Annotated in this window: 51 protein-coding genes (2 of these 51 running past the window's edge); 11 read left to right on the forward strand and 40 right to left on the reverse strand. The window is 49.8% G+C overall.

What is annotated here, in order from left to right; translation table 11 throughout:
* The 3 genes from DS731_RS15360 to ampD all read right to left on the reverse strand — a co-directional run.
* A protein-coding gene (locus DS731_RS15360) for a GntR family transcriptional regulator (protein WP_119502156.1) crosses the window boundary here: on the reverse strand, positions 1 to 159 show its start. Its footprint begins 600 nt before the window's first position; the window shows 159 of its 759 coding nt (coding positions 1–159); the start codon lies at positions 157 to 159; its stop codon lies beyond the left edge, outside the window.
* A gap of 406 nt (positions 160 to 565) precedes the next feature.
* Complete coding sequence (gene ampE, locus DS731_RS15365; RefSeq protein WP_119502157.1) at positions 566 to 1,432, reverse strand: regulatory signaling modulator protein AmpE; 867 nt, start codon at positions 1,430 to 1,432, stop codon at positions 566 to 568.
* 62 nt (positions 1,433 to 1,494) lie between these two features.
* Positions 1,495 to 2,046, reverse strand: coding sequence for a 1,6-anhydro-N-acetylmuramyl-L-alanine amidase AmpD (gene ampD / locus DS731_RS15370; protein WP_119502158.1), 552 nt, complete (start codon positions 2,044 to 2,046; stop codon positions 1,495 to 1,497).
* A 145-nt stretch (positions 2,047 to 2,191) separates the two neighbouring features.
* Between ampD and DS731_RS15375 the strand changes: the two genes are divergently transcribed.
* The 9 genes from DS731_RS15375 to DS731_RS15415 all read left to right on the forward strand — a co-directional run bounded on the left by DS731_RS15375 (position 2,192) and on the right by DS731_RS15415 (position 9,152).
* On the forward strand, positions 2,192 to 2,668 hold the full coding sequence (locus DS731_RS15375; protein ID WP_119502159.1) for a retropepsin-like aspartic protease family protein: 477 nt from the start codon (positions 2,192 to 2,194) through the stop codon (positions 2,666 to 2,668).
* 18 nt (positions 2,669 to 2,686) lie between these two features.
* Positions 2,687 to 3,544, forward strand: coding sequence for a carboxylating nicotinate-nucleotide diphosphorylase (gene nadC, locus DS731_RS15380; protein WP_119502160.1), 858 nt, complete (start codon positions 2,687 to 2,689; stop codon positions 3,542 to 3,544).
* Between the two features lie 242 nt (positions 3,545 to 3,786).
* A complete protein-coding gene (locus DS731_RS15385) occupies positions 3,787 to 4,221 on the forward strand; it encodes a pilin (protein WP_119502161.1) in 435 nt (144 codons plus the stop codon).
* Between the two features lie 70 nt (positions 4,222 to 4,291).
* Complete coding sequence (locus tag DS731_RS15390) at positions 4,292 to 5,500, forward strand: type II secretion system F family protein (RefSeq protein ID WP_119502162.1); 1,209 nt, start codon at positions 4,292 to 4,294, stop codon at positions 5,498 to 5,500.
* A gap of 113 nt (positions 5,501 to 5,613) precedes the next feature.
* Entirely contained in the window at positions 5,614 to 6,492 is an 879-nt protein-coding gene (locus DS731_RS15395; protein ID WP_119502163.1) for a prepilin peptidase, read from the forward strand.
* Positions 6,489 to 7,106 (forward strand): dephospho-CoA kinase, encoded by a 618-nt coding sequence (gene coaE / locus DS731_RS15400; RefSeq protein ID WP_119502164.1) that lies wholly within the window; start codon positions 6,489 to 6,491, stop codon positions 7,104 to 7,106. The genes DS731_RS15395 and coaE overlap by 4 nt, the downstream gene beginning before the upstream one ends.
* A gap of 77 nt (positions 7,107 to 7,183) precedes the next feature.
* Positions 7,184 to 7,936, forward strand: coding sequence for a cell division protein ZapD (gene zapD, locus DS731_RS15405; protein WP_119502165.1), 753 nt, complete (start codon positions 7,184 to 7,186; stop codon positions 7,934 to 7,936).
* Positions 7,937 to 7,975: 39 nt separating this feature from the next.
* Positions 7,976 to 8,206: a DNA gyrase inhibitor YacG gene (gene yacG, locus DS731_RS15410; protein WP_119503448.1), complete on the forward strand. Its 231-nt coding sequence runs from the start codon at positions 7,976 to 7,978 to the stop codon at positions 8,204 to 8,206.
* A 73-nt stretch (positions 8,207 to 8,279) separates the two neighbouring features.
* Positions 8,280 to 9,152 carry an aspartoacylase gene (locus DS731_RS15415; RefSeq protein ID WP_119502166.1) on the forward strand — a complete coding sequence of 291 codons (873 nt, stop codon included), beginning with the start codon at positions 8,280 to 8,282 and terminating at the stop codon, positions 9,150 to 9,152.
* 103 nt (positions 9,153 to 9,255) lie between these two features.
* Here DS731_RS15415 and DS731_RS15420 read toward each other — a convergent pair whose 3' ends face one another.
* The 35 genes from DS731_RS15420 to modF form a co-directional block, all read right to left on the reverse strand.
* Positions 9,256 to 10,542, reverse strand: a complete 1,287-nt coding sequence (locus DS731_RS15420; RefSeq protein WP_119502167.1) for a methyl-accepting chemotaxis protein — start codon at positions 10,540 to 10,542, stop codon at positions 9,256 to 9,258.
* An 8-nt stretch (positions 10,543 to 10,550) separates the two neighbouring features.
* Positions 10,551 to 10,913 (reverse strand): response regulator, encoded by a 363-nt coding sequence (locus tag DS731_RS15425; protein WP_119502168.1) that lies wholly within the window; start codon positions 10,911 to 10,913, stop codon positions 10,551 to 10,553.
* A 14-nt stretch (positions 10,914 to 10,927) separates the two neighbouring features.
* Positions 10,928 to 11,671 (reverse strand): ParA family protein, encoded by a 744-nt coding sequence (locus DS731_RS15430; RefSeq protein ID WP_119502169.1) that lies wholly within the window; start codon positions 11,669 to 11,671, stop codon positions 10,928 to 10,930.
* Positions 11,668 to 11,928 (reverse strand): hypothetical protein, encoded by a 261-nt coding sequence (locus DS731_RS15435; RefSeq protein ID WP_119502170.1) that lies wholly within the window; start codon positions 11,926 to 11,928, stop codon positions 11,668 to 11,670. The genes DS731_RS15430 and DS731_RS15435 overlap by 4 nt, the downstream gene beginning before the upstream one ends.
* Entirely contained in the window at positions 11,919 to 14,621 is a 2,703-nt protein-coding gene (locus tag DS731_RS15440) for a chemotaxis protein CheA (RefSeq protein WP_119502171.1), read from the reverse strand. The genes DS731_RS15435 and DS731_RS15440 overlap by 10 nt, the downstream gene beginning before the upstream one ends.
* Positions 14,622 to 14,626: 5 nt before the next feature.
* Entirely contained in the window at positions 14,627 to 14,992 is a 366-nt protein-coding gene (locus DS731_RS15445; protein ID WP_119502172.1) for a response regulator, read from the reverse strand.
* Positions 14,989 to 15,861: a CheR family methyltransferase gene (locus DS731_RS15450; protein ID WP_119502173.1), complete on the reverse strand. Its 873-nt coding sequence runs from the start codon at positions 15,859 to 15,861 to the stop codon at positions 14,989 to 14,991. Before DS731_RS15450 ends, DS731_RS15445 begins: the two co-directional genes overlap by 4 nt.
* Positions 15,858 to 16,487 (reverse strand): HEAT repeat domain-containing protein, encoded by a 630-nt coding sequence (locus tag DS731_RS15455; protein ID WP_119502174.1) that lies wholly within the window; start codon positions 16,485 to 16,487, stop codon positions 15,858 to 15,860. Before DS731_RS15455 ends, DS731_RS15450 begins: the two co-directional genes overlap by 4 nt.
* A 9-nt stretch (positions 16,488 to 16,496) precedes the next feature.
* Positions 16,497 to 17,552 (reverse strand): chemotaxis-specific protein-glutamate methyltransferase CheB, encoded by a 1,056-nt coding sequence (cheB, locus tag DS731_RS15460; RefSeq protein WP_119502175.1) that lies wholly within the window; start codon positions 17,550 to 17,552, stop codon positions 16,497 to 16,499.
* A 7-nt stretch (positions 17,553 to 17,559) separates the two neighbouring features.
* Complete coding sequence (locus tag DS731_RS15465) at positions 17,560 to 19,089, reverse strand: chemotaxis protein CheW (protein ID WP_119502176.1); 1,530 nt, start codon at positions 19,087 to 19,089, stop codon at positions 17,560 to 17,562.
* 36 nt (positions 19,090 to 19,125) lie between these two features.
* Positions 19,126 to 21,036 (reverse strand): methyl-accepting chemotaxis protein, encoded by a 1,911-nt coding sequence (locus DS731_RS15470; RefSeq protein WP_119502177.1) that lies wholly within the window; start codon positions 21,034 to 21,036, stop codon positions 19,126 to 19,128.
* Positions 21,037 to 21,445: 409 nt separating this feature from the next.
* Positions 21,446 to 21,829: an 8-oxo-dGTP diphosphatase MutT gene (gene mutT / locus DS731_RS15475; protein WP_119502178.1), complete on the reverse strand. Its 384-nt coding sequence runs from the start codon at positions 21,827 to 21,829 to the stop codon at positions 21,446 to 21,448.
* Complete coding sequence (gene secA / locus DS731_RS15480; protein ID WP_119502179.1) at positions 21,829 to 24,543, reverse strand: preprotein translocase subunit SecA; 2,715 nt, start codon at positions 24,541 to 24,543, stop codon at positions 21,829 to 21,831. The genes mutT and secA overlap by 1 nt, the downstream gene beginning before the upstream one ends.
* Before the next feature lie 150 nt (positions 24,544 to 24,693).
* Entirely contained in the window at positions 24,694 to 25,575 is an 882-nt protein-coding gene (locus tag DS731_RS15485; RefSeq protein WP_119502180.1) for a M23 family metallopeptidase, read from the reverse strand.
* A 139-nt stretch (positions 25,576 to 25,714) separates the two neighbouring features.
* Positions 25,715 to 28,846, reverse strand: a complete 3,132-nt coding sequence (locus DS731_RS15490) for a ligand-binding sensor domain-containing protein (protein WP_119502181.1) — start codon at positions 28,844 to 28,846, stop codon at positions 25,715 to 25,717.
* Positions 28,847 to 29,044: 198 nt separating this feature from the next.
* Positions 29,045 to 29,956, reverse strand: a complete 912-nt coding sequence (gene lpxC / locus DS731_RS15495) for a UDP-3-O-acyl-N-acetylglucosamine deacetylase (RefSeq protein WP_119502182.1) — start codon at positions 29,954 to 29,956, stop codon at positions 29,045 to 29,047.
* A 150-nt stretch (positions 29,957 to 30,106) separates the two neighbouring features.
* Positions 30,107 to 31,270, reverse strand: coding sequence for a cell division protein FtsZ (gene ftsZ, locus DS731_RS15500; RefSeq protein ID WP_119502183.1), 1,164 nt, complete (start codon positions 31,268 to 31,270; stop codon positions 30,107 to 30,109).
* A 110-nt stretch (positions 31,271 to 31,380) separates the two neighbouring features.
* Positions 31,381 to 32,610 (reverse strand): cell division protein FtsA, encoded by a 1,230-nt coding sequence (gene ftsA, locus DS731_RS15505; RefSeq protein ID WP_119502184.1) that lies wholly within the window; start codon positions 32,608 to 32,610, stop codon positions 31,381 to 31,383.
* A gap of 20 nt (positions 32,611 to 32,630) precedes the next feature.
* On the reverse strand, positions 32,631 to 33,359 hold the full coding sequence (locus DS731_RS15510; protein WP_119502185.1) for a cell division protein FtsQ/DivIB: 729 nt from the start codon (positions 33,357 to 33,359) through the stop codon (positions 32,631 to 32,633).
* Positions 33,360 to 33,370: 11 nt separating this feature from the next.
* The gene (locus DS731_RS15515) at positions 33,371 to 34,315 is read right to left on the reverse strand and encodes a D-alanine--D-alanine ligase (protein ID WP_119502186.1); all 945 of its coding nucleotides are present in this window, start codon (positions 34,313 to 34,315) and stop codon (positions 33,371 to 33,373) included.
* Positions 34,315 to 35,760 carry a UDP-N-acetylmuramate--L-alanine ligase gene (murC, locus tag DS731_RS15520; protein WP_119502187.1) on the reverse strand — a complete coding sequence of 482 codons (1,446 nt, stop codon included), beginning with the start codon at positions 35,758 to 35,760 and terminating at the stop codon, positions 34,315 to 34,317. The genes DS731_RS15515 and murC overlap by 1 nt, the downstream gene beginning before the upstream one ends.
* Entirely contained in the window at positions 35,760 to 36,833 is a 1,074-nt protein-coding gene (murG, locus tag DS731_RS15525) for an undecaprenyldiphospho-muramoylpentapeptide beta-N-acetylglucosaminyltransferase (protein WP_119502188.1), read from the reverse strand. The genes murC and murG overlap by 1 nt, the downstream gene beginning before the upstream one ends.
* Positions 36,826 to 38,148 (reverse strand): cell division protein FtsW, encoded by a 1,323-nt coding sequence (gene ftsW / locus DS731_RS15530; protein ID WP_119502189.1) that lies wholly within the window; start codon positions 38,146 to 38,148, stop codon positions 36,826 to 36,828. Before ftsW ends, murG begins: the two co-directional genes overlap by 8 nt.
* Complete coding sequence (murD, locus tag DS731_RS15535; protein WP_119502190.1) at positions 38,145 to 39,455, reverse strand: UDP-N-acetylmuramoyl-L-alanine--D-glutamate ligase; 1,311 nt, start codon at positions 39,453 to 39,455, stop codon at positions 38,145 to 38,147. The genes ftsW and murD overlap by 4 nt, the downstream gene beginning before the upstream one ends.
* Before the next feature lie 3 nt (positions 39,456 to 39,458).
* Complete coding sequence (mraY, locus tag DS731_RS15540; protein ID WP_119502191.1) at positions 39,459 to 40,541, reverse strand: phospho-N-acetylmuramoyl-pentapeptide-transferase; 1,083 nt, start codon at positions 40,539 to 40,541, stop codon at positions 39,459 to 39,461.
* Complete coding sequence (locus tag DS731_RS15545; RefSeq protein WP_119502192.1) at positions 40,535 to 41,938, reverse strand: UDP-N-acetylmuramoyl-tripeptide--D-alanyl-D-alanine ligase; 1,404 nt, start codon at positions 41,936 to 41,938, stop codon at positions 40,535 to 40,537. Before DS731_RS15545 ends, mraY begins: the two co-directional genes overlap by 7 nt.
* Positions 41,938 to 43,464 carry a UDP-N-acetylmuramoyl-L-alanyl-D-glutamate--2,6-diaminopimelate ligase gene (locus tag DS731_RS15550; protein ID WP_119502193.1) on the reverse strand — a complete coding sequence of 509 codons (1,527 nt, stop codon included), beginning with the start codon at positions 43,462 to 43,464 and terminating at the stop codon, positions 41,938 to 41,940. The genes DS731_RS15545 and DS731_RS15550 overlap by 1 nt, the downstream gene beginning before the upstream one ends.
* Complete coding sequence (locus tag DS731_RS15555; RefSeq protein WP_119502194.1) at positions 43,454 to 45,229, reverse strand: peptidoglycan D,D-transpeptidase FtsI family protein; 1,776 nt, start codon at positions 45,227 to 45,229, stop codon at positions 43,454 to 43,456. Before DS731_RS15555 ends, DS731_RS15550 begins: the two co-directional genes overlap by 11 nt.
* The gene (gene ftsL / locus DS731_RS15560) at positions 45,226 to 45,567 is read right to left on the reverse strand and encodes a cell division protein FtsL (protein ID WP_119502195.1); all 342 of its coding nucleotides are present in this window, start codon (positions 45,565 to 45,567) and stop codon (positions 45,226 to 45,228) included. The genes DS731_RS15555 and ftsL overlap by 4 nt, the downstream gene beginning before the upstream one ends.
* Positions 45,564 to 46,502, reverse strand: a complete 939-nt coding sequence (rsmH, locus tag DS731_RS15565) for a 16S rRNA (cytosine(1402)-N(4))-methyltransferase RsmH (protein WP_119502196.1) — start codon at positions 46,500 to 46,502, stop codon at positions 45,564 to 45,566. The genes ftsL and rsmH overlap by 4 nt, the downstream gene beginning before the upstream one ends.
* Positions 46,499 to 46,957 carry a division/cell wall cluster transcriptional repressor MraZ gene (gene mraZ / locus DS731_RS15570; protein WP_119502197.1) on the reverse strand — a complete coding sequence of 153 codons (459 nt, stop codon included), beginning with the start codon at positions 46,955 to 46,957 and terminating at the stop codon, positions 46,499 to 46,501. Before mraZ ends, rsmH begins: the two co-directional genes overlap by 4 nt.
* 330 nt (positions 46,958 to 47,287) lie before the next feature.
* On the reverse strand, positions 47,288 to 48,241 hold the full coding sequence (locus DS731_RS15575; RefSeq protein WP_119502198.1) for a pectinesterase family protein: 954 nt from the start codon (positions 48,239 to 48,241) through the stop codon (positions 47,288 to 47,290).
* 69 nt (positions 48,242 to 48,310) lie between these two features.
* Positions 48,311 to 51,040, reverse strand: coding sequence for a TonB-dependent receptor (locus DS731_RS15580; RefSeq protein WP_119502199.1), 2,730 nt, complete (start codon positions 51,038 to 51,040; stop codon positions 48,311 to 48,313).
* A gap of 333 nt (positions 51,041 to 51,373) precedes the next feature.
* A complete protein-coding gene (locus DS731_RS15585; RefSeq protein ID WP_119502200.1) occupies positions 51,374 to 52,177 on the reverse strand; it encodes a putative porin in 804 nt (267 codons plus the stop codon).
* Between the two features lie 78 nt (positions 52,178 to 52,255).
* Positions 52,256 to 53,704, reverse strand: a complete 1,449-nt coding sequence (gene modF, locus DS731_RS15590) for a molybdate ABC transporter ATP-binding protein ModF (protein ID WP_119502201.1) — start codon at positions 53,702 to 53,704, stop codon at positions 52,256 to 52,258.
* Between the two features lie 237 nt (positions 53,705 to 53,941).
* Here modF and DS731_RS15595 point away from each other — a divergent pair, with 237 nt between their 5' ends.
* Positions 53,942 to 54,268 (forward strand): YkgJ family cysteine cluster protein, encoded by a 327-nt coding sequence (locus DS731_RS15595; RefSeq protein ID WP_119502202.1) that lies wholly within the window; start codon positions 53,942 to 53,944, stop codon positions 54,266 to 54,268.
* 69 nt (positions 54,269 to 54,337) lie between these two features.
* On the opposite strand, the gene DS731_RS15600 is transcribed toward DS731_RS15595, so the two are convergent.
* Entirely contained in the window at positions 54,338 to 55,108 is a 771-nt protein-coding gene (locus DS731_RS15600; RefSeq protein ID WP_119503449.1) for a SapC family protein, read from the reverse strand.
* Positions 55,109 to 55,596: 488 nt separating this feature from the next.
* Between DS731_RS15600 and DS731_RS15605 the strand changes: the two genes are divergently transcribed.
* On the forward strand, positions 55,597 to 56,811 hold the full coding sequence (locus DS731_RS15605) for a dipeptidase (RefSeq protein WP_119502204.1): 1,215 nt from the start codon (positions 55,597 to 55,599) through the stop codon (positions 56,809 to 56,811).
* A 108-nt stretch (positions 56,812 to 56,919) separates the two neighbouring features.
* Here the strand turns inward: DS731_RS15605 and DS731_RS15610 are convergent, their stop codons facing one another.
* On the reverse strand, positions 56,920 to 57,671 hold the 3' end of the coding sequence (locus tag DS731_RS15610; protein ID WP_119502205.1) for a potassium/proton antiporter. The gene runs 970 nt beyond the window's last position; 752 of the gene's 1,722 nt are visible here — the last part of the coding sequence; the start codon falls outside the window, past its right edge; its stop codon occupies positions 56,920 to 56,922.

The raw sequence follows: 57,671 nt of genomic DNA on the forward strand, positions 1-57,671 counted from the left end.
GCCAATTGCTTCACGGAGCGAAGGACGGGAAACATCAAACTGGGTTGCCAGTTCGCGTTCAGGAGGTAGTTGTTGTCCGGCCAGCAGTGTGCCATCAAGAATCATTGATTCGAGCTGTTCAGTGATGACATCTGATAATTTTTTCCGACCGTGGCGCATACCTGTGCGGTTCCTCGCTTATGAAAAGAGGCGGCCATAATGTAAACAAAGTTACTTGCCACCCACTCATTGGTCATACCATTTTACCTATCTAGTTTAGGGCAGATCGAAATGGAGGTAAATAGTCACCCATCGAAAGTAAGTTACATTTAACCTTTTAGACGAGCTAAATATTGAAATTGTTGAAATTTTTTTACAACATCATCTGGTCTGATGAGCGAAATGTGTTGTTTTTCTGTTCAAATCCGGTTGATTTAACGTGCTTTAGGGTTCATGGATGATGTGCAGAAATGAAGAGGTAAAGTATTGGCGGGGCACTCTTTGTATTAACAAATTGCCCCTGTATTGTTCTGTTATTGCAGGTCTCGTTATCATTTTACTGTGTAGTAAGACCCCGCGGGCTGTTTCAGGCAACCCAACCGGTAATGGTGAGAACAGATGTGATCACCAGGATAAAAATGATATTCCTTTTTGCCAGCTTTACACCTGCCTGAACGTGTGCACACGCAGTCATTCTGCTGCAGGTAGCGCTGTCTCCGGCTTCAATAATTTCAGCCTGACGGGCTACAGACCAGAGTACAGCCGGCGTGCCTTCAGACACATTTGTCAGTTTCTCAAGCCAGACGGATGTGGCGCGGGAGAAATGCCCCACCACCAAAAATCCCAATGTCACCGCACGGGCTGGTAACCATTCCAGTGCGAAGAGCAACTGCCCTGTGGTCAGCGCTGCCTCCATGTGTTTGCCACGGTAATAATGGTGAGCTTCACGGACAAACATATAGAACAACGCGCCCGGTGCGCCGAAGAAAATGAAGAACAACATTACCGCGCCGTAATAACGAAAGTTTGCCAGCAAAAGTAATTGCTGCATGCGTGTGCCGTCGTCCGGCTCCGGTTCATTGTCTTCTTTACCCAGCAACCCGAGATGTAGTTCTTTTTCATACAAATCACAGGCTTCTCTGTCTTCCCGCTGGGCAGCCTGAAGCCAGGACTTATAAATCCGGCGAAAATTCGTACACCCTAATGCAAGGAACAGCACCGCCGTCTGAACGACAAATGTCAGAAAGCCACCGAAAATGTAAGTTTCTGTCAGCCCTAACAGCACCGCCGGTATAAGAAGGTACAGCCAGATTTTGCGGGATGCCTGTGTATCGTCGCCGCTTATGCCCATTTTTCGCAAACAGAAGTTAACAAAAACCGGTGACTGCCAGTAGCGGTTCCGCAAGAACATTCTGTCAAACGCCAGCGCCAGTAAAAGACTAATCAGAATCACGTCATTATTCCTTTATTCCCGGGTCCGGTGACCCGTTATCACTTAAACAATATTAACTAACGTTACTGCTGCTTTGTCGCTTCAAACGACAAGCCTGTGCGCAACCGGCACCAGTCAAAATACTCTCCCGGATCGGTTTTACGGCCGGGTGCAATATCACTGTGTCCGGTAATTCTGCCGATGGTGATGGCCGGATGGGTGTCGATAATAAACTGTGTCACCCGTTGTAATGCCTGATATTGCTCAGCAGTGAACGGTTCGTTATCACAACCTTCCATTTCAATACCAATGGCGTAGTCGTTACATTTATTACGCCCCTGAAAAACAGAAAGCCCGGCATGCCAGGCTCTTGCCGATAGCGGCACAAACTGTTCAACCTGCCCGTCACGGTAAATCACACAATGAGCAGATACTTTTACGTTTTTAAGATCGCTATAGGAAGGATGTGCATTGATATCAATGGTACCGGTGAACAACCGGCGGATATCACCTGTACCGTACTGTCCGGCAGGTAATGAAATATTATGGATGACAAGCAATGAAATGCAGGCATCTTCCGGCCGCTCATCATAGAACGGTGACGGTGTGTACTGACTGTCGGGGATAAAATCCATGGTCGCACAGAAAATCTCAGGTCATGCCTAAGTTTGACATCTGCTATTGCCATACTCAAGAATAACCCTACATATAACTTTCAAAGTTAGACACTTATATATAGCCGGGGGAACGGTGAGCAGTGAACATAATGCCGGAAAGTGGATGTACATACTGGCCTGGATTTGCGGGCTGGGCTTGCTGACATTTGTTTTTGGTGACTTGCTTGACCGGCAGGAAAACCCGAATCGTGAACCGGAATCTGTGCGCATTGAAAATCAAACGGAAGTGCGGCTGAAACAAAACCGCGCCGGTCATTACGTCACGGCGGGCACGATAAACGGCGTACCGGTTGAGTTTATGATCGATACCGGCGCAACAGATGTTGCCATTCCCGCACATCTGCAGGAAAGACTTGGTTTAATCCCTACGGGCAGTGTACTGGCACAAACCGCCAACGGTGTGGTTCGTGTTGCAAGAACTGAGTTAAACAGTGTGTCTATTGGCGATATAACTGTTCATAACGTACGTGCGAATCTCAACCCCGGTATGAATGGTGAACAAATTTTACTCGGAATGAGCGTTTTAAAGCAGCTTGAGTTTACTCAGCGCGGAGAATGGTTAATATTGCGTACACTTTAATATAAGCAGAGCGTAAGCATGACTATTCCTTCTCAAGCCGCGATCCGCCAGCAAGTCTCAGAAGCACTGGCTGAAGATCTGGGCGGCAGCGCCGACGCCGGTGCAGATATCACCGCAAACCTGATTGATGCATCCACGCAGGCCACAGCTACCATTATTACCCGTGAGGATTGTATTGTTTGTGGTATGGCCTGGGTTGAAGCAGCATTCAACTTGATCGATCCACAAATAGATATCACGATCCATACACAAGACGGGAATGCAGCCAAAGCTAATGACGTGCTGGTTTCATTGTCCGGTCCTGCCAGAGGCATTCTCACTGCCGAGCGCACTGCGCTGAATTTTCTGCAAACCCTTTCCGGTACGGCAACCGTTGCACATCACTATGCATCGCTGCTTGACGGCTATCCGACAAAGATACTGGACACCCGTAAAACACTGCCCGGACTACGCCTTGCCCAAAAATATGCCGTCGCCTGTGGCGGTGGTCAGAATCACCGGATCGGATTATTCGATGCCTTTCTGATCAAAGAGAATCATATTTTTGCCTGCGGATCGATTACGAAGGCTGTACAGATCGCAAAGCGAAATCATCCGGACAAACCGGTGGAAGTGGAAGTGGAAAGCCTTGATGAGCTTGAGCAGGCGCTTGATGCAGGTGCAGATATCATCATGCTGGATAACTTTACAAACGATCAGATCCAAAGCGCAGTCGACATCACAAAAGGCCGGAGTAAACTCGAAGTGTCTGGCAATATTACGGAAGAAAGATTGCAATCTTTAGGAAAATTAGGGGTTGACTTCATATCTTCAGGGGCATTAACGAAACACGTTCAGGCTATCGATCTGTCGCTTCGTGTCGCTATGAAAGGATAAAATTCACTTACAAATCAAAAGAGTGGATACATTCCTGTTATCCCCTAAAGGTATTCACTCTCATCCCCTCACTGCTGTAGAACCTATTCATATGTATATTTCTGAATACTTGTCAGTTGACTTGCTCCGCCTATACTGAGCATCAAGTACCGGGGACGTTGAAAAGGACGACTCGGGTATAAATCGTAACTTTGAATGAAAGATTTAATTTAGCGCATTATACGCAAACCCGGAGATATACCATGAAAAATGTTAACGCTCAAAACCAAAAAGGTTTCACTCTTATCGAACTGATGATCGTTGTTGCTATCATCGGTATCCTGGCAGCAGTTGCTTTGCCAGCGTATCAAAACTACACGAAGAAAGCACGATACTCTGAAGTTATTATGGCTACACAGGCGGTGAAAACTGCTGTTGAAGTTTGTGCTCAGACTGAAGCTGATTTGACTTCTTGTAGCGCTGGTGAAAACGGCGTACCAACTAACCTTAGCGGCGGTGTTTCCGATTACGTAACATCTGTAACATGGACTGATGCAAATGCTACCACAGGAGCAATCGTAGTGGTACCTGCTGCGAGTGGTGGTTTGGCTGCTACAGATACTTACACTCTGACAGCAACCTATGCTTCAGGTGTAGTAACTTGGGCAGAGACTTGTGCCAACACTGACCTTTGCTAATAACCTCATGAATTGTAAAGCCTGACTGCTGTTGGGCTTTTTCTTTTCATAGATTCAAGGACAGTTTTCCATGAGTAAGGTAGCCGTAACATTTGTCTGGCAAGGGGTTGATAAACACGGAAGCTCGAGAAAAGGAGAAATATCTGCCCTAACGTTGTCTGAAGCTAAAAACCTATTGCGAAAGCAGGGCATATCTGCAAGAAAAGTTAAGAAGCAGGCTAAACCACTCTTTGGTGGCGGACAAAAAATTACTGCGCAGGATATATGTATAATATCGCGGCAAATAGCTACCATGCTGGGTGCCGGCGTCACCCTTATTCAATCACTGGATATGATCGCATCCGGCCATGACAAAGCCTCCATGCGCAAGTTACTTGGCGAAATTTCAACAGAAGTTAAAGCCGGTAATCCCCTGTCATCCGCATTACGGAAACATCCTCTTTATTTTGATGATTTGTACTGTGATCTGGTGAAAACCGGTGAACAATCAGGTGCCCTGGAAACCATCTACGATCGGATCGCTACTTATAAAGAGAAAGCGGAAGCACTTAAGGCTAAAATCAAAAAGGCGATGTTTTACCCCATCGCTGTTCTTGTTGTTGCGTTTATCGTAACAACAATCCTTTTGGTATTCGTGGTACCCCAGTTCGAAGAAATTTTCAGTAGTTTCGGGGCTGAGTTGCCGGCGTTTACCCAGTTTGTTCTGGCAATATCGCGGTTTGTTCAGGATTACGGCATTTTTATCGGGATGGGCATTGCCGGTGCAGTCTTCTTATTTATCCGGGCCTTGAGAAAGTCTAAACGTATGCAGGATAAAATGGATGCACTGACACTGAAAATTCCGGTAGTGGGCGAAATCCTGAAAAAAGCGGCGGTTGCCCGTTTCACCCGCACCCTGTCAACGACCTTTTCTGCCGGTGTTCCGTTAATTGGCGCTCTTGATTCTGCTGCCGGTGCATCGGGCAATGCCGTGTACCGGGAAGCTATATTGTTCATTAAGAAAGAAGTCGCGGGCGGCTTACAAATGAACACCGCCATGCGGGCTACTAACGTATTTCCCGACATGGTGTCGCAAATGGTGGCCATTGGTGAAGAATCCGGTTCCGTAGACGAAATGCTGGCAAAAATTGCTACGATTTATGAAGCGGAAGTAGATAATATGGTCGATGGTCTCACCAGCTTGCTGGAGCCACTGATTATGGCTGTACTCGGGGTGATTATCGGCGGCCTGATTATAGCCATGTACCTGCCTATCTTCCAGATGGGTAACGTGGTGTAACAAATTTGAGCAGCCGCCTGTGGTTACGCACCCAAAACTAATTATTCATTGAGACAGGACTGCTTTTCGGGCAGTCTTGTTGTATCAGAACACGATAAAAATAAAGCGCTTGTATGGACGCCATCATTTCATTAATGCAGCAGAGTCTGCCGGTGTTTCTCACCACCATCTTCATTTTCAGTTTGCTGGTTGGCAGTTTTTTAAACGTTGTCATCTACCGTCTACCCATCATGATGGAGCGAAGCTGGAAAGCGGAATACCAAAGTTACTTTCACGAAAATGAACAGCCCGCAGAGCAGGAACCTTTCAATCTGGTAAAACCGGACAGCACCTGCCCTCACTGTCATCACAAAATCCGGGCATGGGAAAACATCCCTGTGATCAGCTATCTGATGCTGGGCGGTAAATGTGCAGGGTGTAAGGCTGGTATTTCAATCCGTTATCCGCTGGTAGAACTGTTTACCGCACTGGTGTGTACATTTACAGCCTGGCATTTCGGTGCCACAGCGCAGGGTATCTGGGCGGTATTGGTAGTCTTTATTCTTATTGCGCTGCTCTTTATCGACCTTGATAAAATGCTGCTGCCGGATCAATTAACATTGCCATTGCTATGGCTGGGACTGATCTTAAGTACTCAATCTGTCTTTACAGGTCCGGTGGACGCCATTATTGGTGCTGCTGCGGGCTACTTGAGTTTGTGGTCGGTCTACTGGTTGTTTAAATTGCTCACCGGCAAGGAAGGAATGGGGTACGGCGATTTTAAATTGCTCGCCGCATTAGGCGCCTTTACCGGATGGCAGGGCCTGCCCATTATTATTCTGCTTTCCTCCGTGGTAGGAGCCGTGGCAGGTATCACACTGATGATTGTTCAGCGCTCCGGTAAATCTCTTGCGATCCCCTTTGGTCCGTATCTCGCCGTCGCCGGTTATCTCACATTATTGTATAAGGCAGAGATCATAGATGGTTATCTTGCTTGGGTGACGGGTGCATGAGCCATCCTTACGTTGCAGGATTAACCGGTGGGATCGGCAGCGGCAAGTCTGCTGTCAGTGATTTATTTGCGCAGCTCGGCATAACCATTGTCGATGCTGACGTAGTTGCCCGTCAGGTGGTTGAACCCGGTACGCCGGCGCTTGCGAAAATCGCCGGTCATTTTGGCCGTGACATTTTACAGGAAGACGGCACACTGGACCGCGCCGCTTTGCGTAAACAGGTCTTCGCTGATGAGACGGCAAAACAGTGGCTTAACGCCCTGCTCCACCCGGCGATCAGGGAAGAAATGCGAAAGCAGCTGGAAGCAGCCACCAGCCCCTACGTGATTTTTTCGGTGCCTCTGCTCATAGAAAACGGACTTGATGCAATGGCAGATACTGTGATTGTGGTTGACTGTGAGGAAGACACTCAACTTACGCGGGCACTTAAGCGGGATGGCAGTGACGAGACAACTATCCGTGGGATCATGGCATCTCAGGCCAGCCGTCATGACCGGCTGGCTAAGGCCAGTCATATAATAGATAACAACGGTGCCCTTGAACTTTTACCCGCTCAGGTTGAACAATTACATCAAATATTACTGAAAGCAGCAGAAAAATCCCCCGGTAGCTGAACGGCTGTTTTTTCCTTAGGGCTTGATATTTTGGCACTTTTGCGCTGTAGTGCTAACAGTTTATCAGAGAGGCCCACATGACCAGCACCACATACGAATTTCCGCTTAAAGAAAAAGTGAGGAATTACCTGCGCATCGAGCACCTGCTTGCGCAGTTGAAGACCGGTGCCTCAGTGCAGAATAAAGCCCTGCATGTGTACTTCTTCGAGCAATTATTCACCCTAATGGACCTGCTGGACCGGATTGATCTGCGTACGGATCTGATTAAAGATCTTGATGTCCATGAACGCAACCTGGTGCACTGGTCCCAGTATCCGAATATTGATACAGACGCGCTTGAACAGTCCTTAAAAGTGATTGTACGCCTGAAAGGCAAACTAAAAGCGGAACGCAAATTCGGCACAGCGTTGAAAGAAGATAAATTTCTCAACGGGATCCGGCAGCGTTTTTCCATACCCGGCGGCACCTGTAGCTTTGACTTGCCCAATTTGCACTACTGGCTTAACCGTTCCAAAGAAGACATTCAGGAATCGATGAAAGAATGGCTCTTATCCCTGGCATTGCTGGAAGAAACAGTATCGGTACTGTTGTCGTTCCTGCGGGAAAGAGGTCCGTTTAAACCCATGGAAGCCACAAACGGCTTTTATCAGGGCGTAGCCGATGACAAGTGCGGATTGATCCGCGTTCGCTGTGATGCTAATCAGGGGTATTACCCCACTCTCAGCGGCAATAAATACCGCTTCGCCATTCGCTTTATGCTGTTTGAAAATGAAGCCGGACAGTCTCCCTCTGTGGAGAATACAGTGTCTTTTGCTATGGCAGCCTGCTAGACTGCCGCCATACTTTTTACCTGAAAGAGAGTGAATTCAGTGAAGGTTAACTGTCCTGTATGCAGCACATCTGTCGAGTGGTCTGCAGAAAATAAACATCGTCCTTTTTGTTCCAAGAAATGCCAGCTAATCGATCTGGGTGAATGGGCAGGTGAAGAGCGCGCGATTCCCGGGCCAAAGCAGCATTCTGATACACCGCCCGGAATGCCTGATATCGAAGACATTGAAGCAATGCTCAGTCAGCAGCAGGACGATTTTTTTAAACACTAAACCCTTCCCCGTTGAGCGTTTTGTGTGAATGTATCCGGGCATTCAGCCCGAATTCAGATAAGGCTTTTCTCTTATGTTAAATTCAATTGCACTTATTGGCGGTACTCACGGCAACGAGACCAGTGGTATTCAACTTATCCGCAACTGGCAGAAGTCCGGTTTGCCTGAGCGCTTCTCGTCTCTGAATGTCACCTGTGATTTTGCCAACCCGGCGGCTATGGACGCCAATGTCCGTTTTCTGGATGAAGATTTAAACCGGCAGTTTACTGCTGAACGTCTTGCAGCAGACAACCCGGCCAGAGAGGCTGTTCTGGCAAAATCACTGAATGAACGCTTTGGCCCGAAGGGAAATGCGGCAACAGATTTTTTCATCGACATCCACAACACCACCAGCCACATGGGGGCTACCCTGATTGTGCTGGAAGCCGACGAATTTAATACTAAACTTGCCCGGTTTGTTAAAGACGTTATGCCGGAAGCCAATATTCTGGTGGAAGATGAAAAAGATTACGCATCTCACGGCTATTTGTGCACAGTGGGCAAAAAGGGTGTGATGATTGAAGTCGGCGCTCAGCCACAGGGCGTATTACGGGAAGATGTTTATCAGTTAACGCAAACGATGGCGGAAGCGATTCTGGATTTTTGTGTCGCCTGGAATACAGATAGCAACTCAATGGATTCGCTGCCTGCCTGCGAGGCTTTCAGATTGGGTTATGAGGTAAAATTCCCGCTGGATGAGAACGGCGTACGTAAAGCCATGATCCACCACAGCATTCAGGATCAGGATTTTACACCACTGCTTCCCGGTGCGCCGGTATTCCGGGGGTTTGACGGTTCAGATTATGTCTGGGAAGATGACAAAGAAACCTACCCCCACTTTATAAATGAAGCAGCATATTTCAAATTAGACGTGGCCTTCGCCACTGCCGACCGGATTGAGTTCTGATCCTGAAGGTTTTGCTGCCGGCAAGTACCGGTTAGTGTGCGACGATAAAAAACAGGCCGCTCTTATTGCAGAGCGGCCTGTTTCATTTCTGAAACTGTGCAGATCAGAACAACTCGATTTTCGGTTCCCGGGTTTCTTCCGGCGCTACCCGCTTTTCGCCAGTAGAGGTGGTCAGGTCGAAGTGAATACGGCGCTGATCTTCCATGACATACTTCTCAAACATTTCCGCCGTACTTAAATTGAATGAGTCGTCGAAAGCCTTACGTCCGTCAATGTAGTCGGAGAACTGGCCGAACAGGCTCACCAGGGCTTCATGTTCCAGCTTTACGTTCTCGGCGCGCTGGCGGATAATATCCTGAAACTGGATCTTACCGATAGCCCCGCTGACTTTGCCGGCGATGTCTTTTGCTACGCCGCTGAAGCAATTGAGCATCCGCGGGCTGAATTCCTCGAGCCGGCGGTAATGGGCCGTCATACTGGCCAGAGAGCCAGAGAACGACGTCAGTAATTCACAGGTTTCATCACTCTGATTCGTAGAAAGCAGTTTTTCACCATGGACTTTTGCTGTTTCCATTGCAGAGCGGATCCCGGATTCAATTTTCTCTGCGGCCTCTGACGACTGGGAAGATAAGGTCCTTACCTGTTCTGCCACCACGGCAAATCCACGTCCGTATTCTCCGGCCCGCGCAGCTTCAATCGCTGCATTCAGTGCCAGCAAGTTAGTTTGAAACGCGATGTTTTTTACCAGCTCAGTAAGCTCTTTGAGCTTATCAATTTCCTGCAGGACTTCCTGAATCGCCGCAGTATGGGCTTTGTCGTGTTCCTGCTGGGTATTTATTAGCTGGGTAATTTCTTCCAGACGGTGATTTGCCTGGTCAATTTCCGCTGCACTTTCTTCCTTGAATTCAGCAGTATTACGCTGGGAAAGCTCAATACTGTCGATACCGTTTTGAATGACTTCTTCAATCTGATATAAGGCACTCATCAAGTCGACGGAAGCTTCTTCGGTAATGTTAGAAATACCGTCAATCTGTCCGTTCAGAATACTTGCATACTCATCTACCTGCTGGTGAGTGGTATGCAACTGTTCTGAAGTTTTGTCCAGATAAGCATTTGCTTCCGCCAGTGCTGTTTCAAGTTCATCAATGTACCGGGTTTCAGCCACGGTCTGACGTACAACCCAAAGGGCGCTGGTTACGAGACTACAAATAATTGCTCCCCACCATGACAACTGCGTTCCGGCAAACTGGTTTATAAGCAGCACGCTTACCAGCGCGATACTTGTTCCGGTTATACACAGTGCCGCCGCCTGTACAGACGGACTGGCGTACCACTGAGTCTGCTTCAGGCGTGCAACAGCAGTCAGAAATATTTCTCGTAAATTCACCATAAAGCCTCCTACGGCACCAATTGTTTTACTACTGCGATCAATTGATCAGGTTCGACAGGTTTTACCAGCCATCCTGTGGCACCAGCACGCTTTGCTTCTTCCCGCTTGGTTTGTTGTGATTCAGTGGTCAGCATCAAAATAGGTGTGAATCTGAATTTCGTATTTTTCTTTATTTCTTTAATCAGCTCTATGCCGTTCATTCCCGGCATGTTCAAATCGGTGATGATGAGTTTTGGAGACGCGCTTTGCAGTGTTGTCAGCGCAGCTTCAGCATTTTCTGATTTAATAATGTCGTAGCCTGCACGTTTTAACAGCATTTCCATACTCATCAGCATGGTCGCCGAATCGTCAACTAAATGGATGGTCTTCATTGATCACCTCGTTTCTATGAGAAAAGACAGTCGCATAAAGAGCGATAGTCTTTCGCTCCTGCGGAAAGTGGCGCATATTCGCTGACTGGCTGATGTACTGCGAATGCTTCCGCCAGTTTTACGTTGCGACGAATAGCAGGCAAGATTCTGCCCGCTCCGAATTTCTCTTGCCAGAGACCCAATGTCTGACGATGTATGCGTAATTTGCCATCCACCATCACGGGCAGAATATCAATGCCACTGGCACGGAAATGCTTATTCCTGATCGCTTTCATACACGCATTCAGCAGCTTGTTTACGCCGTCAGAAGCCAGTGGCGTCGGCTCGGCCGGAATGACGATACGATGCGCACCGGCTAGTGCTGATAACAACCGGGGCCCCAGTGTAGGCGGCGTATCGACGAGAATTATGTCGTAGTGCCCGGCGTCGCCTGCGTTATCAAACAGCTGACTGAACCGGTCCAGGGTATAAGCTGATTCATCAAATGCGCTGTCGGTATGGGCCAGTGCCAGATGGATCCTGTCGCTGTATGCCAGCACGCCTTTGAACTCTTCGAATTCACTCATCCACGCCGGTTGAGAAAGTGCAGAGAGTAAATCCGGCTGTGCAGTGAAACCCTGTTCAATATGCCCCTGATTATCAAGGTCAATCACCAGCACTTTCGCCCCTTTCTCGCTCAGAGCGTAAGCCAGATTCACTACCGTCGTTGTTTTGGCCGTACCACCTTTGCGGTTAGCAACCACAAGCACCTTTGTCATGCCTGAGACTCCGCGTTATATAAACCGGCATCAATGGCACGTTTAAGCCAGCCCCACTCTCCCGCCTCAGGCCATACAGAAATGCCGGTCTGATGTTTAATTAATACCTGATACAGGGCGGTATGGGCATGGGTGAGCTTTTTCAGATTAACCTGCCGTTTCGGATTCTCTGCCAGCCAGAGATCCAGTTCTTCCGCTAAATCGATTTCACAGTTGCCGTCGAGTGCTGCAACTTTTTGCTTGAAAATTATCGGCATGACAGTAACTCCGGAATGTTGATAATAAGCAGAACCCGTCCGTCACCCAGTAAGGCTGTACCGCTGAAGTGGGCGTAGCCCGCCATCACACCTTCAAGAGGCTTCTGGATAACATCAATACCCTCATGGAATTTATCGATAACCAAACCGATATCCCCGTTGCCTGTGTTTACTACAAGAATAGACTGTTCTTCTGTATTTTGCGTTTCCGGTGCAAAACCCAGATAGTCCCGCAGGCAATGAAGGGGCACCAGCTTGTCGCGGATAACCAGCACCTGATGATTCTTGATTTGCTGGATTTCCTCAGGGCGCACTTTCACGGTTTCCACCACGCTGTCCATACTGACGCCAAACATCTGGTCGCTGACTTCAAACATCATCACACGGTTAACCGACATAGTTTGCGGCAATACAAGACGGAACCGTGTGCCGGTACCCACTTCAGACTGCATTTCAATATGACCGCCAGCCTGAGTAACCATGGTTTTCACGGCGTCCATTCCCACACCGCGACCGGATAAATCAGACACCTGCTCGGAAGTGGAAAAGCCGGGTGCAAATATCAGTTGCAGTGCTTCGTCATCGTTTATCGATTCCAGCTGCGCTTCGGTGATTACGCCTTTCTGGTATGCCAGCATTTTGATCTTCGCCGGATCAATGCCCTTACCGTCATCGCGGATTTCTATCACCACGTTGTCATCCTGCGGTGTGGCAATGAGCTCAATTTTTCCTGATTCATTTTTACCTGCACTGAGGCGGTCAGCCGGAGACTCGATACCGTGATCGATGCTGTTTCTCAGTAAGTGAATTAAAGGCTCAGACAAAGACTCAATCAGATTTTTATCAAATTCCGTATCTTCCCCCTGCATTTCAAGCTCAATCTTCTTATCAAGCTTGCGGGCCAGATCCCGAACCAGACGGGGATAACGCTGAAACACGTGAGATACCGGAACCATTCGAATTTGCAGAACAGCACTTTGCAGCTCTTCGGTAAGACGGTTCACAATCGTGAAGTGTGACTTAATCTGTTTGCTGAGTTTTCTGCTGCCGCCTTCTTCTTCTGCCTGCCGGGCAAGATAAGGCAGAGAATTTTTCGCTACTGTCAGCTCGCCCACCAGGTCCATCAGGTAATCAATTTTCTCCTGATTAACTTTTAACGTACGTGGTACCTGACGCTCTGCCGCTTTTGCCGGAGCTGTACTCTGCGCCACCTCTTCCGCAGCAGGCTCCGGAGCGACAGGAACGTTTTGTTCAGTTTCCTGAGCAGCAGTTGCCTCAGGCACTACAGCGTCAGCCTCTTCTTCGCCTGTGTCGGCCTGAGGTACTTCAACCTGTCCACCGGCAATGAGGGCCAGCAAGTCTTCAACAGACCGTTCAATCACATCAACACCCAGTACACGGCTGACAACCAGATTCACCGACGCAAGCGATGCAGGATTGCCTTCGCCTGCCGCCAGACGTTCCAGTAAGGCTTGTTGCTGCTCAAGCATGGTAAGGGCACTTGGGGATAATCTGTCGCCATTTCCGCAACCGGAGACATCTGTCGCTGAGCTTGATGTCTCAGCGTTATCTTCAACAGTGACAGACTCAGAGCCTGAAGCGTCACCGGATTCAGCCTGCGCCTGATCTTCGAAAGGAGCAGCATCTCCGGCTGAAGTGGCAATATCACAAAAGCGTGACAGAGCCTCACCTGCAGCGAGTTTTTCAAGCCCTGCACTGATTTGCCATTGTACAGAGTCCGGATTCAGCGAAGCACACAGGAAGCTGCATATACGGGCCACCTGCTCGTTGTCTGCCAGCGCTGCCGCTTCGGCGATACCATCAGCATCATCACTTTGTAAAAAGCTGGTCAGCAGCGGCTCACTTAATGAGTAAAAGCTGGCCGCGGAAATAGCATCATGTTCATACTGGCCTTCGTAATACGCAAAGTGCTCAGCCAGAGAAGCAGAACTGGCCACACAGAGGATCGTAATGTCCAGGTGGCAGAGGAAAACGTCTTCAGGACCTTCTACATGGTTTTTACGGGACAGATTGTGAAAGATAAGCCCGGGGGTTGCCAGACTGACGTTAAACGGATCTTCACCACGAAAGAAACAGTCTGCATCCGGTGTATAGCGGATAACATGAACCATTTCATCGCTTTCCAGTGCACTGAAAAATGCGCTGATACGGTGCTTCTCGTCCAGCTCATTCAGCCATGCAGCCGCTTTGTCAGGTAGAGGAGCAACAGTAGCCGGAGAATCAGATGCTCCGCTATCAACCGTATGACTCTCCCCTTGCTCATTGTCTGAGCTGGCCCCGCCGGATGCCGGTTCCATAAAGCTACGTAATCTGGCGGCAAGCCCGGTGGACGCTTCTTCCCACTGAGATAATTGATGGGTTCCCGACTCAAGCTCATCAAAAAATGTGCTGATTTGATCGAATGCTTCTAACAGCACATCACCAAGTTCATCGGTAAAAGACACTTCGCCGGCACGCATGCAATCCAGTAAATCTTCAGAGGCATGAGCAAGGCGGGTCAGCGGCTTGATATCGAACAGATCCGACGAACCTTTGATAGTGTGAATATCACGGAAAATCGTATCGACCGCTTTGGCGTCATAGCCACTGTTTTGCAGGGTCAGCAGCTCCTGGCTGGCAGATTCCAGATTTTCTCTGGATTCACCGATGAATGTATCTAACAGCTCACTCATAATGATTATTCTCCCAGCATCAGTGACACCATGTCATTTAACGTGGTGCCGTCCACGGGTTTGGTCATATAGAAGTTTGCACCACAGTCGAATGCCCGGGTCGCGTCTGCAGCCTGAGATTCCGTGCTTATCATAATAATAGGCACCTGATTCAATCCTGCATCCCGGCGAATTTCCTGACACAAACGGTAGCCATCCATTTTCGGCATATTGACATCAACCATGAACAGGTCGATTTGTTTACCCATTGCCTTTTCGAGAGCTTCTACGCCATTTTCTGCTTCTTCCACATGGCGTTGCGCGCTGGCAACAATCATCCGGTGGTAGGTACGGACGGTATTAGCATCATCCACGATCATGATAGTTTTCATCTGCTGGCTCCCTCGAACCCCGGCTTCTGGTAAACAATAACGTCACCGAATTTTTTAATTTTGAATAATGAGCAAATGCGGCTCATAGACTCACTGTGGCCTAAGAATATGTAGCCTCCGGGCTTGAGTGCGTCATATAACACCTGTGCAGCCTTACGACGGGAATCGTCATCGAAATAAATTAGCAGGTTGCGACAATAAATCAGGTCGAATGAACGGAAACGACCGGGCACTTCAGCACCAAGAATATTTGCCAGACATAAAGTCACAGACTCTTTAATGTCGGGACTCAAATGGAACTCATTGCCCTTCTGAGTGAAATAACGCTGCCGGACAGTCAGCGGAATGTTTTGTACAGATCGCTTGGAATAAATGCCTCGTTTAGCATGTTCAAGGACACTGGTATCGATATCAGACGACACAATCTCCACATCCCGGTGATCCAGTCCTTTCCAGTACTCAAGCAGGTAAATTGCTATGGAATACGGCTCTTCACCTGTGCTTGAGGGTACTGACCAGATCCTTAAATCCTCACCCGCCGGGCGCATGCTGTCTAAATCATCCATTAAATGACGGCACATGGTCTCAAACTGATATTCTTCGCGGAAGAAGTAGGTCTCGTTCACCGTCATGGCATTAACAAGGTTTTGAAGCTCTTCCCCGGACGCCTGAAAACGCATGAAGGTAAAATAACTTTTAAACAGATTGTGGCCGGTTTGCTTCATGCGCTCTTTCAACCGTTTATCAACGAAGTATCGTTTGGAATCTTCGAAGTAAATGCCGGTTTTCCGGTAGAACATTGAGCGGAACCGGTCGAAGTCAGCGTCAGAGATTTCCCCTGCCGGCGACGTTGTCCGGATGCTGGTCATACACCCTCTCCTGCAACAGAATCCCGAACACACTGAATCGCGAACTGGATGTAAGCTTCACCGGGAAAACGGGCAGATACTTTTTCGAGTACCTCCAGCGTTCCGCTATCGCCAATTTCTGACAACTTATCTACAGCGGTGCCAACCACATTGATGTTGTTATCGTTCAACACTACGTTGTGCAACCACGTTGCAGCATCCGGATGACGGATAGCGCCGATAACGTCCACGGCAAAAATACGTACATCACTGTCTTCATCGCATAAAAGTTCGTTCACATGGGCTGCAAACAGTACCGGCTGGCTTTGCAGCAACTCAATTGCCCCGTTACGTACCTGCGCATCTTCCGACTTCAGCTTTTCAAGCAGAGCACCGGCCACATCTTCGTCACACATGCCTTCGACAGCGCTGAATAACGCCTCCAGTACGGTGGGCTCGTGCTCAATGTCGATTTGCTCAAGCAAAGCAGTCCGGGCTGCCAGATTGTTCGTCAGATCTCTTGCCGCCCAGCGTCTGACATCGGCACAACTCGCCTGTAAATCGTCAATAAGGGACGCCAGGTCTCTGCTATTTTGTCTGCGGTCAGCCTGACTGCCAGACTCTCCGCGGCTTTTTCTCAGTCCCATGGCGTACTCCTATTGCTTACACAAATGATTAATACGTTGAGCGATGGCGTGACTGTCAAGCACATGACTGGCGCACCCCGCCTGAATAAGTTCTTTCGGCATCCCAAATACGGTTGCAGTTGCTTCACTCTCCGCAATGGTCACCGCGCCTCTGCTGTAGGCCTTAGACATGGCAGCCACGCCATCGCACCCCATGCCGGTGAGCTGTACGCACAGCATATTTTTGGCATCGAAACACCCCAGCGCCGATTCCACCATACGATCCACACTGGGATGCCAGAGGAAGTTGGGACTGGCGGGAATGGGTCTGACAAACACCGTGTTCTGGTTTTTTACAAAGGACAAATCCGCATCGCCTTTGGCAATATAAATTTTGCCGGTTTCCAGCGACATGCGGCTGCTTACTTCGACAACCTCTAACGGGCATAAATCATTCAGACGTTTCGCCAGTGCGGCGGTAAACGCTTTTGGCATATGCTGCGCCACGACTACCGGGCAGGGAAAGCTGGCCGGTAGCTGAGACAAAATCTGCTCAAGTTTGCGCGGGCCACCGGTGGATACACCAATCATCACCACCTGAACCTTGCCATTTTTTACCGGCGCTGCCGTTGCTTTTACCGCAGCCGTTTGCTGTTGCGTGTGCACGGGCTTTGACGGAGCTGCCGTTCGCCTGACGCTTGCGGTAAGGGCTTCAATTTTGGAAATCAGCTCATCTTCAATATCGCTGATATCCGCACTGACCGTGCCGCCGGGCTTCAAGACAAAGTCACCCGCTCCCAGTGCCAGCGCTTCCAGTGTCACCAGCGCACCTTTCTGCGTCAGCGATGACAGCATCAGCACAGGGCACTGGTGAAACTTCCTTAGCAGGCTAAGACAAGTCAGACCGTCCATCACCGGCATGTTGATATCTAAAGTAATCACATCAGGTTTAAAAGCCGCTGATTTCGTCAGTGCTTCCTCGCCATCGCGGGCTGAGTCAACCTGATAGCCCCGTGCAGTGAAAACCTGTGTGAACAGTTTCCGCATCAAGGCAGAGTCATCTACCACTAATACTTTGACTGCCATCTTCCCGTTAACCCCCGTTTACTTTTGCAATATCGTTGTCGTTCAGCAGGACCGACGGCTCGATGAGCTGAATGATGCGTTGCTCTTTATTGAGCTTGATAAGCTTGTTTAACAACTCGGTTTGCTCATCAGACAGTGAAGGCGCATCTTCGATAGAATCGGTAATAACGGTTTTAACTTCTGCCACACCATCCACAATAAAGCCGGTTTTTTGCTTATTACGGGTAAGCACCACAATGCGCTGCCGGTCAGTGGCCTCAGCTTTGGGTAATCCCAATCGCGTGCGTAAATCAATCACAGGCAGTACTGTGCCACGCAGATTGACAATGCCTTGCAGATAGTCCGGTGTATTGGGCACACTTTCCAACTTGTCGGGAATGCGTGTTATTTCCTGGGTATCTTCGATGCTGACCCCGTACTCTTGTCCTGCAATGGAGAAGATCACGTATTGGGCATAGTCTTCTTCGGTCAACACCCCTTCGTCCTGATTAGCCATATCAGAAACCTCATCTTGTAAATCAACCTGGCTCAGCGCCTGGCTTAGCGAGCGTTGGAAAACACTTTGCAAGTTAACGATAGAAATGAGTCGCTTAGTGCCTTCTACCCGATACACTGCTTCAAGCGCACCATCGGTATATCCGTCGTTACACATAGACGGAACAGGCTCCAACGCCGACGGCGATATACTCACCACATTGCTGACTTTTGCTACCACAAAGCCCACAGCGGACTGACTGCTGTCGCTGCAGTTAACAATGATGATGCGGGTAGCATCGTTCATTTCGCAGGGCTGCATGCCAAGGTTCATGGCCAGATCGACGATGGGAATAATCCGTCCCCGCAGATTTACCAGCCCCAGTACCGAAGGATTACTGTCGGGTAAGGCAGATATGTCGTCGGGAACACGCACAATCTCACCCACATCATGGAGATAAAAAGCAAATTCTTGTCCGGCTATGGAAAAACAAACCAGTTGTTGCAAATCATCTTCGGCTTCGCTGTTAATGTCTTGCGAACCGGTACGGTTTTGCTGCAGTTGCAGGCCGGAACCATCTTTTTTATGGCTGACGGTTAACTGTGACTGCACCAGGTTTTCAACATTAAGGATCTGCTCCAGCGGTTCGTTCTTTTGCTTAATCAACCCTTGCAGGTAGTCATAAGAAATTGACGAGTCGCCTTGTTTGTCATTAACCACGGTGTCTTTCGGTACACTGTAAACACGGTTTACTTTGTCGACCAGAAAGCCCGTCATACCAAGTGTTGACTCCACAACGACAACACGGGATGTTTCAGTTTGTTCCGCTGAACACGACAACAAAATAGCCCGTAAATCGTAAACCGGCAGTACGTTACCCCGCAGGTTTGCCAGTCCCATCATCTGGTGGGGCCCCAGCGGAACCCCAACCATCACGGGAACACGAATAATTTCGCCAACAGACTGCATCGGAAATGCAAATTTCTCTTTTCCAATCTGAAAAGAAACAAACTGCAGCTCAGTGTCTGTTGCGGTAATTTCCTGAGTTTCCATTTCTTGCATGGTCTCACCTCACCTTTAACTCTGAATCAACCGGCCTTAGCTGTTTTGCATTTCATCAGCGACAGAGGAGATTTCCTCGATAGAGCGGGCCAGGATTTCAACGCCTTTGGTCTGCTGCTCTGCGGCAGACAATGCCTGCTGACAGTTACTGCTGGCCTGTTCATTCGCTGCGGCAATTTGCTCCAGGCCTTTTTGAGCCTGCGCTACAGCAGCAGCAATTTCTTCACCGGCTTGCTGCATTTCTTTGTTGTAAGAAAGTACTTCAGCCATATCTTTGGCAATACCGGCGATGTCCTCAGTGGTTTGCTTCGCTTTTTGCACCTCACGGTAAGCGCTCTCTGCCACGTTGGTCAGGTCAGTTTTCACGTTTTGTGTCTGATCCTGAATGGCTTTGATGAGATCTTTAATTTGTTCAACATTCTCAGCGGCCTCATCGGCAAGGCTTTGAATATCGGCAGATACCACAGCAAAACCTTTACCGTATTCACCCGCCCGGGCCGCTTCCACAGCACCGTTAACGGCAAGCATGCTGGTTTTCACCGACACGGTGGTGATGGTGTCGATAACTTTGTCGATAGTGCGGGTCATTGATTCCATATCAGTAATGGCTGATACGTTCAGTTTGCTGGTTTCCAGTGCGGTATTGATGCCTTCCACCATTTCTTCGATAAGTGCACGGTTCTCTTTCAGCAGTTCTGTTATCGCCTCGCCACGGGTAAGCGCGTTTTCAGACTGAGCAGAGGCTTCCGCTACACCATCCCGGAGGGTATCGATATTACTCACCGCCTGGTCAACTGCCGACGCTGCCTGTTGCGCACCGTTGTTAATCTGATTCAGTGCCGTGGATATTTCTGTGGTTGACCGGCTGATTTCCTCCATGCTTGCAGATAACTCTTCTGCCGAGGACGCCACTTCTTCCGCGCTTTTATTGATGTCGGTGCTGTTTTTCAGCTCTTCAGTGATAATTTCCAGAGACTGGGCAGCCTGCTCAGCTTGTGACAACGCGCTGCTTTGTTCAGATACGTTACTGGACACTTCCTGAGCAGCAGATGACTGCTCGTCGGCAGCACAGGAAATGGCTTCAGACCCTGCCTGGATTTCTTTAGCGGCATTGTCCATTTCACGGATTTTGGTTTGCAGCGTTTCAGAGCCGGTAGCAATTATCTGCATATCTTCCTTAATTTTGGCCAGCTGACTGGTTACCGCTTCGCCTTTTGTCACTTCTTCGAGCGCCGCTTCCGATGATTGTTTCACTGCATCAGAAACTTGATTTGACTGCTGCTGAATTTGCTCGATTTGCATGGCGATATCGGCAGCGCTCTTATCCGATACTTCAGCCAAAGCCCGTACGGTATCGGCCACTACCGCAAAGCCTTTACCGTGCTTACCGGCGCGTCCGGCTTCGATTGCAGCATTTAATGCAAGTAAGTTGGTCTGGTCGGCAATGCGGGTAACTTGTTTAACGGCTTCACCAATATTGGATGCTTGCTGCTCCAGCTCGCTCATCATGACTACAGAGCGTGACTGGTGTTCAGAAGCTGTTTTTACGCTGTCCATCATATTGCCGAGGTTGCCCATAACACGGTCAACGAAGGTTTGAAGCAGATTGGTTTTATCCAGGGTCTGTCCGGATAGCGTAAGCTGTGATACCAGTGAAGAAGAAATCTGGGTAATTGCCGCCAGACTCTCCTGACTTGCACTGCTGGACTCTTCTGCACCAGCGGCAATTTCGTTGATAGCAGTGCCTAACTGGTCGGTCGCGCTGGCAGACTGACTGATGCCACTGGCCAGTTCAGCCGTCGCCGTCGCTACCCGTTCGGCAGCTTGTTGTTGTCTGGCGAGGGTGCGGGCTTTTCTTCGCTGCTCTTCTGCCTCTCTGCGTAGTTTCGCGTCAACTCTTACGGCCGGTGTGGCCGGGCTGGCCTCAGTGCTTTTTTTCAGTGCCATGGAAAACCTCGGAATTTACTATGAATGAACGATTGCTTAACAGCGCGTTTAGTAAAGGTTTAGAGCAGGCAGAAAAAATTTAGGTATAAAACAGGATACCTTGGTATGGGAGGGAATCTGGTTGTGGGGGGATCTCCCCATAAGTGCATCTTTGTCGCCTTATACACAAATGTCACAACAAGTACATTTAGGTATAAGATCTCAATGACTTAGCGGGCACCTGAGAAGACCGTACGCAGCGGAATATCTGTCAATCTAGCCTTTTGGCGTAGTCAGATTATAATACCGGACTTTTTTTGTATTTATTTCAAACATTAAATGGCTGTAATGAAATAACAGGTTATAAATGCGAGAAACCCCGGCTTTTCATGGCCGGGGTTTCTGATTTGAAAGCAGACGCTGACTAAGTTCAGCCCTGAAGCTTTTCTATGATCGCTACATTCGCCGCGGGAAAATCTTCGGGCTCCAGTGCAGAAAGCTTAAGCCACTTGCCCTGTTGTCCTTCCAGACCGGCAGGTTCACCGGCAAAGTCTGTTACCGAATGAACATCAAGCAGTACCCGCTTATCTCCGTAATCGTGACCGATAACAGTCAGTGGCTGACTGGTCTGTATATCAATGCCAATCTCTTCTTTAAGCTCACGTGCCAGTGCCTGAGTTACCGTTTCGCCGGCATCCACTTTACCACCGGGAAACTCCCACTTTCCGCCCTGATGTTTGTCGTCGGGCCGCTTACAGATATAAACAAGCCCATCACGAAGTACTACACCTACGGCTACATGCACTTCTTTCATTAAGACAGTTTACCGTGGCACTGTTTATATTTTTTACCTGAACCGCAAGGACACGGGTCGTTACGGCCTACTTTAGGCCCCTGGCGCATTTCAGAGCGGATGCCTGACTGGCCATCGGCCTCCGGCGCCTGTTCAGGTGCCTCTTCGTGATTAAAGTTCTTAGGCACATCGTCAGCCTGACGACGCTGCTCTTCTACTTTCTCCACATCAGATTCTGCTTTGACCTGCACACGGCTCAAAATAGTGATGACTTCCACTTTCAATGCTTCGAGCATACCCGAGAACAGTTCAAAGGATTCACGCTTATATTCCTGCTTAGGATTCTTCTGGGCGTAACCACGCAGGTGAATACCCTGACGAAGGTGGTCCATAGCAGCCAGATGCTCTTTCCAGTGACTGTCGAGGTTCTGCAGCATGATCGCTTTTTCAAACTGACGCAGTACATCCGGGCCTACTGCATTTTCTTTTTCCTGATAAGCGCCTTCGATTTCTGTCAGAACACGCTCACGGAGTTTTTCTTCGTACAACTTATCATCGCTATCAAGCCATTTCTGCACAGGCAGGTCGACTTTAAAGTCTGCTTTAAGTCGCTCTTCCAGGCCCGGCACATCCCACATTTCTTCCAGTGACTGGGGAGGAATGTACTCATCAACTACGCCATTCACCACGTCTACACGGATAGCTTTAATCGTTTCGCTGATGTCACCTTCGTCCAGCAGTTCGTTACGCTGTTCGTAAATGACCTTACGTTGATCATTAGCCACGTCATCGTATTCCAGCAACTGCTTACGGATATCGAAGTTACGGCCTTCCACTTTACGCTGGGCGTTTTCAATTGCGCGGGTTACCCACGGGTGCTCAATGGCTTCGCCATGCTCCATGCCCAGGCGCTTCATCATGCCAGCCATTTTCTCAGACGCGAAGATACGCATGAGTGCATCATCCAGCGACAGGTAGAAACGGCTGGAACCGGGATCACCCTGACGGCCGGCACGACCACGTAACTGGTTATCAATACGGCGTGATTCGTGACGCTCGGTACCAATGATATGCAAACCACCGGCATCGAGTACTTGCTGATGCAGCGCTTCCCACTCATCTTTCAGTTTCTTAAGTTGCGCTTCAGTGGGGTTTTCCAGTTTCTCAGCTTCGGCTTTCCAGTTACCGCCAAGCACAATATCGGTACCACGACCGGCCATATTAGTCGCGATGGTGACAGCGCCGGGACGGCCGGCCTGAGCGATAATATCCGCTTCCTGTTCGTGGAACTTGGCGTTCAGCACTTTGTGCGGCACTTTTTCTTTCTTCAGAAAGCGGGACAGCAGTTCAGAGTTTTCGATAGACACCGTACCGACCAGTACCGGCTGACCTTTTTTCACTGCAACACGGATGTCTGCCACAATGGCGTCGTATTTTTCCTGTGCAGTCAGATAAATCAGGTCGGCCATATCTTTACGGGCCATTGGACGGTTGGTCGGAATAACCACGGTTTCCAGTCCGTAAATAGACTGGAATTCAAATGCTTCGGTATCGGCAGTACCGGTCATACCGGCAAGTTTGTCGTATAAACGGAAATAGTTCTGGAAGGTAATCGATGCCAGAGTCTGGTTCTCGTTCTGGATCTTCACGCCTTCTTTGGCTTCTACCGCCTGGTGCAGGCCCTCAGACCAGCGACGGCCTTCCATTGTGCGGCCCGTGTGCTCATCAACAATGACGATTTGATCGTCTTTTACGATGTAATCCACATCTTTCTGGAATAACTTGTGGGCACGCAATGCGGCATTGATATGGTGAAGCAGGGAAATATTACCGGCAGCAAACAGAGATTCACCTTCCGGCAGAATACCGTTACGTTGCAGTATTTCTTCAACGTGGATTTGACCCCGTTCAGTCAGGTGAATCTGACGGGCTTTTTCATCAACGGTGTAATCGCCGTCGCCTTCCTGCCCTTCTTCGTCTTCTTTTTCCTGCTGTACCAGTTCAGGGATCACTGTATTAATTGCTCTGTACAGGTGAGAGCTGTCCTCGGCTGCACCGGAAATAATAAGCGGCGTTCTTGCCTCATCGATAAGAATAGAGTCAACCTCATCCACTACCGCGTAATGCAACGGGCGCTGAACACGATCCTGCGGGCTGAAGGCCATATTGTCACGGAGGTAATCGAAACCGAATTCGTTGTTTGTTCCGTAAGTAACGTCGGCGTTGTAAGCCTCACGCTTCATATCCGGTGACATGCCGGGCACATTACACCCTACCGTCATGCCTAAGAATTCAAACAACTCGCGGGACCAGTCGGCATCACGGCGGGCCAGATAATCGTTCACGGTAATAACGTGGACACCTTTAGCGGTCAGAGCATTCAGGTAAGTGGGTAAGGTCGCGGTAAGGGTTTTACCTTCACCGGTACGCATTTCTGCAATTTTACCTGTGTGCAGTACCATACCACCAATCATCTGTACGTCGAAGTGACGCATACCGTAAACGCGCTTACTGGCTTCACGTACGGTGGCAAAGGCATCGTTAAGGATATCTTCCGGGGTTTCACCTTTTTCCAAACGTGCTCTGAGTTCGGCAGTTTTCGCCTTTAGTTGCTCATCGCTTAACGCTTCGTATTCCTTTTCCAATGCGTTGATGGCATCGACGTTCTTTTTTAGTTTTTTTATGAGACGGTCGTTACGGCTACCGAATACTTTCCTCAGGATGCTTGCAAACATTTGGTTGATGATTCCACTACTTTTTTACGAGTTCCGGCATCCCGGTGGACTCGTAGATTTAAAATAAATGACGCCGCGCACATCATGTGCATGGTTGTCACCCTATCTGTTTGTGCTGGTTTACCGGAGTAAACCTTTTCTGGCTGCTGCTTAACGTCTTTTGGTAACGTACGGCAGAGGATCGATTTGTTGCCCGTTTCTTATTACTTCGTAGTGAACATGAGCACCTGTGGAGCGGCCGGTACTACCCATCACTGCGATAGTCTGACCTTTTGTTACAACGTCACCGATAGCAACCGACAGTGCCTGGTTGTGCCCGTACCGGGTCACCATTCCATCACCATGATCGATTTCTATCAGTAAGCCATAACCGTGACGTTCTCCTGCCCAGGTCACGATGCCTGCAGCAGTGGAAACAACGTCATCACCAGATTTACCCGCAAAATCCAGCCCTTTGTGCATTGCTGGATTGCCGGTAAAAGGATCTGCGCGCATGCCGTAATAAGAAGACAACCATCCCGACGCTATTGGCCGGCCAGATAATTGACTCTGTTCATGGATATGATGCCCCCGGACAAGACTTTCAAGCATCGCCAGCTGCTGTTTTTTCGCAGACACAGTCTGCTGTAAAGCGGCGATTTGTTCCATCAGGGGTTCATTTTCCACGTTTTTTGGCGAAGAGCCGGGGTCAAAGGCGTCTAAATCTTCTGCCTTCATCCCAAATTCAGCGGCAATTAATTTGCCTTTCTCATCAAGTTGCGACACCGTCGCATCCATTTCAGCGAGACGCTCTGCCAGAATTTGTAATTGCTGACGTGTGCTGGCAGCCAGTGCATCAACTTCTGCACCTCCGGCTTCATTAGCGGCCTGAGCAAGCTTAATTCTGGCAATATCTTCGGAAACGGAATCAGTGGAACGGCTGGAAACTAACATGAATAACGACGAGAGCACGGTAAAACTCACCAGTGTTCTCACACTGATGCTTTTCCTGTATCGCTTCTGCTGACCAATAAAGGTTATCGTTAGTTTCATCGGGCACTCTTAATAAAATCCGGACTAGTTTACCGCTGTTAATGCAAATGAACAAACCACAATCAGATACTCAGTGCGTTTTTTTCATACCCCGTAAGACAAGGTAAGCAGAATTGACGACAAAATACACGGAGGATGGCTACTTTCTTTCCCGTAGCGGAAAAATATTATTCTTCAGGTTACTTACCGCCGCGAGAATATGCGGTGAACCTTCCATGTGGAAACGGTTACTGTTAACCAGCATCTCCGGCTTCTGTTTAATGACTTTTTCCGGTAAATCTTCTGCCACAGGTTGCTGCGGCTGTAACTGAAGCCAGCCTTCTTTTCCGCAGCGCTTCACCATGTACATTGCTTTATCAGCCAGGATAAGAGTATGTGACCACGTCCAGCCGGCTTCCCCGCCGGGCGGGTGATAACATACCCCAACAGAACAGGTAGGCGGCGAGCTGAGCCGTTGTTGATGAGGCCAGCGCGTCAGTTCCATGGAACACATCAGGCGTCCGATAAATTCACTTACGGAAATGCCTGCATCCAGCACAATCAGAAACTCTTCGCCGCCCCAGCGAATAACGTGATCAGCACTGCGCACTTCCCTGCGCAAAATATCTGCGAATTTAACCAGAATATCGTCCCCGACAGCATGCCCTAATTCGTCGTTCAGGACTTTGAAATTATCCATATCGAGAATGATACAAAATACCCCCCGTTGCTGGCGGGCGGCCTTTGCAAGGATTTTATCGATAAAGGTATCGAGATAGCGGCGGTTATTTAGCCGTGTCAGGGAGTCGGTCAGGCTTGCCTGCTGCAATTGTTCGTTGGCTTCAGCCAGCTGCTTGTTTGCTTTATCAAGCTCGGCAGTCCGCGCAGTTACCATTGCCTCCAGTTGCAGTCTGGCGCGCTCCAGTCTGCGGGTTCTGATGTGGTATACCGCCCAGAAAGCGAGGACAGCGAGCAACACAAATACCAGTCGCATCCATTGTTGTTCGTACCAGAACGGCGGCATGGAAAAACGGAAAAAGGCAGGCTCTCCCCAGGCATTCCACTCTTTCAGACGGGCTTCCACTTCAAATGTGTAATCGCCCGGGGGTAAATTCGTGTAAAACGCTTCCCGCCGGTTTCCGGCGTTAATCCAGTCACGGTCGTACCCGTTGAGACGGTAACGGAATTCCAGTGCACTGTTGCGGTAAAAACGGGGACTGGTGTAATTGATCTGAAGATTCCGCTCCCCCTCAGGGAGTAAAGCCCCCGACTTTGTCACGGATTCGCCCTGCACAATGATTTCATCGACTACCGGTATCAGTCCTCTGCGATTAATGGCACTCAAAGTTAAATCAATACTTGCCACTCCGTTGAGTGTGGGCAGATAAAGTATATTGCCGTCAACAAGACCTTTTGCATTTCCCGCCCCGTTACAGCAGCGGATCCCGTCGGTGTCGGACTCCGGGCCATAATCGTCCACAAGCATAGCCACCTCCACCGGCGCTCCGGCTTCAAGTGAATGCTTACTTATCTGATACACACCTTTCAGGCTGGAAATGATCAGATTGTCGTCTTGTTCAGCCATAAACATCACGCCGGATGCCGGTAGCTGACGTTCATCCGGCCAGTACCAGCCAGACTGCTGCTTAACCGCAAAGCCGGACTGAAAAGTCCCGACCAGCATACGGCCGTCTTTGAGTTGTCCGATATAGGCAATTGACACTGTGTTGAGAATGTCATCATTGACAGGCATCTGCTCACCCTTCCCGTTCAGGTGAATAAGGCCGCCGGTGGTGCCCGCCCAGATATCGCCAGTGTTGTCTGCAAACACAAAGCGGGTATTACCAATCTCGTCACCGTTACTGAGCGAAACTTTTTGCAGCGTTTCCTGATCCCAGCGAAACAATCCGCCTGTAGAGGCCACCAGCACATCGCCGCCAGGAAGCTGTTCAATGCCGTTAATTTGCATACCATCAAGTTGCGGGAACCGCTGTAACACCTGGTAGTTTTCATCAAGATGCACAAGACCACTGCGTGTTCCCAGCCATAGCGTATTGTCTGTGGCCGTTAATATTGAATAGACCACGTGATTAGGCAACCTGGCATCCTGTATTAAAGGCGTGAATTGATGATTTTTCAGCAGATAGAGCCCGGCATTCGTGCCTGCAAGGATCCCGTCCCCCTGCTTGCCAAAAGTCCAGACATAGGGTTCATCAAGCCCGGCTTTTTTACCCAGACTGGCAGTTCCGTCATAGCGCAAACGCTGCAGACCGTGAGTGCGGCTTCCAAACCAAAGGTTGCCCGCTCTGTCTTCGAAGGCAGACACAAACCAGGGAGACGTCCTGCCTTTAATTTCGGTAACTTCTTCTACCAGAGTATGGCCGGTAAGTTGAAGAAGACGTTGCTTACCGCCTATCCAGAGGTTGCCCTTACTGTCAGCAAATAACATCTCAATAGGATCGTTAATTACGCCGGACGTGGTTTCATACGCCCTGAGTTTGCCACTGTCGCTGGCAATGAAAAGACCTTCAGACGTCCCCACCAGAAGCTGCTCGCGATACTGCGCAAGGTGGATAATATGTGCGCCGGATGGCAGCCCGCTTGCGGGCACTGACTGGCTGATGTGTTGCCCGTCCAGATAACTCAGTCCGGTACTTGAGCCAACCCAGAGGCGATGTTGATCTGTGGCGAGGGTTCGGATATGCCCTGCTTCCCCTGCCAGGCGGCTTACATGGTCACCATTTGCAGAGACCCGGAAAAGACCCTCTCCGGCAGCGTAAAGATATCCGTTAAACCAGATAATATCGTTAATTGCTCCCAGAGACTTCCCGTCAAGCAGCACTTCTTCTATTTGCCCGTCTTCCATTTTGAGCAAGTGATTTGATGTACCGACAAATAACCTGTCATCCGGTGTCACAAAGACTTTTCGCAGGATAGGATCGGAAAACAGTGGAGATGTTCTGCCATCAAAGATACGGAACCGGTTGCCATCAAACCTCGCCAGTCCTCCCTCTGTGGCTACCCATATAAAGCCGGTATTGTCTTCAGCAATACTGATGGCAGAGACCTGAGGCATATTGTTACGGGTATCCCAGATACGCTGATGATACTGACTGTAAGGAATAGTCGCCGGCGTTTCGTTAGCGACGGGAGCTGCAATTACGTCCGCAGGGAAAAGAAACAGAAATACCAATGCATAAAAAAACAGTAAAGCTGGCAGGCAGCGGACAAATACCGGCTCAATCCGGCCTTGATGCGTTGAAAGAATAGCGGGACAACCCTGAGTGCTCATAGGCAGTGTTCATTCCCCGAAAGTAAAAACATGAATTGCGCGTACAACAGATCGTTGCCTGTTTATATGGAGAGTTTACCACTAAGGATAGTTCACTTCCCTTTGAAGTGATTAATCTTTTGGACAGTTTTGGTATTAAAAATTTACATCAGGTACAAAAAAACCGCCTGTAAAAGGCGGTTTTCAAACAAGATTTTTTTATGCTATGACGGGCTCTGCATACCGGATGGGCATCTCATCCTGGTTTTCATAAGTGGTGTATTCCCAGCAATCTTTCTGCTCCAGCACAGCATTCAACAGTTTGTTGTTAAGACCATGACCGGTTTTATAGGCTGCCAGTTCACCAATGATGCTGTGGCCACCCATATAAAGGTCGCCCACTGCGTCCAGAACCTTATGCTTCAGGAATTCGTCATCATAACGCAAACCTTCAGGGTTCAGAATACGGAACTCGTCCAGAGCAACAGCATTTTCCATGCTGCCACCCAGTGCCAGATTGTTCGCGTTCATGTACTCAAGGTCGCGCATGAAACCGAATGTCCGGGCACGGCTGACTTCTTTTACATACGAACAACTGTCAAAATCCATCACCATATGCTGATTAGTCTGACTAATCACAGGATGATCGAAATCGATACGGAAATCCACGCGGAAACCATCGTAAGGACGTAACTCGGCCCACTTGTCTCCGTCTTCAACCCGCACTGTCTTCGTGATACGGATAAAACGCTTAGGCGCATTCAGCTCTTCAATACCTGCAGATTGCAGTAAGAAAACGAACGGGCTGGCGCTGCCATCCATAATCGGCAGTTCATTGCTGTCTACTTCAACAATAATGTTGTCAATGCCCAGACCAGCTAACGCTGAAGCAAGGTGTTCCACAGTGTGGATACTGACACCATCTTCATTGTTTACACACGTACACAGCATGGTGTTACCCACCGCGTTTGCACGCGCATGGATGTCCACATAGGGTTCCAGGTCAATGCGTCGGAACACAATTCCTGTGTTCGCAGGCGCAGGCCGGAGAGTCATGGTGACCTTTTCCCCTTTGTGTAAACCAATACCGGTCTCTTGTACCGATTGTTTGATTGTACGTTGTCTAATCATTTCGTTGCTTTTACCTGTTCAAAAAGCGGTCGCGTAGTATATAGACAAAAGTTTATTTTGTCAAATTTCTGTCACACTTGACCTTGGTTAAACACCAACTTCTTATACATTGACAACAATTCCGGAGAAAAATTCCCCGAAATGAACAGCTTAGTCTGCCTGTTTACGCAAGAATGCCGGAATATCCAGATATTCTAAATCGTTGTTCGGCTGTGCTTCACTTTCTACTTTCAGTGCCTGGTTACCATCGGTAGAGCCTACAGCGCGGGCTTCGCTGGTACTTGAAGTACCGAACTCGCGGGCTGCACCGGATAAACGGGAACCTTCAGAACTTACCAGTGAAATGTCAGGCTTACGCTCTGCGCCGATACCGGTTGCAACAACCGTTACACGCAGTTCGTCGGCCATTTCCATATCGATAACCGTACCCACAACCACGGTAGCATTTTCAGATGCAAACGCTTTAACGGCGTTACCCACAGTTTCGAATTCGTCGATGGAGAAATCAGGGCCGGCAGTGATATTCACCAGAATACCCCGTGCACCGGACAGATCGATGTCTTCCAGCAGCGGACAGGCGATAGCGGCTTCTGCAGCTTCTTCAGCACGGTCTGCACCGGATGCAACACCGTTACCCATCATCGCAGTACCCATTTCAGACATCACGGTTTTCACGTCGGCGAAGTCAACGTTAATCAGACCAGGACGGGTGATCAGTTCAGCGATACCCTGTACCGCACCATTGAGTACGTTGTTGGCTTCGCTGAAAGCTTGCAGAAGTGGTGTGCCCGGGCCCATCACTTTCAGCAGCTTTTCGTTAGGAATGGTGATCAGTGAATCAACGTTTTTCGCTAACTCAACAATACCCTGTTCAGCAAAAGCAGTACGCTTTTTACCTTCAAACGGGAAAGGCTTGGTCACTACAGCAACCGTCAGAATGCCCATTTCGCGGGCAATTCTGGCAACTTCGGGCGCAGCACCTGTACCTGTACCACCGCCCATACCGGCAGTGATAAACACCATGTCAGCGCCGTCTAAAGCCTGACGGATGGTTTCGCGATCTTCCTGAGCGGCTTCACGGCCGATATTCGGATCAGCACCGGCACCGAGACCTTTCGTCAGCGATGAGCCGATTTGCAGTGTCACGTCTGCGCTAGAGCTGCGCAGTACCTGAGCGTCAGTGTTCACCGCGATGAACTCTACGCCTTCAATATTCTGTGCCACCATGTGTTCTACAGCATTACCGCCGCCACCACCGACGCCGATAACTTTGATTACGGCTTCTTCGCCGTGGCTATCCATTAACTCAAACATACTTACTCTCCGGATTGGTACGTCTTACAACACTAAGCCAGGTCATAGTTACGCCGGTCGGATGCCTCCGTGCGACCGTATGCCGTAGTCTTAGCGCCCCCAAAATAAAATTAAAATTCACCTTTAAACCAGCTTTGCACCCGTTGAAAGAAACTTTCGCCGGACTTCTGCTTACTGGATTTTTTATTATCACTTTGCATTTTGCCGTAGTGGAGCAAGCCCACCACAGTTGCAAAACTTGCGTCATCGGTATATTCCGATAACCCGCGCATATTTATTGGTTTGCCCACTCTCACAGGCATCTGGAAGATTTCTTCCGCAAATTCAACAGCCCCTTCCATCTTGGCGGTACCGCCGGTCAGAACCAGGCCTGCTGCAATTTGTTCTTCAAAACCGCTGGCACGGATCTCTTTATGCACCAGCTCAAATAATTCCTGATAACGAGGTTCAATCACCTCTGCCAGGGTGTGTCTGGACATGGCTCTGGCTGGACGACCGCCCACACTGGGCACCTCGATATTCTCTTCCATACTGACCATGTCTTTCAGCGCACAGGCATAATTCACCTTAATCTCTTCCGCATTACTGATAGGAGTGCGGAAAATTTTGGCAATATCACTGGTTATCTGGTTCCCCGCCACAGGGATCACAGCAGTGTGACGAATTGCGCCATCAGTGTAAATAACGATATCCATGGTGCCGCCACCGATATCAACCACACAAACGCCTAATTCACGTTCGTCATCAGTTAATACAGCGTAACTGGATGCCAGAGCAGAGAAAATAAGCTGATCTGAACTCAAATCACAACGCTCAATACACTTCACCAGATTTTTTGCCATATCATCGGCACAGGTGATGATATGGGCTTCAGCTTCCATACGGACGCCAGACATACCTACCGGATTCTTAATCCCTTCCTGCACATCAATCGTAAATTCCTGCGGCAGCACATGAAGCAGGCGGCGTTCTGACGCAATAGGCACCGAGCGCGCTGCATGAATCACGTTATCCACATCTTCTTGTGTCACTTCCTGGTTGTTGATCGGTACCATGCCACTTTCGTTCTGGCACTTCACATGACGGCCGGAAATGGACATGAATACGGATGAAACCTGACAATCGGCCATCAGTTCCATTTCACTGACTGCTCGTTGTACAGATTTCACTACCAGGTTGAGATCGTTTACGCCACCTTTATCCATACCCTGCGCAGCATGCGTGCCTACACCAACAATGCTGATCTGGTCATCGGCCAGTAATTCGCCGACAACGGCTTTCACCTGGCTGGTACCGATATCCAGTCCGACAATCAGGTTGCGTTCAGCAGGTTTTGACATGGTATTCCTAAACTCTCTCATTAACTTTTTTCGTCTTGTGCATCCTGCCAGCCGACTGCCAGCCCGGTGTCGTAGCGTAAATCCACATACTTCACCGCTTTAGGTTGCTTCGCCAGCAACGGATACACATCGATGAACCGTTGCAACCGATCTATAAATTCCTGTCTGCCCAGATTCAGCTCAATGCCGTTGGCCAACTGAATCTGCCAAGCAAACCGCTCGCTTAACGTCAGCTCTGCGATAGGCATGGCAGTGGTAGCCAACAATGACTGCATGGCGTTGTAGCCCTCCAGCGCGGTTTTCTCACTGCCGCCCGGTCCGAAAAGTTTGGGCAGCGTCATATCGTCCACACTGGCGCTGAAGGTATCCCCGTAGGGATTCAGCAAAAAGTCATCGTTCCACTGCGCCACCGGCTTTTGCTCGACCAGATAAATCTTTAACGTATTTGGCCATTGCTTACGTACCGATGCGCGATAAATCCATGGCTGGGCTTCCACCAGCTTGTAAACTTCATTGACGTCCAGCGAGAAAAAGCTTCCCGGTTGTGACTTGCGGATCAGGCGCTCCAGCCTGGTTACATCCACATGGCTGAACTCACCGGAAAAATCCACCACCTGTACCGGTGCCCTCTGGGCATCCTGCAGGTAATCCTGAATTTTAATGCCGCCCACAATCAGACCACCAATGACCGCGAGCAGAAATGCCACGCCGGACCAGAATTGAATCTTCTTGTGCTTCGCCTTTGTCATGCAAGCTCCGTTTAGTCTGATGAGAGACTGGTCGCCAGAATTTCCAGCGTCAGTTCATCAAAACTCAAACCGGCCACTTTCGCCGCTTTCGGCACCAGACTTTTTTCAGTCATGCCGGGTACGGTATTCGCTTCAAGCAAGTAGAACGTGCCATCAGCAGCCTGCATTACGTCAATGCGGCCCCAGCCGCTGCAAGACAATGCATTGAACGCACGAAGCGACAATGCTGCCAGTTCAGCTTCTTTGTCTTCCGACAAACCACCGGGGCATTGATACACGGTTGTATCGTCCTGATACTTGGCCGCGTAATCGTAAAATGTATGGGGGGTAGACATGCGGATCGACGGCAATGCCCTGCCCTGCAAAACAGAGACAGTGAACTCGGGGCCATCGATGTACTGCTCTAACAGGACCTGATTATCATATTGAAAGGCGTCCTGAACGGCAGTTTCTAGTTGTTTAGCGCTTGTCACTCTCGCCATCCCGATACTGGAACCTTCGCGGGCTGGTTTGACCATGACTTCATTCCCCAATTCCATCATTATAGCCCCGCATGATCCAGCTTCAAAGTCACTTTTGTCAGCAATTTGATATTTTGCGGTAGATAAACCAAGACATTGCCAGATTTGTTTGGTATGGATCTTATCCATTGCCAGTGCAGACCCCAGCACGCCACTGCCGGTATAGGGGATTTTCAGGTGCTGTAATGCGCCCTGCATTGCACCGTCTTCGCCACCACGCCCGTGCAACATGATCAACACGCGATCAGCTTTTTCATCAACTAATTCAGTAAGTTGACGTTCAGCAGGGTCAAAAGCAAAAGCATCTATGCCCTGCCTTAACAGGGCATTAAGTACCGCTTTACCCGAGTTCAGCGATACTGCACGCTCAGCAGAATCACCACCAAACATTACTGCTACACGACCAAATTTTTGTGGATTTACCTGTTCAGCCATCACTGCCACTCACGTTGAAATTTTTTTAGTTCTAATTCAGATTTTGCCAGTTTTTTAGCAATCTGGCCGATATTACCGGCTCCCTGAGTCATGATCACGTCGTTTTCCTGCATCACACTGGCAAGAATCTCTGCCAGAGAATCCGGTTCACCCACGTAAACAGGTTCCACCTGGCCTCTTAAACGGATGGACCGGCAGAGTGCTTTACTGTCAGCACCTTCAATGGGCTGTTCACTGGCTGCATACACATCCAGCAATAACAGCACATCCACTTGTGAGAGCACTTCAACAAAATCTTCATATAAGTCACGGGTACGTGTGTACCGGTGTGGCTGATACACCATGACCAGCCGCTTATCCGGCCAGTTAGTGCGGGCCGCAGCGATGGTTGCCCTGACTTCAGTCGGATGATGGCCGTAATCATCAACCAGACACACATCACCTTTGCTGGTTGTAAACTCGCCCAGCACTTCAAACCGGCGTCCGATACCGCCAAAGGATTTCAGCGCCGTCACGATAGCGTCGTCACCGACCCCTTCGTCTGTGGCGACAGCAATGGCAGCAAGGGCATTGAGCACATTATGGATGCCGGTGAGATTCAGCGTGACATTCAGTACCGGCTTATCAGGACGGAGCACGTCAAACTGCGCCTGACCGAACCTGAGTTCAATATTTTCTGCGCGCACATCGTTACCTGGCTCAATACCGTAAGTAAGGATGTTGCGGCCAATTTTCGGCCGCAGAGAACGGATCACTTCATCATCACCACACAAAATGGCCTGTCCGTAGAATGGCAGGTTATGCAGAAACTCCAGATAGGTGTCTTTCATTTTGTTGAAATCACCTTCATAGGTACCCATGTGGTCCGGCTCAATATTGGTCACCACGGACACCATAGGCTGAAGATGCAGAAACGACGCATCGCTTTCGTCTGCTTCAGCAATCAGATAGCGGCTCTTACCCAAACGTGCGTTTGTGCCCGCACTGTTAAGCAGACCACCGATAACAAATGTGGGATCCCAGCCGGCTTCGGCAAAAATAGTGGAAATCAGGCTGGTCGTGGTAGTTTTTCCGTGGGTACCCGCAATGGCAATACCATGACGGAAGCGCATAAGTTCAGCCAGCATTTCTGCCCGGCGGATAATAGGAATGCGGTGTTCACGGGCATAGCGGATTTCCGGATTTGACTCGTTGATGGCGCTGGAGACCACCACCACATCAGACGCTGTAACATTGTCTTCATGATGGCCAATAAAGATTTCAGCACCCAGCTCTTCCAGCCGTGCTGTCATCGCACCGGCCTGTATATCTGAGCCGGCGATATCATAGCCTTCGTTCAGTAGTACTTCTGCAATACCGCCCATGCCCGCGCCACCGATACCGATGAAGAAAATGCGCTTCACTTTACGCATCTGCGGGTTTTGGAATGGTTTTTCACCTACCATTACGCTTTGTCTCCTGTCAGCAGGGCACACTGTTCTGCGACCCGCTGTGTTGCATTGGTTATCGCTGCCTGACGGGCTTTTCTGCCAGCGGCCAGACAGGATTGGGGATGACGCAGCCAGTTTTCCAGCACTTTGCCCAGCCCGCTTTGTAATTCTGTTTGCGGTAATAACACCGCAGCCCCGGCCTCTACCAGAGACAGGGCATTCTTTGTCTGATGATCATCAACAGCATGAGGCAGTGGCACAAACACCGCCGGTAAACCCGCCGCTGCCACTTCAGCTACAGTCAGTGCGCCGGCGCGGCAAACGATAAAGTCAGCCCAGTCATAGGCTGCCGCCATATCTTTAATAAATTCACTGACCTGCACATCCACACTGCCACTGGCATAAGCACTTCGAACCGCCTCTGCATTACCTTTACCGGCCTGGTGACGGATAGTTAACCCATAGAGATTCTTGCATACAGCAGGCACAGCCTCATTAAGCGCTTTAGCTCCCAGGCTGCCACCAATCACCAGCATACGCAACGGCGAATGGGTTTCTTTTTTCGGCGCGATGGCCACAATATCCCGGCGCACCGGATTACCCACCGTCATGCATTTGCTTGCTGCACTGCCAAACCCGCCTCTGGCATTATCAAAGCCCAGTAAAATGCGCTTTGCCAGTTTACCCAGCATACGGTTCGTCATGCCTGCGGCTGCATTCTGCTCATGCACGATTAAGGGAATTCCCCGTAACCACGCAGCAACACCACCAGGTCCGCTGGCATAACCACCAAAGCCGATGACCACATCAGGCTTGAGTGAGGAAATAAGCTTTCCGGCTTCTGCCATGCCTTTCATCAGCGCCATAAATCCGCTGGCTCTGGCTGATAATCCTTTACCCCGTAACCCTTTCACGTGGATAAAATGGATGGGGAATCCGTTTTCAGGCACAACCTGCGCTTCCATCCGTTCTGCGGTGCCCAGCCAGTGTACATCCCAGCCATCTGCTTTCAGCGCATGTGCAACGGCAAGTCCGGGAAACACGTGTCCGCCAGTACCGCCAGCCATGATAAGACAGCGCTTAGTCATTCAACGCCCCCTTTTCTACTTCTTCTAACATGGCTCTGATATCTTCTTTACTCTTTTGTTCCGGTTGTTCACCGTCTTCAGCAGCAGAGGAAACCGGAGCCGGCTTCTTCTTACGTTTATCTTTCCGGCCGATAGCCTGAACACCGTCGACCCGCAATTCAAAATCTATCCGCAGCAAGATGGCCACCGACACCATCATCACAATCAGGCTGGTACCGCCATAACTGATAAGCGGCAGTGTTAAACCTTTCGTGGGCAGAATGCCGGCACTGGCACCAACGTTTACGGCGGTCTGGAAGCTCAGCCAGATCCCGATGCTGTAAGCCAGATATCCTTCGAAAGGCCGTTGCTTAGCCAATGCGTGATTGCCGATTTTCAGGGCACGGACAACGAGGAAAAGAATGAGTCCCAGTACAATCAGCACACCGGTGAAGCCCAGCTCTTCGGCCAGTATTGCCATGATAAAATCGGAGTGAGCCTGAGTCAGAAACTCCAGCTTCTGATAGCTGTTGCCCAGCCCTTGTCCGAACCAACTTCCACGGCCATAGGCCATTAATGACTGAGTAAGCTGATAACCGCTGCCAAAGGGATCGGCCCAGGGATCAAGGAAAGACGTGACCCGCCGCATGCGGTATTCTTCAAACACGATCAGGAACACGATGGCCAGTAAGCCAACAAACACGATGGCAAAGAACTGCCAGAGCCTTGCGCCCACCAGAAATAACAGTCCCATTGTGGTGGTGAACATTACCACCGCAGTACCGAAATCCGGCTGCAGCAGCAGTAAGCAGGCGAGTACAAAGAACACCACCAGCGGCTTAATAAAGCCTTTAATGTTTTCTGTCACCTCTTCATAACGGCGCACCAGATAACCGGCCAGATAAGTAAAGAAAAACAGTTTGGCAGGTTCCGCCGGTTGTAAGGTCAGCGGCCCTATTACAATCCAGCGGGTACTACCGTTAATAGAACGCCCCATCACCAGTACCGCCAGCAGCATCACAATGGCTGCCAGCAATAACCAGGGATTGATCACACGCCAGAAACTCATGGGTACCTGCAGCACCACACCGGCAGACAAGATGGCGACAAGAAGATAAATGCCGTGACGGATGGAAAAATAAAAGGGATTACCGTACAAACGGTCAGCCACAGGCATGGAAGCGGAGGTCACTATCACCAGCCCCAGTGTTGCCAGCGCCAGTGCCACCAGAATCAGACCGGCATCATAAGGTGAAGCGGACTTTGCCGCACCGTGACGCTGAGAAAAAATCTCAGATAATTTTGTGCCTGTTTGCTCAGACGCTGCTGTACTCATTTACCGGATACTCCGTGAACCGCTTCAGCAAAAACCCGTGCCCGGTGAGCATAATTATCAAACATATCGATACTGGCACAGGCCGGAGACAACAGCACCATATCGCCGGGCTCAGCCTGTTGGGCTGCCAGTTGAACAGCAGAAGGTAAATCGGGTAAATAATGTGCCCTGGGGATCAGGTCGCTGATTTGTCTGCCATCTTTTCCGATGGTAAGCACCAAATCCACATACTGCAGCAAAGGCTCCCTGAGTACGGACAAATCAGCCCCTTTGCCATCTCCGCCGGCAATTAAAATCAGTTTTCCGGTTTTATCCCGGCCCAGCCCTTCGAGAGCCGCCAGCGTGGCGCCGGCATTTGTCGCTTTAGAGTCGTCAATCCAGCGCACGCCTTGTGTATTGGCGATTTCCACACAGCGGTGGGGAGCCGGCTCAAAGGTCTTTACTCCGTCGCAGGCGGTTTCAATACTCACACCGGCAACAAGCGCCATTGCCAGCGCGGCCTGAATATTCAGCACGTTGTGTGTACCTACCAGCTTTACTTCACTCATAGGCAAAACAGCTTTGCCCTGCCAGGTAATCGCCTGATTGACAAAGCCGAAGCCGGTTTTACTTTCACCGGCCTGATAGAGTGTCTTTTCAGCAACGTGAGACTGAGGAATGGTTTCCGGATGTCCCTGCCAGATAACAGCATGGTGACAATGCGCAAAAATACGCTGCTTAGCGTTTGCATATGCTGCCATGGTGCCATGCCGGTCAAGGTGGTCATCACTCACGTTCAGAATCGTGGCGGCGAGTAAATTTAAAGATGATGTGGTTTCAAGCTGGAAGCTGGACAACTCCAGCACCATATAATCAAATCCTTCACCAATGGTGTCCAATACCGGACGGCCAACATTACCAGCAGCACAGGCCTTCAGTCCGGCCTGATTAAGAATATGTGTAAGCAGAAGCGTTACAGTGGTTTTTCCGTTTGAACCGGTGATGCCGAAAGCCGGCGTGCGCGACAATCGTGCAAACAGCTCGATATCACCAATGACTTCCACACCGGACAGCGCAGCACTTTTCACCGACGGATGGGACGGCGAAATCCCCGGACTGAGCACGAGGGTATCAACATTTTCCCAGTATCCCGGCGGTACTTCACCGGCGGTGACAGGAACAGTGATATTGTCAGGTACTCTGGCGTCCGGTCTGGTATCCCAAACTTTCACCGACGCACCGGTTTCTGTTAAAAAACGCACAACAGACTGACCGGTCATTCCCAGACCGGCCACGACAACATGTTGTGATGCCAGCAATTCGTTCATAAATCAGCGCAGCTTCAGTGTAGCCAGTCCCACCAGCACCAGAATCAGAGAAATGATCCAGAACCGCACAATAACGCGGGGTTCCGGCCAGCCTTTGAGTTCGAAATGATGGTGGATGGGTGCCATGCGGAAAATACGTTTTCCACGTAACTTAAATGAACCGACCTGCAGGATCACCGACACGGTCTCCATCACAAAGACACCGCCCATGATGATGAGTACGATTTCCTGGCGTACCAGGACTGCCAGAATACCCAGCGTGCCGCCGAGAGCCAGTGAACCCACATCGCCCATAAATACCTGAGCCGGATAAGTGTTAAACCATAAAAAGCCCAGTCCGGCGCCCACTATGGCGGTACACACAATAACCAGTTCGCTGGTCAGCGGAATGTGAGGAATGTTCAGATAAGTCGCAAAGTTCACATTACCGGTGACGTAGGCAAAAATGGAGAGCGCCCCGGCAACCAGTATGGTGGGTACAATAGCCAGTCCGTCCAGTCCGTCCGTGAGGTTGACTGCATTCGATGTGCCTACGAGCGCAAAATACACGACCACCAGATAAAACAGACCCAGTTGCGGCATGACTTCTTTGAAAAAAGGCACCAGCAAAGAAGTTTCAGCGGCGAGGTTTGCACTGCTGTACAGATAAAACGCCACGCCCAGTGCAATGACTGACTGCCAGAAGTATTTCCAGCGGGCAATTAAGCCTCTGGAGTCTTTACGCACCACTTTACGGTAATCATCAACAAAGCCGATAATGCCGTACCCAATCACCACAGCCAGAGTCACCAGCACATAACGGTTGGTTAAATCTGCCCATAACAACACGCTGACCACAATCGCCGATAAGATAAGCAGTCCGCCCATCGTCGGCGTGCCCGCTTTTGAAAGGTGACTTTGCGGGCCGTCGTCACGTACGGTCTGACCGATTTGCAGACGCTGCAACCAGCGAATCATTTTCGGTCCGATAACAATCGCAATCACCAGTGCCGTCAGGGTACTTAAAATTGCCCTGAGCGTCAGATAGGAAAATACGAAGAATCCCGGTTCAAACTGTTTAAGCCAGTCGGCCAGCCATATCAACATGCAATGCGCTCCCGACGGCGTTCAAACTTTCCCAGGCGGGATACCTCAATGGCCTCCACTACCCGTTCCATCCGCGAGCTGCGCGAACCTTTAACCAGCACGGAGATATCCCGCTGATCGGCCATCAGCACACTGCTCAATGTTTCCATCAGCGCTTCTACACTGGTGAAATGAAATCCCTGCTTACCATATACAGCGCTGGCGCTCTGGCTCAGTACACCCAGTGTAAAGAGGTAATCAATGCCCTTTTGCTGCGCGTACTCACCTACCTGCTCATGATAAAAGCGGGCTTTTTCACCCAGCTCCGCCATGTCACCGAGGATCAGAACCCGTAAACCGGAGAACGTGGACAGCGTATCAATAGCCGCATTCACCGACGCCACATTGGCGTTATAAGTATCATCAAGCAACCGGAAATGGTCAGACAGCGCTTTTACATTAAGACGCCCTTTCACTTGCGCCATGTTCAGCAGTCCGGTACGTACGTCTTCCAGGGTCGCTCCCACCTGCATGGCCAGCGCGGCCGCTACAAGTGCGTTACCCACGTTATGAATACCGGGGATGCGTAACTGGATGCCGGTTTGCCCCTGCGGGGTGACCATGTTGAATTCAGCACAGCCGTCGAGTCCGACGGTGATGTCTTCTGCTGTAAAATCCGACTGATTTTGTTGTTGGGGTGAGAAAGTAAGTACGTTGTTGTACTTCAGTTTGCCCAACCAGAACTCTGCAAACTGACTGTCAGCATTGACGATAGCCACGCCCTGTTCGTTCAGCCCTTTAAAAATTTCGCTTTTTGCACGGGCAACACCTAACAGACTGCCAAATCCTTCCAGATGAGAAGCGGCGGCATTCACGATAGTCGCCACATCCGGCTTCACCAGTTCGGTGGTGTACGCAATTTCCCCCAGGTGATTAGCACCCAGTTCCATTACCGCGTAATCATGGCCTTCTTCCAGACGTAATAATGTCAGCGGCACACCGATGTCATTATTGAAGTTACCCGCTGTTGCCAGCACATTGCCGCGGCGCGCCAGAATTGCCGCTGTCATCTCTTTTACGGTGGTTTTGCCGCTGCTGCCTGTCACGGCAATAGTTTTTGGTGCGACCTGCGCTTTTACCGCAGCACCTAGTAAACCCAGAGCAAGTTTCGTGTCTTCAACCTGAATGACAGGCAAAACAGTATTCACCGGTTCGCTGGCTATTATTGCACTGGCACCGGCCTGCTCTGCCGAAGCAATAAAACGGTGACCATTAAAATTCTCGCCGCTTAAGGCAATGTACACATCACCTTTTTTCAGCGTACGGGTATCTGTACTTACCCCGTTTACGTCCCGGTCTTCCCCTGTAAGGGTGCCTTTCACTTTGCCGGCAATCCAGGACAGCGTGGTCAGAATCATTAGCTGTACTCCCTTTGCAGCCGTGCTACCACGGCCCGCTCGTTATAATTTTTCTTTTGCTCACCGATGATCTGATAATCTTCATGGCCTTTACCCGCCACGAGGATCAAATCCTCCGGTGCTGCCTTTTCCAGGCAGTGGCGAATGGCCTTTTCTCTGTCCGGCTCATCCACCGCACGTTGTGGCTGTGTCAGTCCTTCACGGATATCACGGGCGATATCTTCCGGCGCTTCTGAACGGCTGTTATCGGTAGTGATGACAAGATGATCGGCTACAGCCTCAGCGGCCTGTCCCATAAGAGGACGCTTGCCTTTATCACGGTCGCCGCCACATCCGAAAACACACCACACATCCCCCGGGGTATGCGCTCTTGTGCTTAGTAACGCCTTTTCCAGCGCATCCGGAGTATGGGCATAGTCCACAATGACATTCGCATGCGCGGTAAAAGGAAATACTTCCATTCTTCCGGCTACCGGAGAAACCTTTGGTAACAACGCCACCACTTCTTCAAAACGAAGCCCCTGCACCAGCATCACTGAAATCACAGCCAGCAGGTTGTGCACGTTGAACGCTCCCAGAAGCGGCACCTGAATATCCCGGCTTCCCCAGCTTGATACCAGTCTGAACTGACACCCGTCCGGATGATATTTCACATTTGTGGCCAAACAATGGCGATCTTCTGACTTTTGCGCTGCCAATTCCGACATGCCGTACCACACAGTGGTAACACCGGAGGGCTTGTTGGTATGCCAGCGGTCGCTTTCAGGATCATCGGCATTCAGTACTACCGTGCTGACGCCCGGCAGTTGCATGGCCAGACGCTTGGCCGCACCGTAATCTTCCATGGTGCCGTGATAGTCAAGATGGTCTCTCGACAGGTTGGTAAACACCACAATATCCGTCTTGATCTGACTGAGCCTTCCCTGCACCAGAGCATGAGAAGACGCTTCAAATGCCACTTGCCGCGCGTTTTGTTGCACAAACTCTGCCAATAAATACTGCATGCGGATAGCGTCAGGGGTGGTATTGCCGGCAGGTGTGGGTTCCCACTCTGTATCTGCACCCTGAAACAGGCCTGCACCCAGCGTCCCTACTGCTGCACAGCGTGTTCCGCCGGCGGTAGTAAGTTGGGATAACATTTGCACGACGGAGGTTTTTCCGTTGGTACCGGTAACAGCAACAGATTGCATTTTGGTGGCGGGATAGTCGTAAAACGCCCCGGCCAGTGATGACAGGATGTCTGTTAATTCATACAGATGAACAATAATCGTGGTGCCACGCATTTCCATGCGGCCGTGCTCCCGCACTTTTTCGGTTTGCGCAAGTATGGCTTTGGCACCGAGACTGATGGCCTGCGGAATGAATTCCCGGCCATCCATGCTGTGTCCTTTTACTGCCACAAAGGCCAGTTTCGGGGTAACCCGACGGCTATCCAGCGTCAGCCCCTGAATGCGGACATCCGGCGCTGTAATACCGAACTTTGCCAGCAACACGCTTAAACTTTGTTCAAATGCATTAACTACCATTGCGCCCTCCGTTCAGCCACTTCGTAGACGTGACCTGTTTGTCGTCCGGGGCAATATTCAGCAGTTGCAGGGCACCGCCCATAATTTCAGAAAAAACCGGCGCCGCTGTATCACCGGCATGGTACAGATCGCCACCAGGTTCATTGATCAGTACAACCGTGACGATTTGCGGGTCAGACAAAGGGGCTACACCAGCGAAAATATTCACGTACTCATCGCCATAACCACCGGCGACGGCTTTACGGCTGGTACCGGTTTTCCCGCCCACACGATAACCCGGCACTGCTGCTTTCGTGGCTGTACCGCCACGCTGCACAACGCTCTCCATCATTTCAAGCACGGCACGGGCATTCTTTTCAGACACTACCCGCTGAGGTTCCGGTTTGTAACCGGAGGACTGAGGCTGCTTAACAATATTCAGCGGCATGCTGACACCGCCGTTGGCCAGAGTGGCATACATCCGCGCAAGCTGTGCGGTAGTCACAGATATACCGTAACCGAAGGATAAGGTCGCCAGTTCGAAATCAGACCAACGACTGCGCTCGTGGAAAAGACCGTTACTTTCACCCGGCATGTTGGTACCGGTATCACTCATCAGTCCCATGTTGTAATAGGTATCGAGCAAAAATGGTTTCGGTACACCCAGTGCCAGCCGGGAGGTCCCCATATTTGACGAGTGCTGAATAATTTCTTCTAAGGTGAGCTTGCCGTAGTTACGGGCATCTTTTACCAGACTGCCGCCCAGACGCATCCAGCCGGGGTTAGTATTTACAATATCCCCCACTTTTACACTGCCGAATTCCAGCGCTGACAGCACTGCCAGCGGCTTCAGCGATGAACCCGGTTCAAAAGCATCGGTCAGCACACGGTTACGCATCCGGTGCGGAGATACATCGCTGCGATCATTGGGGTTAAAAGAAGGGGCATTGACCATGGCCAGCACATCACCGGTGTGGGCATCGAGCACAATAGCGGAAGCAGAAGCAGCCTGGTAATAAAGCATCGCTTCTTTGATTTCACGGTAGGCCAGCGCCTGAATCCGCTGATCGATTGTCAGCTTCAGATTCCCCGCTTCCTCTCCGTCAGTGGATTTCAGAATTTCCACCTGGCGGCCCTTGGCATCACGGCGGATAACCTTTGAACCCGGTGTACCGGTTAACCAGTCATCATAAAGCCGTTCCAGACCTTCCAGACCGGAATCGTCCACATCGGTGATACCAATCAGTTGCGCTGTCACTTCGCCATTAGGATAGTAACGACGGCTTTCACGGCGCAGATAAATACCGGGGATATCCAGTTTGGCAACATAATCCGCCATGGCCGGAGACACCTGGCGTTGCAGATAAACAAACCGGCGTTTGGGATTTTGTACTTTGCTGCGTAAGTCCTCTACATCGCGGCCCAGCACATCGGCCAGCGCTTCCCAGCGTTCGAACTGCTCCAGTCCGCCCTGTTCATGGATAATTTTAGGATCGGCATAAATAGCACGCACCGGCACACTGACAGCCAGTTCTACGCCATTGCGATCGGTAATGATACCGCGGTATGCCGGCATATCTTTGGTACGCATGGTACGGTTATCGCCCTGCGCAATCAGGTTATCCGGAGCAATGACCTGAATGTAGGCAGCGCGGACGCCCAGCCCGGCGAACACCAGCATAACGATGGCAATGACCAGCACAAAGCGCCATTGCACCGGTGACGGGGTCACATTCTGTCTGGCACCACGTTTCACTTTTTTGGCAGGGAGTGCAAAAATGCTCATTTCAGTCTTACCACCACTTCCTGATCGGCGGTTGGCCGGTACATATCTAATTGCTTTTCCACTTCGTTTTCAATGCGGTTGTGTTCTGTCAGTGCCCGTTGTTCCAGCACTAAATTTCGCCACTCCACATCGAGATCATCTTTCTGCTGCATGAGTGTTTCCATGGCGATATTTTGCTGACGGTTCAGGTGACTGCCGAGCACCACAGCCATGGCACTGGTTACAACCATTAAATACAACAAAACCCGCAACTTGTTGCGGGTCAAATCTGAGACCAGAATCAGTATTAAACTGAAGTTTGTCGGAGACGTCGTCCGTGAATTCTGCCGGTCCGTCATAGTTTTTCGGCCACCCGTAATACAGAACTCCGGGAGCGCACATTCTGTGCAATCTCCTCTTTGGTCGGTTTGATCGCTTTGCTCAGCGCCCTGAGAACTTTGTCGGCATCAATCTCAGCTTGTGTTACCGGTAAGTTGGCCGGTACTACTTTGCCGCGACTCTGATCTTTAATGAAACGTTTAACCAGACGATCTTCCAGAGAATGGAAAGAAATCACAGCCAGACGGCCATCTTTCGCCAGTACATCCACAGCCGCTTTTAACCCCACCCGCAGTTGTTCCAGCTCCGCATTAATGTAAATACGGATCCCCTGGAAAGCGCGTGTAGCAGGATGCTTGAATTTGTCTTTTACCGGCACCGCTTTATCAATAAGCTCAGCCAGTTGAGCGGTACGTGTGAGAGGCGTTGTTTGACGGGTTTCCACGATGGCATGGGCGATACGTTTGCCAAACTTCTCTTCGCCGAATTCTTTTATTACCTGGGTGATATCCTGCTCATCAGCTTCTGCCAGCCACTGGGCAGCACTCTGGCCACGGCTGGTGTCCATGCGCATATCCAGCGGACCATCTTTCATAAAGCTGAAACCACGCTCAGCATCATCGAGCTGCGGAGAAGAGACACCGAGATCCATCAGCACACCGTCGATCTTGCCCGTCAGAGACATTTCGCTGATAACACGGGCCATCTCGCCAAAGGGTTCATGAACAATGGTAAAGCGTTGGTCATCTGCGAAACGCTGTGCAGCTTCAATGGCCTGAGGATCACGGTCAAACGCGATCAGACGGCCTTCAGCACCAAGGTTTTCGAGGATTTTGCCGGAATGTCCGCCGCGACCGAATGTGGCATCAATATAAATGCCGTCCGGTTTAATCGCCAGTGCGTCAATACATTCATTAAGCAACACCGAAACATGACTGAATGGGGTGTTGCTCATAGTGAAAATTCCTGCAGGCGGTCAGTAAGCTCAAAAGCACCATCACGCTCGGTTTCCATGTCTGCATCAATTTGTTTAGCCCAAATATCAGCATCCCATATTTCAAATTTGTTAAGCTGTCCGACGAGCATGACTTCTTTGGAGAGTTTGGCGTGTTGGCGCAAAGGCGCGGATAAGAGAAAACGGCCGCTCTTGTCCATGTCACCTTCGGTGGCATAACCAAGTAGCAGCCGCTGCATCCGGCGTTCAGCCGGAACCATACTGGAGAACTTACTCAGTTTGAGTTCGATCTCCTCCCATTCGGGAAGTGGGTAAAGTAGCAAACAGCTTTGCTGTGTATCGATTGTGCAGACCAGTTGTCCGTTACAATCATCCAGAAGTGACTGGCGGTATTTTGTTGGTATAGCCAGTCTACCTTTGGGATCCAGATTGATTGCATTAGCGCCGCGGAACATTCCCCTAGCCTTTTATATTTTTGTGCTCTTGTTGTTCTTGTTTTCTGAGTACCAATCTGCAATTCGTTGATGACTCGATCCACAATTCGCCACATTTACCCACTTGCTAGACAGTTTGGTCTCTACTTTCCCCACTGTCAAGGAAAAACACGGCTAAAACCCACGTAAACACTGGGCTGCAGCCTGTTTTTATATACAGTTGTTTATGTAAAGCCCATGAAAAGATTAAAAAAGAATCAGAATGGATACGTGAAAAGTTTTTTTAAAAAATTACCGGCAACGAAAAAAGCCCCGCAGGACGGGGGCTTGAAAGCGATCAAAAGGCAGGATTTAGATCGGTTTTTCCGGTGACCAGCCCCGTAAAACGGCGGCTTTATTGTAGGATTGACGTTGCTGTTCACTGAGTGAGTGCTGCCAGTTCACTCTGTCTGAGCCGGTAGCGCCCTCTCCCGTATTCCCGCCGGTTTCATAACGGCTGGTTTGTTCCTTCGACGGATCCCCCCAGTTGTGCCAGCCGGCCGGATGGATATGCCCGTCCAGTTGACTGTTCACCACAGCCGTTGCAGCAAACTGCCGCCAGGGCCGTCCCAGATACACATTTTCAACACCCTCAGGTGCAGTAAAGTGGCTGTTATCAAACACCAGTCCGAAAGGCTGTTCCTGTGGTGTGGACGCAGCGGTCACGTACGTATTGCTTATCAGCGAGCGTATCTCACAACCGCTGAATAATGCCGTTCCTTCACCAAAGATAAAATCCACTGAGCCGCTTATCATACTGTTTTCAAAGTAGCTTCTGTGGCCCTCACCGGCGACATAAAGGGTATCCTGGTAGCCTTCAATACTGACATTATAAAACGCCGCCCTGTCAGCCTCTACATGCAAAGCAACGGCCTGTCCCACCGGCCCGGCAGTGTTACGGATAGTCAGGTTGGCGGCGGTAAAATCGTTACCGGCCACGCGTACCGTGTAGGTATGAAAGGTGCTGTTTCTGCCTTTCGCCAGTTTATCAAAATGGTCATCCATAGTGATAATCGTGCCTTCCCTGCTTTCTCCTACCATTTTAATGCGGGTGTTCCAGGCAAATACGTTGACCTTCTCTTTATAAACCCCGTTCTTAATAAACACGGTGACGTCTGTCCATGGAAAGGCTTTGGCAGCGTAGATGGCATCCTGAACGGAGGTATAATCACCGGAACCGTCAGCGGCAACGGTCAGTCTCGTTTCATAAGACTGTGCAGACGCAGAAATGCTGATAACAAATAAAATAAGACTGATAAATCGCATGATAGCTCCTTTAATAACAAAAGCAGGCAACCTCAGATTGCCTGCTTTTCAACACTGTCCCTGTGGCGGTTAAAAGGTATAACGTGCACCCAAGAAATACTGTGAACCTGTGTGGCTGTATTCCCGGGTCAGATCCATATCTCCGTCACCGGTACCGTAAATCCGTTCAACCTCATCGGTAAGGTTAATAATTTCCAGCGTGACAGTGAGTTGCTCATTAATGTTGTAAAAGGCCGAAGCATCAACATGAGTCGGGCCATACTTCATTTCCTGCGCATGCCCGTTTCCGCCCGGCTCATTAAGCAGATAATCATCCCGCTTGTTCATTGAGAAGCGTGCGCCATACTGATCGGTTTCGTAGTACAGAGTAAAGTTGTAGGAATTAGGCGACAGACCTGTGGAATCTTCTGCCAGCACCCGCGTGTAGTTTGCCACCACACCGAAATTCGACATCCAGCCGTCCAGGAATGTGAAAGGCTGCTGATACATTACCTCATAGCCTTTCACGGTAAAGCCGTCATTATTATTAACCGGAATGCTATGGGTATAAATTTGCGTTGCCGGATCACCAATTGGCGCCGTTGCCTGATATTGGGGATTGTTATAAATCACCGGCCAGAATTCTTCATCGACCAGTTTTTCCACCTGTTCAGTTTCCAGTGATGTAACGATGTCCTTATTGAATAACGTTACCGCAAATACCGCTTCCTCGTCGAAATACCATTCAAAAGCCAGATCAACATCGTTGGACTCGTATGGATTCAACCCCGGATTACCCAGATTACTCACCGTAAAGGTTGTAAAACCAAAGTTCGGGGCAGCGATGTTCAATGAACCCAGGCTTGGGCGTGTCATACTTCTGGCGTAAGAGAGACGGGTGACAATATCGTCCGTGACTTCTAATGCCAGGTTCATGGATGGCAGGAAATTATTGTAATCCCGTTCAACACTTACCGGACTGCCACTGACCAGCGCCTCTGAAGTCACCTTTGTATTCACATAACGGACACCCGCATTGGCTCTCAGCAGCATATTGCCCACATCGAAGTCGGTGTTAAGCTCAGCATAGACGGCTTTGGTTTCTTCTGTTACTACCCAGCTGGCGTCCAGGTCCTGTGTGTAGTTATGGGTGAGAATGCCATCAGCTTCCAGGGCGTCAAAATCAGCGACAAGAAACGGAACCAGAGTCGCACCGTCCAGACCGGCACCGAAATCATCATAGGGAAATGCTGTGGCATACTCAGACGGGTCGAAAGCGGTAAATTCTCCGTTACCCTGACGGTAATCTACTTCCCGGTTGTTAAAGGCCACACCGGTTTTGATATCAAACTGATCTGCCAGCCAGGTCAAATCAATTTTCGTGGTGTAGTTTGTTTTCTTAACCCGGTGATTTCTGTTAGCGGCATTTACCGCATCAACAAAGTTATCCGGGTCGGTGGTATCGTAGTCGCCATAATCCACTGTGGCTGCATCGCCGCTGCTGTAATCATACGCATAGTAGTGAGGGACTGAACGGTAGTAATAGCGGATCTCTTCCCTGTCTGCGTCGTTTTTGGCATAACCCGTCATCATATCAAGAGACAGAAAATCATTGATTTGAATATCCCCGGACAAGACAACCTGATCAAATGTCGAGTCCGAAACCTGATAGCGGCTCTCATACCATGAGGTCACGTTATCGAAGCTGGCAGCTTCCAGAATACGGCCGGTGTCATCGATGGTAAAAGACAGCGGCGTCTGCCCCTGAAAGTTGCCCGGCGCCCCGCGATCAATAAACCACTCCATAGAGTTATAATTACGGCGGTTGTTTTCCAGCTCTGAATGCAAAATATCCAGGGTAAATAACATGTCGTCTGAAGGTTTGACCTGGAATGAACCGGTTACGCCCAGGCGCTTCTGATCGTTACCGAAAAAATCAGCGCGGGGCAACCGGGGTACCCACAAACAGGAAATCGCCTCTTCGGCACCGCAATAATTCTCAGGTGTGCCATTGATTTCTGTCAGTTGAGACGTATCGCCCCAGGTGCCGTCACCAATCTGATAAGTTGGCTGCCAGCGGACGCTGCCGAATCCTTCCTGACGGATGGTACGATCTGACAGGGCAACAGAAAACAGCGCCCCCACGGTATCGTCTAAAAACGTGTTACTGATAAGGAATGCCATTCTGGGGTCCACTTCTTCAGTCAGGTCGTTATAGCCCCCTTTAACTGAAACTGTCGAAGCAAACCCCTGGTAATCGAAGGGCCGCGCAGAGTACATATCCACCGTACCGGCAATCCCGCCTTCCTCTATGGATGCAGTCTGTGTTTTTTGTATATCTATCCGGTTAAATAACTCTGAGGCAAATACGTGAAAATCGAAAGCACGACTATTGTTCACAGTCACACCGCCGGAGTCGAGTCCGTCACTGCCTGCCGGCACTTCCATGCCATTCAGCGTAGTGCGGGTGAAGCCGGGACTGAAGCCCCTCAATGTTATGTTGCGCCCTTCTCCACCTTCTCGGGAAATAGCGACACCGGGTACACGCTGGATGGCTTCGGCAACGTTCAAATCAGGGAACTTACCGATATCCTCGGCCATAATGGATTCACGCACGTTTGATGCGTCACGCTTGGCATCAAGCGCCTTAATCAATGCGCCGCGAAAGCCTTTCACTGCTATCACTTCGACTTCCTTATCTGCCTGATCAGCGTCGGCTTGCTCCTGTGCAGCAAGAGGTAAAGATACAGCTGTCAGGCTCAGGGCCATCAGAATGCTTCGGGAGATGCTGTTTTGTCGGAATGTGTGGTGTATTTTCATGTGTTGTCCTTTCCGGTTGACCAATGTTCAGGGTCCGGCATTCCACTACTCATCCATGCTCCCCCTGTTTTTTCACATTTATATAACAAAGCAACACATAATGCTACCGGTGGCATTAATCATTTTGCATTTATTTAACACAAATCATGAAAAACATTCTTTAACGAATTGAAAAACGGGATTTATTATAAATTATCTTAAAGGTGTGTTTATTGCTATTTAAACAAGAGATGCTTCAGTGCCACCGATAGCACTAAAATTTACATCTGATTAAACAAAAAAACCGGGACGCTACACGCCCCGGTTTAAGCAGGTAAAAAAATGATTAATAGATCAGAAACGCCAGTTGGCCGATGCCGTTATAGTATCGGTAACGGAATCTCCGGTAGACAGATCTGTCCCGGCTCCCAGGCTGACAGCTAATGCGTCGCTAAACCAGTAGTTAACTGAAAGACCGGCGAAGTCATAGTTCCTGTACCCTAAATCCCGGTGGGTATAATCCAGTTCCAGGCTCAGTTGCGGACTGAAGAAATACTGGGCACCCGCTTCAATCAAATCATTGCTGTCGGTATACCATGCCAGATCGAAATCCCAACCTGCCCCGTCAGTAATATCTGTATAGCGGGTGTAGAGCCCTCCGGTAAAGTCAGTTTCGGTGTTCGTCACACCCTGAAGCTGGATCACGCCGTTCACGTCAACAGGCACAAAGACCCGGCCTTCAGCATGGTCATATGTCAGCGACACACCCGCCTGCCATTTATCATTAATAAAGTAACCGGCTTGCGTTACCAGCTGGCTGACTTCTGAAGAATAACCACGTGACTTATCGTAATTTAAGTCAGCAGAGAATACCCAGTCACCGGTGTAATAATCACCGCCAATACTGTACAAATGAAACGCATCTGTATTTGCATATCCGGCTCTGACAGTATTAATACGTTGCAAATAAGGCGCTATCTGCAAGGGGTCACCACGGGTGTCAATATTATCCAGATAGCGGGAATACTGCACACCGAAGATATCGCCACCATACAGGTTGGTATCCGCATACCCAACTGAGATTTCATTTTGCGCAGCCATCGCGGAAAACGGAAGTGCCAGAGTGGCGATGATTAGAGAAGAAAATTTGAATTGCATGACGAATCCTTATCGTTGTTTACCTCATTTCCGACGCTTAGTATAGATATTGAAACTGAACGCCGGATGAACCGTTCCTTAAGCCTGCGCTTCCTGATTGTGGCGTCCCATGGCAAGCACCAGTTCAACTCCGTTGATTTTGTCCTCGCTGTGGTGATTCACATACAACAATGTACTTTCCTTGCCTGCGGCGATAATGCCAAGCAGTGCCAGTACTTTCAGACGGTTAATTTCATCGAGACCGTTACATGGCTCATCAAGAATTAACAGCGTGGGATGTTTCACCATCGCCCGCAGAATAAGTAAAAGCCGTTGATCACCGAAAGACAGTGACTGGAAAGGTTCATTAGCTCTGTGTGCCATACCAGCCAGTGCGAGCCATTCACGGGCCAGTTGTTTTTGCCTGATATCGGGTTGTTCGTATAACCCGATACTGTCGTAAAAGCCGGACAATACCACATGTAATACACTGCAATTGACACGGTACTGAAGATGAAAACTGTTAGACACTAACCCGATATGCTGCTTGATATCCCAGATGCTTTCACCACTCCCCCGCTTGTAACCGAATACTGTCAGTTCATTGGTATAACAGTCAGGATCGTCACCGGTAATCATATTTAGCAGACAGGTTTTACCTGAACCGTTAGGGCCTGTAACCTGCCAGTGCTCACCGCGGTTAATCTGCCAGTTCAGACCCGAGAAAATAATACGGTTGTCATAGCTCACTTTGCCGTTAACCAGCTTCACCAGCACATTATCACCTTCTGCCATTTGCGGCGAATACCGTGTTTCGTCTTTCTCCGGTAAGGTAAGAGACGTATTCTCCATGTGCAGCAATTGTTTAAGGTGAGCTAAATCGCTTTGCTCAACTCCGCTGCCGTCTGACTGCCAGGACAACTGCCCTTGCTGCATCAGCCAGAGTTGTCTGACGAAAGGCGGGATCTCGCTGAGCCTGTTCAGCGCCATCACGATGGTGCAGCGGTGTTGAATACTTTGCAGGTGCTGCTGCAAAAACTCACAGGATGCGGTATCGAGTCCATCCATAGGTTCATCAAGCACCAGCACATCAGGTGAAGCTAACAGGGTGCGAACCAGCAGCACTTTCCGGGTTTCACCGGTAGATAACCCCAAAAAGGCGTTATCAAGAAAATGGGTCATCCGCAGACCGTTCGTCAGCAGAGCGAATGCCTCCCCGCAATCAGCCATGTTGATCTGGCGTAAAATAACTTCCCTGGCTGTGCTGGGCACAGGAATGACATCAAGAATGTCCGCATCATCCTTTTTCTTTTCCTGAGCAATCAATGCCTGCTGCTGTGCAGTACTGACCCACCCTGTCTTACAGGTCAGGCGTCTTTCACCACTGACCACTTCACCCTCTCCGGCCAGAATGGCCGCCAGCGCCGATTTACCACTGCCGTTTTTCCCGGTTATGGCAAGATGCCGGCCTTCACTCAGTGACGCATTTACCGGGCCAAAGGTAAAACCCGGTGCCAGTGACACCGCACAGTGTTGTAATTCAATCATGATCCCTCCTCAGGCGTCTGATGGTAATCAAACACCCCGGATAAAAAAAGAATAGTGCGACAGTGCATTGTTTTATTGCGTTTTTCCGGCACTCTGGAATAATGCGCCGTCCCGGCAACATGGTCGTTCTGACACACTCTGTTTGTTGCCTGAAAGACATCAAAATCATTGTAACAATGTGATGGCCAACCCGGAATTTGCTGGTTGTTGTGCACGTAGTGTGGAGCAAGAATAGTAATGAATCCCTGTATACAATGTGGTGCCTGCTGCGCCACGTTTCGTGTATCGTTTTACTGGGCAGAATCTGACCCGTTTACCGGTGGTAGCGTACCGCCGGAACTGACTGAAAAGATCTCCCCTTCCCTGGTCGCAATGAAGGGCACAAACCAACCTTCTCCCCGGTGTGTGGCCCTGGAAGGTGACATCGGCGGCAATATCGGCTGCTCTATTTATGAAAAACGCTCGTCCACCTGCAGAGAGTTTGATTACGGCACCGCAGACTGTATGAAAGCCAGGATGAAACACGGTATCACCGGCGATATTATCCCCTTTGTGGCGGCCTGAGAATTCACACCGCAAAACAGACACAAAAAAGCGGGCAATGCCCGCTTTTTAATTTTCTGAAACAATCATTTATGCATTTTCAGCTGGCTGTGCGGCCGCCTGTGCTGCTTCACCGGTGATTTGCATGCTGGCAATCGGATTCGCCGTGTCGTTAGACAGTTCAACCAGACGGTTCAGCTGACCCAGAGACATCATAACCGCATACAGTGCACCCAGGAAACCTTGCTTATGCAGTTCCAGCACTTTCTCTTCCGGCAGTTCCATCAGACGTTTTTCGTTGATGCTATACATACCGGTCACATTGCGCTGCTGACCATCTTTGTAAGTCAGACGAATTTGAATGGCGTCCAGTAATTCCAGCTCAACCACTTTCTGAATGAAGCGTTGAGTCAGCATTTCGCTGTTTGCCAGGTCACCTAAGAACTTCTGACGGTTATCAAGAAACTCAGACGGAGAACCGTCTTCTTTAAATAACGGCTGACCTTCTTCTTTACCTACCAGCTCACTTTCTTCATCAATGTAAACGCCCAGCTTTTCACCTTCAGGACGAACATCGAAAGGATAGCGCAGAATGTTCATTGGTACGTGCGGGCCTTTCCACTTGTCTGTCGCCAGGAAAAGGTTCTGATTTTGTTCCATACCCAGCATGGCAACAGTGTGGTAACGGTCGCTGTTAGGATCCTGGATAAATACGATTGGCATAGTAGACGCCAGTTGCGCGTATTCACGGATAGACGCTGCAGATAAGTGTGTATTTTTCGCGAAAGCAAACGCGTTGTTCACCGCTATTTTTACATCTTTATGTTTTTCTTTATTCAGCGGGGTGTAGTTAATCGCCATAATTCTGTTCTCATTACGTTTATTGGTGGTAATCAACAAATGGAATTCGCCAGGGGAATTGCCCTATTGGTGAAAGCCTGCAGTCCCTGCGTACGCGACCACTAACAACTCTGGTCAATGGACTCACCAAACACAGATTAGGAGAGGATTACCACGAAGATTATTCTTGTAGCCTGCCACCGCATTCAATTGCCGGTAACAGGTCGAAAGCAGTATCCCGTATTTAAAGCGGGAAGTCACGCCCTGAAAACCATATCAAAATTTAAACTTTTATTACAAGCTTCTTTCGTTGACGTAACAACCCGGGGTAAGCATTTCATTTTACCTGTTATTTCAGTGCATTTAGCTGGCGCAGCGGGTGTGACGATTGTAGGCAAATTAAATATTTCGTAGGCTACGTTAGCACGATTGCTTACGTTGCCCGTTGCCGGAACGCTTGCAATTCACGAACACACACAACACAGATAATAATGAACGAAGGAAAATCCATGGGACGTTTAACTAAAAAGCCATTGTCGCTTCTCATACCGGCACTGTTACTGACCGGCAGCTATGCTGCAAACGCAGAAACCATTCCCCCGGTTTCTGCAGAAGCTGAGGCTATCGCACAGGAAACTATCATTGTGGATGGTCACATTGATGTTCCTTACCGCGTACACGCAAAATGGGAAGACGTGAGCGTTGCGACAGAAGGCGGCGACTTTGATTACCCCCGCGCGAAGAAAGGTGGCCTGACAGCGCCGTTTATGTCTATTTATGTACCGGCCAGCCTGGATAATTCTGACGAGTCTACGGCAGTTGCCCACCAGCTTATCGACCTGGTTGAGGCCATGGTCTACCGTTCACCGGAGAAGTTTGCCATCGCAAAGTCTGTGGCGGATGTAACAGCCCAGTTTAAGAAAGGACTCATTTCTTTGCCCATGGGCATGGAAAACGGTTCACCGGTTCAGGGAAGCCTGGAAAATCTGAAAACGTTTTATGAGCGCGGTATCCGCTACATTACGCTCGCCCACTCGCTGTCTAACCATATTGCTGACTCATCCTATGACCTGCGCCGTCAATGGCACGGCCTGAGCCCGTTCGGTAAAGAACTGGTAGCAGAAATGAACAACTTAGGGATCATGGTGGATATTTCTCATGTCTCCGATGACGCCTTCTATCAGGCAATTGAAATCAGCAAGGTACCGGTTATCGCTTCACACTCTTCCCTGCGTAAATACACGCCGGGATTTGAGCGTAATATGAACGACGACATGGTGAAAAAGCTGGGTGAAAACGGCGGCGTAATCATGATTAACTTTGGTTCCAGCTTTGTTTCAAAAGAAACCCAGGACTGGCGAAATAATCTGACTAAGCAGAAAAACAAACTTATCAAAGAAATGGGTGAAGACAGTGCAGAAGTCGCTGCCTTTGATGAAAAGTACCGCAAGGAAAACCCCTATCCGTATTCTACGCTGAGTCAGGTGCTGGACCACATTGACCATGTCGTAGAATTGATTGGTATTGACCATGTGGGTATCGGCTCAGATTTTGATGGTGTGGGTGATTCTCTGCCAACCGGCCTGAAAGATGTTTCCACCTACCCGAATCTGGTTCAGGGTATGCTGGATCGTGGCTACAGCCGCAAAGATATCGAAAAAGTACTCAGTGGCAACCTGCTGCGGGTATGGTCTGAAGTCGAAAAATACGCTGCAGCACACTAAGTTCTGATTGCAACTAACTCCAGTGCCACGTTCTGTGGCACTGGTTTGATTTCCGCCATTTCAGGCCTGATATGTCAACACCTCACTGGCCGTCTATTAAAGCAAAAATCACGACTCTGACAGGCGGCTGTCTGCAGTAAACTGCACTGCCACAGCCAGACCATTTCTTACCGCTTTAACTTCGAATCGCCCGGCGGCATGATGCAAAGTGAGTCCCTCTGCCACATCGTCGCTCAGGTGCTTTCTGATAAAGGCATCCAGTGTGATGTTTTTTGTTTCTCCCAGGTCCAGACCATATGCATGACTTATTTCATGGACTCTTGCCGCGCCTTTCAGCACTAACTCTCCGGATTTAAAAGCTGACGGTTCCAACTGCGATATGTGGGAGAAAATACAATCGATGAAGGGCCGTAGTCCCGGGCGGATAAGTATAAAAATATGATCCCCCGGCAGTAACAACGTTGAGCCCCTCGGCGGAAAAACCGCATCACCACGGGTTATCATTGCCACCACCGCACCTTCAGGCAATGCCAGTTCAGCCAGCGTCCGGTTAACAGCTTTGGCGGAGTCTCCCAGCGTGTACTGAACAATATCAGCGTTAACTTCACCCAGGGCACTGATTTCCAGGGTAGCAGCCGGTGTTACCGGCGCCTTTTCAATCAGCTTCAGTTTCTTCGCCATCCACGGCAATGTTGAACCCTGTAAGGTAGCCGAAATCAATACAACGAAGAACACCACATTGAAAATGAGATAGGCCTGGGGAATTTCAAACAATAGCGGGAAAATAGCCAGAATAATCGGCACCGAGCCGCGAAGCCCCACCCATGATACCAACCCGATTTCCCGCTTATTGAAGCCGG

The organism is Alteromonas sp. RKMC-009 (genome assembly GCF_003584565.2).
Lineage (GTDB): Bacteria > Pseudomonadota > Gammaproteobacteria > Enterobacterales > Alteromonadaceae > Alteromonas.

Excerpts from the sequence above, each read along its gene's own strand:
- DS731_RS15470 (WP_119502177.1), bottom strand. The coding sequence starts at position 21,036 with ATGGCACTGAAAAAAAGCACTGAGGCCAGCCCGGCCACACCGGCCGTA.
- DS731_RS15580 (WP_119502199.1), bottom strand. The coding sequence starts at position 51,040 with ATGAAAATACACCACACATTCCGACAAAACAGCATCTCCCGAAGCATT.
- murD (WP_119502190.1), bottom strand. The coding sequence starts at position 39,455 with ATGAACGAATTGCTGGCATCACAACATGTTGTCGTGGCCGGTCTGGGA.
- DS731_RS15575 (WP_119502198.1), bottom strand. The coding sequence starts at position 48,241 with ATGCGATTTATCAGTCTTATTTTATTTGTTATCAGCATTTCTGCGTCT.
- ftsA (WP_119502184.1), bottom strand. The coding sequence starts at position 32,610 with ATGTCAAAACCTGCTGAACGCAACCTGATTGTCGGACTGGATATCGGT.
- nadC (WP_119502160.1), top strand. The coding sequence starts at position 2,687 with ATGACTATTCCTTCTCAAGCCGCGATCCGCCAGCAAGTCTCAGAAGCA.
- DS731_RS15545 (WP_119502192.1), bottom strand. The coding sequence starts at position 41,938 with ATGATTCTGACCACGCTGTCCTGGATTGCCGGCAAAGTGAAAGGCACC.
- DS731_RS15550 (WP_119502193.1), bottom strand. The coding sequence starts at position 43,464 with ATGGTAGTTAATGCATTTGAACAAAGTTTAAGCGTGTTGCTGGCAAAG.
- modF (WP_119502201.1), bottom strand. The coding sequence starts at position 53,704 with ATGATTGAATTACAACACTGTGCGGTGTCACTGGCACCGGGTTTTACC.
- DS731_RS15595 (WP_119502202.1), top strand. The coding sequence starts at position 53,942 with ATGAATCCCTGTATACAATGTGGTGCCTGCTGCGCCACGTTTCGTGTA.
- DS731_RS15415 (WP_119502166.1), top strand. The coding sequence starts at position 8,280 with ATGTTAAATTCAATTGCACTTATTGGCGGTACTCACGGCAACGAGACC.
- DS731_RS15605 (WP_119502204.1), top strand. The coding sequence starts at position 55,597 with ATGGGACGTTTAACTAAAAAGCCATTGTCGCTTCTCATACCGGCACTG.
- DS731_RS15510 (WP_119502185.1), bottom strand. The coding sequence starts at position 33,359 with ATGACAAAGGCGAAGCACAAGAAGATTCAATTCTGGTCCGGCGTGGCA.
- mutT (WP_119502178.1), bottom strand. The coding sequence starts at position 21,829 with ATGAAAGAAGTGCATGTAGCCGTAGGTGTAGTACTTCGTGATGGGCTT.
- DS731_RS15390 (WP_119502162.1), top strand. The coding sequence starts at position 4,292 with ATGAGTAAGGTAGCCGTAACATTTGTCTGGCAAGGGGTTGATAAACAC.
- ftsL (WP_119502195.1), bottom strand. The coding sequence starts at position 45,567 with ATGACGGACCGGCAGAATTCACGGACGACGTCTCCGACAAACTTCAGT.
- ftsW (WP_119502189.1), bottom strand. The coding sequence starts at position 38,148 with ATGAGTACAGCAGCGTCTGAGCAAACAGGCACAAAATTATCTGAGATT.
- DS731_RS15515 (WP_119502186.1), bottom strand. The coding sequence starts at position 34,315 with ATGGCTGAACAGGTAAATCCACAAAAATTTGGTCGTGTAGCAGTAATG.
- DS731_RS15585 (WP_119502200.1), bottom strand. The coding sequence starts at position 52,177 with ATGCAATTCAAATTTTCTTCTCTAATCATCGCCACTCTGGCACTTCCG.
- ampD (WP_119502158.1), bottom strand. The coding sequence starts at position 2,046 with ATGGATTTTATCCCCGACAGTCAGTACACACCGTCACCGTTCTATGAT.
- DS731_RS15395 (WP_119502163.1), top strand. The coding sequence starts at position 5,614 with ATGGACGCCATCATTTCATTAATGCAGCAGAGTCTGCCGGTGTTTCTC.
- DS731_RS15465 (WP_119502176.1), bottom strand. The coding sequence starts at position 19,089 with ATGCAAGAAATGGAAACTCAGGAAATTACCGCAACAGACACTGAGCTG.
- DS731_RS15375 (WP_119502159.1), top strand. The coding sequence starts at position 2,192 with ATGTACATACTGGCCTGGATTTGCGGGCTGGGCTTGCTGACATTTGTT.
- cheB (WP_119502175.1), bottom strand. The coding sequence starts at position 17,552 with ATGGCAGTCAAAGTATTAGTGGTAGATGACTCTGCCTTGATGCGGAAA.
- DS731_RS15555 (WP_119502194.1), bottom strand. The coding sequence starts at position 45,229 with ATGAGCATTTTTGCACTCCCTGCCAAAAAAGTGAAACGTGGTGCCAGA.
- coaE (WP_119502164.1), top strand. The coding sequence starts at position 6,489 with ATGAGCCATCCTTACGTTGCAGGATTAACCGGTGGGATCGGCAGCGGC.
- ftsZ (WP_119502183.1), bottom strand. The coding sequence starts at position 31,270 with ATGTTTGAGTTAATGGATAGCCACGGCGAAGAAGCCGTAATCAAAGTT.
- DS731_RS15600 (WP_119503449.1), bottom strand. The coding sequence starts at position 55,108 with ATGGCGATTAACTACACCCCGCTGAATAAAGAAAAACATAAAGATGTA.
- lpxC (WP_119502182.1), bottom strand. The coding sequence starts at position 29,956 with ATGATTAGACAACGTACAATCAAACAATCGGTACAAGAGACCGGTATT.
- DS731_RS15420 (WP_119502167.1), bottom strand. The coding sequence starts at position 10,542 with ATGGTGAATTTACGAGAAATATTTCTGACTGCTGTTGCACGCCTGAAG.
- zapD (WP_119502165.1), top strand. The coding sequence starts at position 7,184 with ATGACCAGCACCACATACGAATTTCCGCTTAAAGAAAAAGTGAGGAAT.
- DS731_RS15385 (WP_119502161.1), top strand. The coding sequence starts at position 3,787 with ATGAAAAATGTTAACGCTCAAAACCAAAAAGGTTTCACTCTTATCGAA.
- DS731_RS15455 (WP_119502174.1), bottom strand. The coding sequence starts at position 16,487 with ATGGGACTGAGAAAAAGCCGCGGAGAGTCTGGCAGTCAGGCTGACCGC.
- murC (WP_119502187.1), bottom strand. The coding sequence starts at position 35,760 with ATGGTAGGTGAAAAACCATTCCAAAACCCGCAGATGCGTAAAGTGAAG.
- DS731_RS15445 (WP_119502172.1), bottom strand. The coding sequence starts at position 14,992 with ATGAAAACTATCATGATCGTGGATGATGCTAATACCGTCCGTACCTAC.
- mraY (WP_119502191.1), bottom strand. The coding sequence starts at position 40,541 with ATGTTGATATGGCTGGCCGACTGGCTTAAACAGTTTGAACCGGGATTC.
- mraZ (WP_119502197.1), bottom strand. The coding sequence starts at position 46,957 with ATGTTCCGCGGCGCTAATGCAATCAATCTGGATCCCAAAGGTAGACTG.
- DS731_RS15435 (WP_119502170.1), bottom strand. The coding sequence starts at position 11,928 with ATGCCGATAATTTTCAAGCAAAAAGTTGCAGCACTCGACGGCAACTGT.
- DS731_RS15440 (WP_119502171.1), bottom strand. The coding sequence starts at position 14,621 with ATGAGTGAGCTGTTAGATACATTCATCGGTGAATCCAGAGAAAATCTG.
- DS731_RS15450 (WP_119502173.1), bottom strand. The coding sequence starts at position 15,861 with ATGACCAGCATCCGGACAACGTCGCCGGCAGGGGAAATCTCTGACGCT.
- DS731_RS15430 (WP_119502169.1), bottom strand. The coding sequence starts at position 11,671 with ATGACAAAGGTGCTTGTGGTTGCTAACCGCAAAGGTGGTACGGCCAAA.
- rsmH (WP_119502196.1), bottom strand. The coding sequence starts at position 46,502 with ATGAGCAACACCCCATTCAGTCATGTTTCGGTGTTGCTTAATGAATGT.
- murG (WP_119502188.1), bottom strand. The coding sequence starts at position 36,833 with ATGACTAAGCGCTGTCTTATCATGGCTGGCGGTACTGGCGGACACGTG.
- DS731_RS15425 (WP_119502168.1), bottom strand. The coding sequence starts at position 10,913 with ATGAAGACCATCCATTTAGTTGACGATTCGGCGACCATGCTGATGAGT.
- secA (WP_119502179.1), bottom strand. The coding sequence starts at position 24,543 with ATGTTTGCAAGCATCCTGAGGAAAGTATTCGGTAGCCGTAACGACCGT.
- DS731_RS15485 (WP_119502180.1), bottom strand. The coding sequence starts at position 25,575 with ATGAAACTAACGATAACCTTTATTGGTCAGCAGAAGCGATACAGGAAA.
- DS731_RS15490 (WP_119502181.1), bottom strand. The coding sequence starts at position 28,846 with ATGAGCACTCAGGGTTGTCCCGCTATTCTTTCAACGCATCAAGGCCGG.